We start from the raw sequence: 55239 nt of genomic DNA on the forward strand, positions 1-55239 counted from the left end.
GGGGACCGGGGTGTTGTGGAGATGGGGAGGCCAGGCTTCACCGCGTCACGGCCTCGCCCTTCCTCCAATGCACCGCCGTCCTGCACATTTCAGCCCAGGAGGCGACGCCGCACCCCCTTGCGCCCGAATAGCATCGAAGATGCCGGGCGCGCGCCGGACCGGCCCCTTGGGCCGGCGCTCCTTGGTATGGCGTGCCTAGCTCACAGTGAGCCCTGACCTTGCCGGGATAAAGCACCTAGCCCAGAGGTCAGCAGCGCCGGCCCCCGGTCCGCCGCGCGCCCTTACCTCACAGCCCCTCCCGCGCGATCTGCTCGGCGAGGCGGGCGACGGCGCGGCCGCGGGCGGTGGCGATGGCGGCCGCGGAGCCGGTGTCGCCCTGGATCGGCTCGACGATGGCGAACTGCCCCGCCGTCGCCCGCCCGCCGGCCTCGGGGGCGACGAAATACTGCCCGGCGAGCCGGAAGGTGCCCTCGGAGGTCGCCAGCATCTCCTCGAGCCGCACGTCCACCCGCGCGGCGGGGAAGGGCCGGAAGGGCCAGGGCTCGGGCGCCACGGTCACCCCGGTGATCACCGCGAGGTCCCGCGACAGCTGCAGCGTGATCGCCCGCGCCGGCAGGTCGGCCCAGAGCGTGCCCGCCGGCGCGATCGCCCCGTCGGCGCCGCGCTGGAAGATCTGCTCGTCGGCGGCATAGGAGGGCAGGGTGACCTCCACCACCTCGAGGCTCGGAAAGGCCGAGGCGACCCGCGCCTCGGGTGGGCTGATCGGGCTGGCAAAGCGCGGTTCCGGCCCGCAGGCCGCGACGAGGAGGCCAAGGCCAAGCGCGGCCAGCCGCGAGAGTTTCAACATCGTCATGTGATCACCGTCCCAGGATGAGCGAATTGGGTTTGCGGTCGATGGTCCGGGCCAGCCGCTCGATCGCCGCCGCCGCCGCCTCGATCTGGCGGATGGCCTGCTGCGTGTCGCGCGAGAACTCGGACTCACGGCCGTAGTTGCTGAGCGTGGCGCCGGCCTGGTTGGCGACGCTGCGCAGCTGCGTGGCGATGCCGGGCAGAAGCTGCGTCGCCTCTTCCACCGCCGCCGCCGCGTCGCGGGCCGAGACCAGCGTGGCATTGGCGTTCTCGGCCACGCCGCCCTCGCGCAGCTCCTCGAGCATCAGCCGCAGCTCCGAGAGCGCGCCGTTCAGCTCGCCCGGCAGCTCGCGGGTGGAGGGCTGGTCGAGGATCGCCTCGGCCGAGGCCAGAAGCTCGGAGGTGCGGTTGGCCAGCGTCTCGAGCGGCACCTCGCCGGCCTCGGTCAGGATGCCCTCGGCCTGGTCGACCAGGCCCGGCAGCCCTTCCGCCGAACGCTGCACGTCCTCAAGCGTCGCGGTCAGCCGCGCGGCGATGTCCTCGCGCTCGAGCTCGGAGACGATGGTGTTGAGCGAGCCCGAGATCTCCTCGAGGTCGCTTAGCACCGCGGCGATCTGGTCGGGCGCGCCCTGCACCGCCGCGCCGCCGGTCAGCCCGCGGACATCGGCGAGGATGGCCTGCACCTCGTCCATGGCGGCGACCAGCTCGTCGGGGATCGCCTGGGTGGCGGGCTTGTCGACATAATCCTGCACCGAGGCCAGCAGCGCCCGCACATCGGCGCTGAGCGCATCGAGCGGCACCTCGCCCGCGCGGGCGACCACGGCGTCGACCTCCTCGACCACGCCCGGCAGCCCCTCGGCCGCCCGGCCCAGGTCCGCCACCGCGCCGGCGAGCGTCTCGGAGATGCCCTGGCGCTCGAGCTCGGAGAGGATCGCATTGAGCGAGCCCGAGATCTCCTGCAGGTCGCCGACCAGCCCCGAGACCTGCCCGGGCAGGCCCTGCACGTCCTGGCTTTCGGCCACGCCGCGCACCGCCGCGAGGATGCCCTGCAGCTCGTCCGGCGCCTCCTGCAGCGCCTGGCTGCCAACGAGCGCGGTGGCATTGTCGAGGAAGCCGATGGCGGATTGCATGACCTCTTCGATCGGCAGGTCGCTGACGCGCTGCAGCACGCCCTGGGCCGAGGTTGAGATGTCGGTCACATCCGCCCGGGTGGTGGGGATCTGCGGGTAGGGATCGGCGGCGCGCTCGAAGCGTGCCTCGCTGGCGGTCCCGGTCTCGACCAGCACGATTTTCAGACCGCCGGTCAGGATCGAGGCATTGGTGAGCTGCGCGCGCAGCCCGTCCGCGACCCGCGAGGTGAGGTAGTCGAAGAGCTCCTCCTCGCCCGCGCCGTCGCCAAGACCGATCCGGCCGGGGTTGATCCGCACGGTGGTCAGGAGCCGCACGTCCTCGTCGCCGAAGCGCTCGGCGTCGACCAGCCCGGTGATCGCGGTGACCTCGCCGACGCGCAGGCCGCCCAGTTCCACCGCCGCCCCGGTCGAAAGCCCCGAGAGGTTCTGCTCGAAGACCATGGACATGGTGACGCTGCGCCCGTCGCCCTCGACCAGGAAGTCGTCGCGCGCGGCCTCCTCGTCGGGGAAGAGGTCGAAGACCGCCCCGTCGGCCAGCGGTGCGCCGCCCGAGCCCATGTTCTCGAAGGTGATGCCGCCCGAGATCAGCGAGGCGAAGCTGTCGAAGTTCAGCCGCGCCCCCGAGGCCCCGAGCGAGAAGGAGAAGCCCGAGACGTCCCAGAACCGCGTCGTGTCGGTCACGAGCCGCGTGTAGGGCTCGTAGATCACCGCCTCGGTGGCCACGCCCGAGCCGTCCTGGTTGATCTCGGCGGCGGCCACCTGGCCGACCTCGACGCCCTTGAAGTAGATCGGCGTATTGGCCGCGGGCAGCCCCTGGGCCGAGCGCAGGCGGAAGGCCACGCCTTCCTGGTCGGCGCCCAGAAGCGGCGCGTTGGGCAGGCCCTCGAAGCGGCTGGCGAAGCCGCCGGGCTCGCTGTCCCAGGCGCCCTGGATGTAGACGCCCGACAGCACCGTATCGAGCCCGCTGACACCCCGGGCCGAGACCTCGGGACGCACCACCCAGAAGCGCGAGTCGCCGTCGATGTAATCGGCCAGGTCCTTCTCGATGCGGACCTCGACCACGACCTTCTCGAGGTCGGCGCTGAAGCGCACAGTCTCGACCAGGCCGACCTCGATGTCGCGGTAGCGCAGGAGCGTCTCGCCGGCCTTGACGCCCGCGGCATTGTCGAAGGTGATCTCGACCAGCGGGCCCTGGTCGGCGTAGTTGCGCCAGGCCGCCCCCAGCGCCACGGCCAGGGCCACCAGCGGGATCAGCCAGATCAGCGACAGGCGTTCGCGGAGCGGCGGCTTGCCCTCTTCAAGGGGCACGGCATCGGGTTCGGGACGGTCGGTCATGGGCGGTTAATCGGTCCTCTTGGCCTCGCGCGAGCGGGCATCCCAGATGAGACGCGGATCGAAGGCCTGCGCGGACAGCATGGTGAAGATGACGGAAAGGGCGAAGGTGAAGGCCGCGGGTCCGGGCCGGATCGAGGCGACCACGGAAAGCTGGACCAGCGACGACAGGATGGCGACCACGAAGACGTCGATCATCGACCAGCGGCCGATGAACTCCACGACCTCGTAGAGATGGGTGCGCTTGCGCGCCGGCACGGTCGAGCCGCGCCGCGCCGAGATGGCGAGAAAGGCGATGGCCAGGAACTTGCCGACCGGGATCAGCACGCTGGCGATGAGGATGATCGCCGCGACCCCGTAGGAGCCGTGGCTGGCGATCTCCACCGCGCCGCCGACGATGGTATTCTCGGAGGAGGAGACGATCGTCCGGGTGCTGAGCATCGGGTAGATGTTGGCCGGGATATAGGCGATCACCCCGGCGATCCACCAGGCCCAGACCCTTTGCAGGCTGGTCGGATCGCGCGAGACCAGGTGGCTGCCGCAGCGCCCGCAGCGGTCCTGGCCCATCGGCCAGACCCGGGCGCAGCGGCGGCAGGCCACCAGACCCGCCTCGCGGGCGGTCACTCTTCTTCCAGTTCCAGCGATTTCCATACCGACCAGGTGCACAGGTAGTTGTCGTTGAAGAGGACCAGGATCACCAGCACGGCGAACATCCAGAAGGCGGGGCCGAAACCGATCTGCGCCAGATCGGCGACCTTGACCAGGGCCACGGCGCAGCCGATGGCGAAGATCTCGGCCATGGCCCAGGGCTTCAGCTCCTGGCTCAGGCGAAAGGCCCGGCGGGCCTGCGGGAAGGGCCGGCGGTCGGCCACCACCGGCACCAGCACATAGAGGATCAGCAGCGTGCGGATCAGCGGGATCACGATGATCCCCGCGGCCACCACCACCGACAGGAAGGTCATGTAGCCCGAGCGGAAGCTCGAGGCGGTGTCGAGGATCGAGGTGGAATTGCCGAAGCCCCGCGCGTTGATGTCGAGGAAGGGGAAGAACAGTGCCCCGACCACGAGGATCATCACTGCCAGCGTCAGCGCGATGATCCGCGCGCCGGCCTTGCGGCGGGGCGAGATCAGCACCGTGTGGCAGTCGCGGCAGACCGCGCGGCCGCCCTTCTCGGGCATCCGCGCCACGTAGAGCGCGTCACAATGGGGGCAGGCGATCAGCTCCTCGATCGGCCGGCCGCCCAGGGGCGCGTCGGTGGTCATCTCTGCCTGCATCTGGGCGGCTCTCTCCCCGGGGGTTAAACCCGCGCATCGGGCGGGTGCGGCAACCGAAGGTGAAGACTAGGGGCAGTTGGCCACAAGGAAAAGGCCGCGTGCCCTTTGTGCGTGCCCTCGGGGCGGGTTGGGCGCCCGTCCGGCCCGTCACGATCGCGTCAGGGGCCGCTCGGGACGGGCTTTCGCGGTGCGGGGCCGCAAAGCGGCGTTTGGTCGCAAAGAGGCACGCCGGGGTCGCCTTGCGACAGGCGGGGCCGGGCGCTTTGGCGGATTGCTCGGGGCCAGAGCCGCCCTCGGGGCGGCGCCCAGAGAGGGGAGGTCCCATGTCACACCGTTCCGGTCCCGCGCCCCGCCGCCCCCGGCGCATCCGCTCCGTGCCGGCTTGCGCGCCCGGCCGTGCCGAGGGCCTGCGCCCCGCGCCGGGTCTCCGCCCTGTGCTGGGCCGCCGCCCCGTGCCGGGTCTCGCAACCTGCCGCCGCGGGAGCTTTCGCCTCGCGCCCGCTGCGGCACCTCAGAGCTTCGCCACGCGAACGCGCCCCGCGCCCGCTGCGGCACCCGAAAGCCGCACCCCGCGTAAGCACCCCGCGCTTGGTATCGCGCCCCCGGGCCGCACCCCGCACAGCCACCCCGCGCCCGCCCCGGCCTCTCTGAACCCCACCCCGCGCAAAACTGGAGCCGCCTGATGACCGCCCGCTCCGACATGCTGGCCCACCTGATGAGCCGCAGCCCCGGCTACACGCTGCCCCGCGCGCTCTACCGCGACGCCGACCTTTTCGAGGTCGACATGGAGCAGATCTGGTATCGCGACTGGCTGCTGATCGGCGCGGGCGCCGAGATCGCCAAGCCCGGCGCCCATATGACGCTGCAGATCGGCGCCTATTCGGTGATCGTCGTGCGCGGCGCCGACGGGCAGGTGCGGGCCTTCCACAATTCCTGCCGGCACCGCGGCTCGCGGCTCTGCAAGACCGGCAAGGGAGCGAGCCCCAAGCTCGTCTGCCCCTACCACCAATGGACCTACGACCTCGACGGGCGGCTGCTCTGGGCGCGCGACATGGGGCCCGACTTCGACCCTTCCCGGCACGGGCTGAAGCCGGTGCATTGCCGCGAGGCGGCGGGCATCCTGTTCCTTTCGCTCGCCGCCGAGGCGCCCGCCTTCGACGCGCTGGCCGCCGCCGCGCGGCGCTACGCCGGGCCGCACGGGCTCGAGGGCTGCAAGCTCGCCCATGAGACCACCATCATCGAGAAGGCCAACTGGAAGCTGGTGATGGAGAACAACCGCGAGTGCTACCACTGCTCGGGCAGCCATCCCTCGCTCTGCGTCAGCTTCGACGACAACCCCAATATCGCGGGCGACGGCTCGGGCCGGGACGATCCCGCCATCGCCGCGCATCTGGCCAAATGCGAAGGCGCGGGCCTGCCCTCGGGCTTCACCATCGCGCCGGACGAGCAATGGCGCTTCGTGCGGGTGCCGCTTCTGGGCAAGGCGGTGAGCTACACGCTCGACGGCGGCCCCTCCTGCGAGAAGCTGGTGGGCGATGTGGCGATCCGCGACGCGGGCTCGCTGCTGTTCTTCCACTATCCCAACAGCTGGAACCACTTCCTCTCGGACGTGGTGATGTTGTTCTCGATGATGCCCATCGGCCCCGAGGAGACCGCGGTCACCACCAAGTGGTTCGTCCGGGGCGACGCGGTCGAGGGGCAGGACTACGACCTCGAGCGGCTGACCACGGTCTGGCGGCACACCAACGACGAGGACCGCGCCATCGTCGAGGAGAACCAGCTGGGGGTGAACTCCCCGGCCTATGAGCCCGGGCCCTACAGCCCGGCGCAGGAAAGCGGCGTGTCCCAGTTCGTTGACTGGTACTGCCGGGTGATGACCGCGCGGCTGACCGGCCGGGCGCTCTACGTGGCCGAATGAGAGGGGACATGGCGGATCACTGGACCGACGAGGAACCGCTCGACTGCGTGATGGTGGTGCCCGAGGCGCCGGGGGTGAAGACCTTCGCCTTCCGCGCGCCCTCGGGGCGGCCCTTCGCCTACCGCCCAGGGCAGTTCATCACGCTCGAGCTGCCGTTGCCCGGCGGGCCGGTCGAGCGGACCTACACGATCTCCTCGAGCCCTTCGCGGCCGCTGGTCCTCTCGGTCACGGTGAAATGCCAGGCCGAGAGCCAGGGCACCCGCTGGATGTTCGAGCACCTGCGCCCCGGCATGCGGCTCCGGGCCTACGGGCCGGCGGGGCAGTTCCAGCTCGGATCGCCCGAGCGGAAGTATCTCTTCATCGCCGCGGGCTCGGGCATCACGCCGATGATGTCCATGGCGAGCTACCTCTACGACTACGGCCACGAGCCCGACGCGCGGCTCATCGCCTGCGCGCGGCGGCCCTCGGACCTGATCTTCCGGCAGCGGCTCATTCACATGGCCTCGCGGGTGCCCGGGCTGCACCTGAGCTTCGCGGTGACCGAGGAAGAGCCCTACGAGGTCTGGACCGGCTACCTCGGGCGGATGAACCAGCTCATGCTTGGCCTCATGGCGCCCGACTACCTCGACCGCGAAATCTACTGCTGCGGGCCCGAGGACTTCATGACCATGGTGCGCGAGGCGCTGGTGGGCATGGGCTTCGACATGGAGCACTACCACCAGGAAAGCTTCGCCGCGCCTGTGGCCCTGGCCGAGGACGTGCCGGACTACGAGCATCTCGCGCCCCAGGAGGCCGAGGAGGCCGAGGTGGTCTTCGCCCGCTCCGGCGTCTCGGTGCCCTGCCACCAGACCGACACGGTGCTGTCGCTGTCGCGGGCCAACGGGCTGCGCATCCCCTCGGGCTGCACCTTCGGGATCTGCGGCACCTGCAAGGTCCGCAAATCCGCGGGCGAGGTGCTCATGGTGCACAACGGCGGCATCTCCGAGGAGGACATCGCCGCGGGCTACATCCTGGCCTGCTGTTCGCATCCGGTGGGCCGGGTCGAGGTCGAGGCCTGAGCGTCGAATTGCGCTTCCCGCGGGGCTCGGTCAGACTGCGCCCAAACTTGTCTGCGCAAGGGAGGGCGCGATGCCACGCGACACAGCCGACGATCCGATCCTGATCTGCGGGGCGGCCCGCACGCCGCTCGGGGCCTTCCAGGGGGCCTTCTCCGGGGTCTCCGCCACCGAGCTGGGCGCGGCCGCGATCCGCGCCGCGCTCGAGCGCGCGGGCCTCGCCCCCGAGGCGGTGGGCGAGGTGCTCATGGGCAACGTCCTGCCCGCGGGCCTCGGCCAGGCGCCGGCGCGGCAGGCGGCGATCGGGGCGGGGCTGCCGGTCTCGGTGCCCTGCACGACCGTCTCCAAGGTCTGCGGCTCGGGCATGAAATCGGTGATGCAGGCCTTCGACGCCATGCGCGCGGGCTCGGTCGGCGTGGCCGTGGCGGGCGGCATGGAGAGCATGACCAACGCGCCGTATCTCCTGCCGCAGGGCCGGGCGGGCGCGCGGCTCGGGCATTCGCGGATGCTCGATCACATGATGCTCGACGGGCTCGAGGACGCCTATGACATCGCCCCCGACGGCACGCGCCGCTCCATGGGCACCTTCGGCGAGGATTGCGCCGAGGCCTACCAGTTCACCCGCGACCAGCAGGACGCCTATGCCATCGAAAGCGTGACCCGGGCCAAGCGCGCCTCGGACAGCGGCGCCTTCGGCTGGGAGCTGGCGCCGGTCGAGGTGAAAAGCCGCAAGGGCGCGGTCGAGGTGGGCCGCGACGAGGGGCCGGACCGGATCGACCCGGCGAAGATCCCCAACCTGCGCCCGGCCTTCAAGAAGGAGGGCACGATCACCGCGGCGTCTTCTTCTTCGATCAACGACGGGGCGGCGGCGCTGGTGCTGGCGCGGGCCTCCGAAGCCGAGCGGCTGGGGCTCGAGCCCATCGCCCGGATCGTCGGCCACGCGGCCTATGCGGGCACGCCGGGCTGGTTCACCACCGCGCCGATCCACGCCAAGCGGGCGCTCTTCGACAAGCTCGGCTGGAGCGTCGAGGACGTCGACCTCTTCGAGATCAACGAGGCCTTCGCGGTGGTCGCCATGGCCGCCATGAAGGAGCTCGACATCCCGCACGAGAAGCTCAACGTGCACGGCGGCGCGGTGGCGCTGGGCCATCCCATCGGCGCCTCCGGCGCACGGATCCTGGTGACGCTCCTGGGCGCCATGCGCGAGGCCAAGGCCAAGCGCGGCGTGGCCTCCATCTGCATCGGCGGCGGCGAGGCGACCGCCGTGGGTGTGGAGATGCTGGGGTAGGGGGCTGCGGCGCGCGGTGCTGTCCGCTGGCCTGGGAATGGCTCGCAGCACCTCGGGCAGCTGATGTCCCGTCGGGGAGGCGACAGCTGACCCTCACACCCGAACTCACCCGGCGCGGAACAAGGCCGCAGGCCGCCGCGCCAGCGCCGTCCCGCCCCGATGGGGCGGCGCTTTTGATAGGGACACGCACAGGGCGTGGGGCGGAGGTATTTGTCTGCCATAAAGCGCGCCGCTCCGCTGTCGGAGGCGCCACCCCGCGGGACGGCGCTGGCGCTCTGGTCGCGCGGGGTGAGGCGGTCGCGGGCGCGTCTGACGCGTCCGGGCTCCACCCTGACGCTGCGCCTGAAACAATGCGCCGCGTCGCTACTCCGCCAGCCGCGCGATCCGGTCGGTCAGTTCGCCGAAATCCGAGAAACGCCCGGCCTGCGGCAGCTCCTCGGCGGGCGTCTTGCGGTAACCTTCGGTGTAGAGAAGGAAGGGCACCCCGGCGCGCTGGGCGGTCTCGGCGTCGACCTCGCTGTCGCCGATGTAGAGGCAGGGCCCGGAGCCCATGGCCCCGAGCGCGGCGAGAAGCGGCGCGGGGTCGGGCTTGCGCACCGAGAGGCTGTCGCCCCCGAAGACCGCCGAGAAGATCCCCGTCAGCCCCAGATGCGCCAGCACCGCCCGGGTCGGGCCGATCGGCTTGTTGGTGCAGAGCCCCAGCCGGTGGCCCGCCGCGGCAAGTGCCTCGCGCGCCCGGGGCACCCCGGGATACAGCCGGGTCAGCCCGAAGCTCACCTCGTAGCGGGCCTCGAAGCGGGCGCGCAGGTCTTCCTGGGCGCTCTCGGGCAGGTCGCGGGCGGCGCGCATCCGGGCGATGAAGACGCCCGCGCCGCTGCCGATGAAGCCGGTGGCCTCGGCCAGGCTCAGGGGCGCGCGGCCCTCCTCGGCCAGGATCCCGTTGGCGATGCCGCGGATCTCGGGGGCGCTGTCGATCAGCGTGCCGTCGAGGTCGAAGGCGATCCTCACCGGCCGGCCGCCGCGCGGATCGCCGCGATGTTCTCGCCGTAGACGCCGGGCGCATCCGCCGAGCCGCCCTTGAAGACCGCCGAGCCCGCGACCAGCACGTCGGCGCCGGCCTCGGCGACCAGCGGCGCGGTGGTGGTGTCGACCCCGCCGTCGATCTCGATGTGGGTCTCGCGGTCGCCGATCATCGCGCGCAGCCGGCGCACCTTCTCGGTCAGGTCGATGAACTTCTGCCCGCCGAAGCCCGGGTTCACGGTCATCACGCACACGAGGTCGGCGAGCGGCAGAAGATGCTCCACCGCCTCGGCCGGGGTGCCGGGGTTCAGCGCGACGCCCGCCTTCATGCCCGCGGCGCGAATCGCCTGCAGGGTGCGATGGGTGTGCGGGCCGGCCTCGACATGGGCGGTCAGGATGTCGGCGCCGGCCTCGGCATAGGCCTCGATGTAGGGATCGACCGGGGCGATCATCAGATGCACGTCCATGACCGTTTTCACATGCGGGCGGAAGGCCTTCACCGCCGGCGGGCCGAAGGTGAGATTGGGCACGAAATGCCCGTCCATGACGTCGATGTGCACCCAGTCGGCGCCCTGGTCCTCGATGGCGCGGATCTCGCGGCCGAAGTCGGCGAAATCGGCCGAGAGGATCGAAGGGGCGATCTTGATCGAACGGTCGAACGGCATGGTCTGTCCCTCTTGTGGGTCTGGATCGGCCCGCTTCTGGCACGCCGGGCCGCCCAGGTCGAGAGCGGCGCGCGGCGGGCCCTTGCCGAGTGTCATGGCAGCGTCACGGGGCTGAGCTAGGTCACGCGGCAGAGATGGATCGGATCCGGGGGACCGAGAGATGATGGAGCTGAACCCGCTGCGCTACGTGCTGACCTGCTGCTTCGCGGCCTCGCCGAGCGGCCCGATCGCCCGGCTCCTGGGCCGGCCGCGGCCGGACCTCTTCGACTGAGCTGGCCTCGGGCCCCGCGCGGCGGTTTTTCCGCCACAGCGCGGGGGCCGACCGGCGCCCGCCCCTTGCCGGGCGGGGCAGGGAGGCCCCACAAGGGCGGCATTTGCCGCGCGAGGGGCCAGCCATGAGCACACAGATCACTCTTCTCAACGGGCCGAACCTGAACCTGCTCGGCCAGCGCCAGCCCGAGATCTACGGGTCCGAGACGCTGGCGGATGTGACCCGCGACTGCACCCAGCTGGCCGAGCGGCTGGGCTTTGCGCTGAAGGCGCGGCAGTCGAACTCCGAAGGGCAGCTGGTCGACTGGATCCAGGAGGCGCGGCTCGACTCCGCGGGGCTGGTGATCAATCCCGGCGCCTATTCGCATACCTCCGTGGCGATCCTCGATGCGCTCAACGCCTTCGAGGGACCGGTGATGGAGGTGCATATCTCCAACATCCACAAGCGCGAGAGCTTCCGCCACCACAGCTATGTCTCGCACCGCGCCGATGCGGTGATCGCGGGGGCGGGCACGCAGGGATACCTCTTCGCGCTGGAGCGGCTGGCGCGGCTCCTGGGCTGAAGGGCCCCGGGCGGGTTTTCAGGAAAATTTTGCGAAAGCGGTGGCGCGGGGCCGGGCGCCTGCGCCCCCGGTCCCGCGTCGTAAGTCCCTACTGCGGCAGCGCGGCGCAATGCGCGCCGCCGGCGCTCTCGTTGCTGCCCCAGGCGATGGCGGCGGGCTGCTGGAAGCGGTTCACCGGCCCGCTCTGGGCCTGATCGAGGATCAGGAGCCCCAGGACGAAGGCCAGCGTCAGCCCGGCGGTCAGCTTGCGCGTCCTCATGAGCGCGCCTCCAGCCCCAGCCAGGGGCGCAGCTTCACGCCGTAGAAGGCGCCGCCGAAGGCCGCGACGAACCAGGCCCAGCCATGCAGCGAGCCGGTGGAGATGCCCGAGAAGAAGGCGCCCACGTTGCAGCCGAAGGCCAGCCGCGAGGAATAGCCCAGCAGGAACCCGGCGATCACCGTGGCGACCCAGGCCCGCGCCGGCAGTTTCGGCAGCCCCTGGCTGAAGCCGCCGCGCCAGGCCGCGACCAGGAAGGCGCCGCCGATGATCCCGAGGTTGGTGAGCGAGGTCACGTCGGTCAGAAGGCTGTCGCCCAGCCGCTCCATGTTGCCCGGGGTGCCCCAGAAGCTCGAGCCCGAGAGGTCGGCGCCGAGCACCGTCGCGCCCTTGGCCGCCCAGAGGCCGAGCCCGTAGACCACGCCCCAGGGCTGGCCCGCGACCACCAGGTTCAGGACCGCGAGACCCGCGAGCAGCAGCGCCGCGATCCAGTAGCGGCGCGGGATGCTGCGCTGCTCGGGGGCCGCGCGCCACATCAGGACGGCGGCGACGCTCGCCAGCGCGGCCAGCGTGATCAGCAGGCCCAGGGTGCCCTCGAAAACCACCGTCGGCAGGGTGCCGAAGCCGGTCCACCAGAGCAGGTGATCGGCCCCGAAGAAGCTGCCGAGCGCGAAGAAGGGCAGGGCCAGGAGGCTCACCGGGTTGCCGCTGCCCGAATTGACCAGCGTGCCCGAGCCGCAGCCCATGACCACCTGCATGCAGGCGCCGAAGACGAAGGCCCCGCCGATCATGGCAAAGCCCACCGGCGCATGGGCGCCGATCAGTTCGCCGCCGCTCGAGGCCAGGAGCGGGAAGGCCACCAGCGCCACCACGGCGATCGAGACGAGCTGCGCCACCGTGCCGGTCGGGTCACCCTCGCGGATGAGCCGCCGCCAGGGGCCGGCGAAGCCGAAGCGGTAGCCCTCGAGCACCAGGCCGAAGCCGAGGCCGATGGCCAAGAGCAGCCCGAAGCGCAGCCCCACCAGCATCGCCACGGCGAGGACAAGAACAAGCGCACCGGCCAGAAGGCCGGTGCGGGTCAGAAGCGATGTCGCGGGGGCCGCAGCGGCCCCCGTCGCGCTGGCATGGGACATGGTTTAGAAGACGTCCTTGATCTGATTCCACAGCGTGCTGAGCGGACCCGGCACATTGGCCATGTCATAGCCCGCGTTCGACCAGCCGACCATGCTTTCGGGATAAAGCTTCACGTTGTCGATCCCGGCCAGCTCGGAGAGCGCGAACCAGTTGGTCGCGGCCCAATGCCCGGTGTTGCAGAAGGAGATCAGGTTCTCCGCCGAGGACAGGTCGTTCTCCTCGGCCAGCGAGCGCGCGGCGGCGGCGTCGATGATCGCCGGGCCGCCCGAGAACCAGCTCGAATGCACGAAATACTGCGACTGCGGCAGGGTGCCGGGCTTGGCGGCGGCCGGATGCGACTGCTGGCCGTTCCAGAAGCTCTCGGGCCGGGCGTCGAGCAGGAGCGTGTCGCTGCCGCCGTCGATGGCGGTCTGCACGTCCTCGACGCTGGCGGTCCAGCTGTCGTCCCAGCTCACGGTGATGTCGGAGGCCTCGGGGCTCACCGCCTCGGTCGAGAGCGCGAAGCCCTCGGCGTCCCAGGCGTTGATGCCGCCGTTCAGGATGGCGATCTCCTCGAAGCCCGAGGATTTCAGCGTCCAGTAGACCCGGGCGGCGGCGCCGAAGTCGGTCTCGCTCGCGCCCTGGTAGGTCACCACGACGGGCTTGTCCTGCTCGAGGCCGAGGCGCTGGAAGGTCGCGGTCAGCTCCTCGGCGGGCACCAGCTGGCCCGGGTTGTCCGAGGGGCCGCGGAAGAGGCCGTAGGGCGCATTCACCGCCCCCTCGATGTGGCCGCCGCCGTAGCCGTCCTCGCCCTCGGCGCGGATGTCGAGAAGCTGCACCTCGCCCTGGCCCAGCTCGGCCTGCAGATCGGCGGCCGAGACCAGCGGGCCGTCGATGGCGGCGAAGGCGGGCGCGGCGAGAAGCGCCAGCGCGGAAGATGTGGCAAGAGTTTTCATGTCGGATCCCCAAAGCCGATTTGTGTCTGTGTCTCCCTTCTGAATTGTCGCTCGGACGGCCAGGGACAAGGCGGGGCCGGCCAGGCGCGCATCCCGCGCCGGGAACAGCGTTCCGCCGGGGCAGGCGGGCCCGTGGCGCTGTTTTGGACCGGGCGGGCGGGGCAAAACAGCCGTTTCGCGCCCCGGGCAAGCGCCCGACGCCCGTCCTTATTTTTCCATTCTGCCGAAAAAAGCGGCACCAAGGCCGCGGGTGGCGCGCCGAGCGCGCGCAACCCCACGCTGCGGAGCTGCCGAAACCGCTTTGACCCGGTCCGTTTCCGCACCATTTCGCCTCAGAAATCGTGCAATCCGGTCCGGTTCGCCTTGAGACCGGGGCAAAATTTTCGCAATAACGCCGCCATCGGTGTCATTCCTGGGAAGGGGTAGTCTTGTCGCTTTTCCTCATCGTGGCCTTGCCATTCCTCGGGGCGCTTCTGCCCGGGCTGATGTATGGTGCGGGCCGCCGCGCCTGCGCGAGCGTGACCCTGGCCGTATCGCTGACCGCGCTCATCGGGCTTCTGACCCATCTTCCGGCGCTCTGGCGGGGCGAGGTGATCTCGGCCCGGGTGGACTGGCTGCCGGTCCTGGGGCTGAACCTCGAGCTCTGGCTCGACCCCCTGGGCTTTTTCTTCGCCGCCCTGATCCTGGGCATCGGCTGCCTGATCATCGCCTATGCGCGCTATTACCTGTCGCGCGGCGACCACATGGGCGAGTTCTTCACCTATCTCTTGCTCTTCCAGGGCGCGATGGTGGGCATTGTCCTCTCCGATAACATCCTGCTTCTGCTGATCTTCTGGGAGCTGACCTCGCTGTCCTCCTTCCTGCTGATCGGCTACTGGAAGCACCTGCCCGAGGGCCGGCAGGGCGCCCGCATGGCGCTGGCGGTGACCGGCGCGGGCGGGCTCGCGATGATCGGTGGCGCGCTGATCCTGGGCGAGATCGCCGGCAGTTACCGCATCTCCGACATCATCGCGGCACGCGAGGCGATCCAGAGCTCCGAGCTCTTCACCCCGGCGCTGATCCTGATCCTGCTGGGCTGTTTCACCAAGTCGGCGCAGTTCCCCTTCCACTTCTGGCTGCCGCACGCCATGGCCGCGCCGACGCCGGTCTCGGCCTATCTGCACTCGGCGACCATGGTGAAGGCGGGCATCTTCCTGATGGCGCGGCTCTGGCCGGCCTTCTCGGGCACGCCCGAATGGTTCTACCTCGTCACCACGGCGGGGCTGATCACCATGTGCCTGGGCGCGGTGATCTCCTTCTTCAAGCACGACCTGAAGGCGATCCTGGCCTTCTCGACGGTCTCGCACCTGGGGCTGATCACCATGCTCCTGGGCACCGGCACGGCCTTCGGGGTGCTGACGGCGGTCTTCCACATCCTCAACCACGCGACCTTCAAGGCGGCGCTCTTCATGTCGGCGGGCATCGTCGACCACGAGGCGCATACCCGCGACATCCGCAGGCTCGGCGGGCTCCGGCGGCTGATGCCGGTGACCGCGGCCATCGCGATCACCGCGGCGCTTGCCATGGCGGGCATTCCGCTCCTCAACGGCTTCATCTCCAAGGAGATGATGCTGGAAGAGGCGGTGAAGACCACGCTCTTCGGCCCGGCCTGGCTGGTGCCGGCGCTGGCGACCTTCGGCGCGCTCTTCTCGGCGGCCTATTCCTTCCGCTTCATCGCCCATGCCTTTCTCGGGCCCGAGCGCAATGATTACCCCTCGCATCCGCATGACCCCAATCCGGGCATGTGGCTGCCCCCGGCGCTTCTGGTGGTTCCGGTGGTGGTGATCGGTGTGGCGCCCTTCCTCGCGGAGCCCTTCGTGAAATTCGTCACCGGGGCGGTGCTGGGCGGCGTCTCGCCGGTGCCCGAGTATCACCTGGCAATCTGGCACGGCTTCAAGCCGCCGCTCTACATGTCGGCGGTGGCCGTCGCGGGCGGCCTGGTCCTGCTGGCGCTGCACCGCGGCCTGCAGAAGGGCTGGGACGCGGCGCCGCGGCCCGAGGCCAAGACCATCTTCGACGCCATCATCCAGGGCGCCATCACGCTGGCGCGCGGGCTGACCGGGGCGCTGCACGACGGCGCCTTCACCCGCTACGCCGCGATCCTGGCGCTGGCGATCATCGCCGCGGCGGGCCATGCCTGGATGACCGGCACCGGCGCGCCCGCCTCCCAGGAGGCGGAGCTGCCGAACCTCGCGGCGGGGCTTGGCTGGCTGATGCTGGTGGCGGCGACGGGCCTTCTGGTCCTGACCCATCACAACCGGCTCCTGGCGCTGATCCTCATGGGGGTGATCGGCACCATGGTGTCGGTGGGCTTTGCCTATTTCTCGGCACCCGACCTCGCGATGACGCAGATCTCGGTCGAGGTGGTCACGATCATCCTGATGCTCCTGGCGCTGAACTTCCTGCCCGACTGGACGCCCAAGGAAAGCCTGCCGATGCAGCGCTTCTTCGACGGCACCGTCGCGGTGCTGGGCGGGCTCGGCGCGGGGCTTCTGTGCTTCAACCTCTTGAACCGCGAGGCGGTCATGGCGCCGATCTCGGGCTATCACCTCGAGAACAGCTACCTCGGCGGCGGCGGCACCAATGTGGTCAACGTGATCCTCGTCGACTTCCGGGGCTTCGACACCTACGGCGAGATCATCGTGCTGGGGATCGCCGCGCTGGTGATCTACGCGCTGACCGAGACGCTGCTGTCCGGCCCGGTCCGGGCGCGGCTTCTGAACCGGGTAGCCGACAAGCCGCTGGCAGGGGACATGCATCCCCTGATGATGGTGGTGCTGACCCGGGTGATGATGCCGATCGTGCTCATGGTCGGGGTCTACATCTTCCTGCGTGGCCACAACGAGCCCGGCGGCGGCTTCATCTCGGGGCTGATCGTCGCCGTGGCGGTGGTCATGCAATACATGGCCTCGGGCTTCGCCTGGGCCTCGGACCGGCAGCGCTTTCCCTATCACGGGATCATCGGTTCGGGCGTGCTGGCAGCGGGGCTGACCGGCATCGGCGCCTGGTTCACCGCGACCGAGTTCCTGGCCTCGAGCTTCGGCTATGTGAAGCTGCCGGGCCTCGCGCCCTTCGAGGTCGCCTCGGCGCTGTTCTTCGACCTCGGGGTCTTCCTCGCGGTGGTGGGCGCGGTGCTCCTGTCGCTCGAGAGCTTCTCGCGGCTCGCGCGGCGCGCCGACAGCCGAGATCCGGAACATCCGATGGACATCGACCCCTCGCGCGGGGACGGGGACACGAGGGAAGGGGCCTGACATGGAACTTGTCGTTGCAAGCGCCGTCGGCGTGCTGACCGCGGCCGGCATCTACCTGGTGATGCGGCTGAGAACCTTCCCGGTGATCCTCGGGACCGCGCTTCTGACCTATGCGGTCAACGTCTTCCTCTTCGCCAGCGGACGGCTGACCGTCGGCGCCGCGCCGATCCTGCGCGACGGCATGGAAAGCTATGCCGACCCGCTGCCGCAGGCGCTGGTGCTGACCGCCATCGTGATTTCCTTCGGGATGACCGCCGTGGTGGTGGTGATCGCGCTCGGGGCCTACCTGGGTGGTGACGACGACCGCGTGAACGACGCGCAGGCCGCCTTCGACAACGGGCGCGAAGGCCGCAAGGAGAACGCGCAATGAGCCATTGGATCATCGCCCCGGTCGTTCTGCCGGCCTTCCTGGCGGCCTTCATCGTGCTGACCGCGCGCTTCCATCGCGGCATCCAGCGCGCCGTGTCACTGGGCGGCGCGACCCTCGGGCTGGTCATCGCGCTGGGGCTCTTCGTCCAGGCCTCGGACGGCACGCTGAGCCTCTACCAGCTTGGCGACTGGGCCGCGCCCTTCGGGATCGTGCTGGTCGCCGACCGGCTGGCCACGATGATGCTGGTGCTGACCGGCACGCTGTCGATCGCGGTGCTGCTTTATGCCATCGGCTCGGGCTGGGACGCCCGCGGGCGGCATTTCCACGCGCTGATGCAGTTCCAGATCATGGGCATCAACGGCGCCTTCCTGACCGGCGACCTGTTCAACCTCTTCGTCTTCTTCGAGGTGCTGCTGATCGCCTCCTACGGGCTGATGATCCACGGCGGCGGCGCGCGGCGGCTGAAGGCGGGCACGCAATACGTGCTCTATAACCTCCTGGGCTCGACGCTCTTCCTCTTCGCGCTAGGCACGATCTACGCCGAGACCGGAACGCTCAACATGGCCGATCTCGCGGGCCGGGTGGCGGCGATCCCCGAGGACGGCAACGCCGGGATCCGGGTGGCGGCGGTGCTCCTGATCATCGTCTTCGCGATCAAGGCGGCGGTGGCGCCGGTGCATTTCTGGCTGCCCTCCTCCTACTCCGAGGCGCCGGGGCCGGTGGCCGCGCTTTTCGCCATCATGACCAAGGTCGGCGCCTATGCGATCCTGAGGATCTACACCATGGTCTTCCCGCCCGAGCTGGACATCGTGGCGGGGCTGCACGGTTGGTGGCTGATGCCGCTGGGGCTTCTGGGGCTCGCCGTCGGCATGGTCGGCGTGCTGGGCGCCTGGCGGCTCGACCGGTTGGTCGCCTTCTCGGTGATCGGCTCGATGGGCATGGTGACCATCGCCATCTCGATCTTCACCGAGGCGGGCATCACCGCCGGGCTCTATTACATCGTGCACTCCACGCTGGCGACAGCGGCGCTTTTCCTGATCGCCGACCTGGTGCTGACCCAGCGCGGCGGGGCGGGGCTGCGGCTCTACGCGACCACGCCCATTCGCGGCAACGCGATGATCGCGGGCTTCTTCTTCGCCTCGGCCATCGCCATGACCGGGCTGCCGCCGCTCTCGGGCTTCCTCGGCAAGCTGATGATCCTCGACGCGGCCTTCACCAGCGAGCTGGTGGTCTGGGCCTGGGCGGTGATCCTCGGCTCTTCGCTGATCGCCGTGGTGGGTTTCGCCCGCGCCGGCAGCATCGTCTTCTGGAAGGCCAAGCAGATCGCCTCGGAGCAGGACGACCCGCGCAGCGAGATGGACAACGTCGCCTCCAAGCCCGACTACCCCGAGGGCCAGCCCGCCGCGCTGCCGGCGGTGGCGATCGGCGGGCTCGTGGCGCTGATCGCGGTGCATTCGCTCTGGGCGGGCCCCGCGACGGCCTATTTCCGGGCCACCGCCGACCAGCTTCTGAACCCCGCGCCCTATATCAACCTGGTGCTCGGCACCGAGGGCAAGACCATCGAAGAGGGTGGCAACGCGCTGGGCTACAAGAAGGACAAGGGCGGCAAGGATGACGCGGCCAAGGGCAGCGACGAAAGCGGAGGGCACTGAACATGGCCGAACCCCGTGACACCGAAGGCCCCGGCCTGATCCGGCGCATCCTGCCGCACCCGCTGCTGACGCTCCTGCTGATCGTGGTCTGGTGCATCCTGTCGAACGCGTTGACGCTCAACACGCTGGTCCTGGGGGTGATCCTCGGGGTCCTGATCCCCTTCTTCACCTATCCCTACTGGCCCAACGTCCCGGCGGGCTTCCGGCCCTTGAAGATGCTCAGCTACACCGGTCTGGTGATCTGGGACATCATGGTCGCCAACGTCGTGGTGGCCTGGATCGTGCTGACCCGGCGCAACGCCGACATGCGGTCCTGCTGGGTGACGATCCCGCTCGAGCTGCGCACGCCCGAGGCGATCACCGCGCTGGCGGGCACGATCACCCTGACCCCGGGCACCGTCTCGGCGGATCTGTCGGAAGACGGGCGCTGCCTCCTGGTGCATGCGCTCGACGCCGAGGACCCGGCGGCGGTGCGCGACGAGATCAAGAGCCGCTACGAGGCCCGCCTGAAGGAGATTTTCGAATGATGCCTCCCGAGAGCCTGTTCGACTGGGCGCTGGTCATCGCCGTCGCCGCGGTGGCGCTGAGCCAGGTGCTGGCCATGGTGCGGCTGATCCTGGGGCCGAACACCGGCGACCGGATCCTCGCGCTCGACACCATGGTGATCAACGCCATCGGCCTGATCGTGCTGCTCGGCATCGCCGAGGGCTCCGAGGTCTACTTCGAGGGCGCGCTGATCTTCGCCATGCTGGGCTTCGTCTCGACCGTGGCCTATGCGCGCTTCATCCTGAGGGGGGACATCATCGAATGAGCCAGCTTCTGGAATTTGCCGCGGCCCTGGCGCTGATCATCGGGGCGCTCTTCACGCTGGTGGGCTCCTACGGGCTCTTGAAGCTCGACGACCCGATGAAGCGCCTGCACGCGCCGACCAAGGCGGGCACGCTGGGCATCGGCTCGCTGATCATGGCCTCGATCCTGCATTCATTCGCCACCGGCGGGAACTCGGTGCACGAGGTGCTGGTCATGGCCTTCCTCTTCGTGACCGCGCCGATCTCGGCGCATTTCGTCTCCAAGGTGCATCTGCACCGGGGCACCTGCGCCGAGCCGCCCGCGCCCGAGCCGGGCCGCGACTGGGCGACCCGCGCCCGCCCCGAGGAGATCGGCGGCGCCAACAGAACCGACGCCTGAGGGAAGGGTGCCCCGCGTGCGGGGCGCCTATTTGGGCGTGTTGCGTTTGCCTTGTCCCGCGTCGCGGCGGGGCAGGGGCCGCATGGCATTTCCGGCCATCCGCCCGCCAAACCCCGCCCTTTCTGTTGCGCAGAAGCCACCCGTGGCCTCCGACCGGGCCCGAAGCGGCGCCTCGCTCGCTGTCTTTCTTTGAGAAACAATCGCGACTTGCTAGGTTTGCCGAAGAAAAAAAGAACAGAGGCAGGCAGCAGAGAATGGGAACGGGCTATCGTGGCACGTTCGTCATCTCGTGGTCTCAAACGGGTATAGACGGGCTCGACGCGGCACCAGTCGCGTCGATCGACGTTGGGGCGGTATGGTCCTGGCAGGGCGAGGCGGTGCGTGTGGACGGACCGAGCGCCGTGTTGCAACTCGAACGGACCGAGGATGACGTGCATCTGAGGAAACGGGCGGCGCGCATGGTGCGGCGCCTCGTGGGCGCGGCGCTGGACGGCAGCCGCAGCCCCGCCGAGGATCTGCCCGAACCGCCGCTCGCGGACCAGAGCTTCGTGGTCACCGACGGGCGGCAAAGCTTCACCGTCACGCTGATCGAGGTCGGCCCGGACAGCGCGCCGCTTCTGATGTTCGTCGACGCGGTGCCGCCGCCGCGCACCGATCTCTGGGTCGTGCATCACAGCCTCGACCGGGCGCAGGGCGACCCGCAATCGCATCTCGGCACCGGGGTGATCTGCTTCACCCGCGGCACCCGCATCCGCACCGCGGGCGGCAGCCGCGCGGTCGAGGATCTGCGCGAGGGCGACCTGGTGCAGACCAAGGACAACGGCCTCCAGCCCATCGCCTGGATCGGCAGCCGCCGAATGAGCGGCGCGCGGCTCTTCGCGCTGCCGAAGCTCCGGCCGGTGCGGATCCGCGCGGGCGCGCTCGGCATCGAGCGGCCGGACGAGGAGCTTCTGGTCTCGCCGCAGCACCGGCTCCTGGTGCAGGGGCGCAAGGCGCGGTCGCTCTTCAACACCGACGAGGTGCTGGTCGCGGCCTCGGACCTGATCGACGGGCGTTCGGTCCTGGGCGACACCCAGGTGCGCGAGGTGACCTATATCCACCTTCTGCTGCCGCGCCACGAGATCCTCTTTGCCAATGGCGTCGAGTCCGAGAGCTTCCATCCCGGGGAAACCGCGCTCGACACGCTCGATCCCGGCGACCGGGCGCGGCTCGCGCGGGTGGTGCCCGAGGTGGAGCGCATGCCGCAGGCCTATGGCGCCTGCGCGCGGCGGATGCTGAGCGCCTCGGAGGCGGCGATCCTGTTCCACGACGCGGCCTGAGGAGCGCGGGGACTTAAGGGATCTCTTGAAGTGCGGTGACGTGGGGCAGGGCGGCTCGCGGCCTGTCCGTCTTGCGGCTCGTGGGCTAGGGGGCGTCTCGTCCGAAGCGGCGGCGCTTGCGCGTCGCGCGCGCGCCCCACGCTACTCCCGCAGCTCGCCCGGCTTCACGCCCCACAGCGCCGATTTCGGCGCCCAGCCGGAATAGCCCCCGGCCTCGATCTCGCACCAGGCGGGCTCGCAGCGGCCGAGCCGCGCGATCACCCCGAGCGCCAGCTCGGCGGTGGCGGGGGCGGCGTCCTCGGGGCGGGCGCGGATCTGCAGCTTGTCGCGTTCGACGATCACCGTGCGCACGCCGGAAAGCAGCGCGTAATGCACCCAGCCGCCGGCGCCGTCGCGGTCGCGCACCCGGCGCCAGTGGCCGAACTCGGCGGTGATCTCCAGCGGCATGTCGCGCCGGACGTAGACCCAGTCGATGCGATGGCTGAGCGAGGGGCCGCGGCGCACGTTGCCCTCGGCGGCCTTCAGCGAGACGTAGCGCGGCAGCGGCAGATTGGTGATGGGGCCTCGCTCTTCGGCGGCCTCGGCCGCGACGCTCTGCGCGAGAAGGGCGAGGGCGAGGAGGACGCCCGTAAACGCTTGGATCATGGCCTCTGCTCGAGTTTTTGAGGCGGGGTTCTTGTGCCCCGTCCGGTCTTGGGACACTCTGCCTCCGATCAGCGGATCGGGAAAGATGAGGAGGGCTCGGATGCCGTCAAAACGTCTGAGTGTTGTCGTCACGCGACGCTTGCCGGAGGCGGTGGAAACCCGCCTGTCCGAGCTGTTCGACGTGTCGCTGAGGGATGACGACACCCCGATGACCAAGCCCGAACTGGCCGCCGCCATGCGCGAGGCCGACGTGCTGGTGCCGACGGTGACCGACCGCATCGACGCGGGCCTGATCGGCCAGGCGGGCAACCGCCTGAAGCTGATCGCGAACTTCGGCGCGGGCGTCGATCACATCGACGTCGACACCGCCCGGTCGCGCGGGATCCTCGTCTCCAACACCCCCGGCGTGGTCACCGAGGACACCGCCGACATGACGCTGGCGCTGATGCTTGCGGCGACCCGCCGCATCCCCGAGGGGCTGGCGACCATGCAGGCGGGCGACTGGCAGGGCTGGGCGCCGACGGCCTTCCTGGGCGGGCGGCTCGGCGGGCGGCGGCTCGGCATCCTGGGCATGGGCCGGATCGGCCAGGCGGTGGCGCGCCGGGCGCGGGCCTTCGGCATGCAGATCCATTACCACAACCGCCGCAAGCTGCGCCCCGAGACCGAGGCCGCGCTCGAGGCGACCTACTGGGACAGCCTCGACCAGATGGTCGCGCGGATGGACATCCTGTCGATCAACTGCCCGCATACGCCGACGACCTTTCACCTGATGAACGCCCGGCGGCTGAAGCTGATGAAGCCCGACGCGGTGATCGTGAACACCTCGCGCGGGGAGGTGATCGACGAGAACGCCCTGGTGCGGATGCTGCGCGCGGGGGAACTGGCGGGCGCGGGGCTCGACGTCTACGAGCACGGCACCGACATCAATCCCGACCTGCGCAACCTGCCGAACGTGGTGCTGCTGCCGCATATGGGCTCGGCCACCCGCGAGGGGCGGCTTGAGATGGGCGAGAAGGTGATCATCAATGTGAAGACCTTCGCCGACGGGCACCGCCCGCCGGATCAGGTGGTGCCCGCGATGCTGTGATGCCCGGCGCTGGCGCGGGCCTGCCGCGCGCGCTTGTCGGCATACATCCGGTCATCGGCCAGCGCGAGGAGGAGCGCGTAGCCCACGCCGTCCCCCGGCGCCGTGGCCGCCCCGATCGCGAGGCTCACCGGGATTTCCTGCGCTGTGTTCTCCGCCGGGCAGAGATGTGCGACCGGCCGGTCGAGCGCATCCCGCAGGGCGTTGAGCCGGCGGGGCAGGGCCTCGGGGCGCGCGCCCTCGAGCCAGAGCGCGAATTCGTCCCCGCCGATGCGCGCGGCCAGGTCGCGCGGGCCGAGAGCCGCGCGCAGGCGGCTGCCGATCTCGGTCAGGACGCTGTTGCCTGCGGGATGGCCGAAGCGGTCGTTCACCTGTTTGAAGCGGTCGATGTCGAGGAAGACCAGCGCGCCCGCGGCGCCCCCCGCCGCACCCTTTCCGGCTGTGAGCCGCCCGGCGCAGCGCTGCTCGAAACCCGCGGCGTTCAGAAGCCCGGTCAGCGCATCCGCGGTCGCCATGCGCGACAGCCAGGCGGCCTGGCTGCGCAGGCGGCGGCGCTCTTCCTCGAAGGCGGCGGTCGGGCGCGCGGCGGGGTCGGGGCCCCGGCTTGGCGCGGTCGGTTCGGCGTCTTTCAGGACCACGAGCCCCGGCGGCAGCCCCGGCAGTTCGCCCACGCGCCAGCCAAGCATCGCGTGCCGCTGGCCCGCGATGGTCAGCGAGAGCACCCGCGCCCGCCCGGTTGCGGCGATCTGCGCCAAGGCGCGCAGCGCCGCGCGGTCGGGGCCGGAGGGCGGGGTGGGGCGTTTGGCGCCCAACTCGGGTGAGCCACCCAGAGCTGCCGCCTTCGCGCCCGCCACGGAGCCCCCGGCACGGAGCCCGGCTTGCACCAGGGAGGGCAGAGACGCCCGGGCGGCGGGGTTGAGGTAGATCACCCGCCCCACGCGGTCGCAGACGATGATCCGCCGGGGCGCATCGCCGAAAAGCGCCGCCAGAGGGGCAAGCGCGGTGTCCTCGCCTGCCGCGCTCGGCGAAACAGCCTGCACCCCTTCACCCAGCGCACCGACCTGCGCCTCCACCAGAGCGCCGCCATCCCCGGCGCCCGCGACCACCTTGCCGCCGCGACAGCCGCCCGAGGCGGCGCGGCCCGGGTCCCTGGGGTCGCTTCTGTCCTCCGGGCCGGGGACGGCCGGAGACCGGCGCGCCGCGGCGCGCGCCCTGCTGCGATAGGACATGCCTCACCTCATCCTTTGCCCCGGGAGACTGCGCCGAGGAGGTGAACAAATCCTTAACGACGGCCCGCGCGGCGCCCATCAATGCTGCAACGCCGCCTTCCGGGAACCCGACAACCAGGCGCGGCCCAAAAGAAAAGGGGCGCGCGATCCGCCGACCGCGCGCCCCCAAGGCTCCTAGCCCGAAGACCCGGGCCTCAGCCCACGTCCTTGTAGCTGATCTCCTTCTGGTCCGAGCCGGGGCCGGACTTTTCGCGCCGGACGATCAGCCGGTTGAGCGCGTTGATATAGGCCTTGGCCGAGGCCACCACCGTGTCGGTATCCGCCGACTGGCCGGTGGCGATCATCCCGTCCTCCTCGAGCCGCACGCTGACCGTGGCCTGGGCGTCGGTGCCCTCGGTCACCGCGTGCACCTGGTAGAGCTGCAGCCGCGCCTTGTTGGGATGCAGCTCGCGCACCGCCTTGAAGGTCGCGTCGACCGGCCCGTCGCCCTGGCAGGTGGCGCTGGCCTCGGTGCCGTCGATCTCCATCTCGAGCGTCGCCTCGGCGGGCCCGCCGGTGCCGCAGGTCACCGCGAGGTTCACCAGCTGCAGCCGGTCCTTGTGCCCGTCCGTGGTGGTCGCCGTCACCAGCGCCAGGATGTCCTCGTCGTAGACCTCCTTCTTGCGGTCGGCGAGCTCCTTGAAGCGGACGAAGATGTCCTTGAGCTGGTTGTCGCCCACGTCGACGCCCAGGTTCTTGAGCTTGTCGCGCAGGGCCGCCCGGCCCGAGTGCTTGCCCATCACCAGGTTGGTCGCGGCGAGGCCCACGTCCTCGGGGCGCATGATCTCGAAGGTCTCGGCGTTCTTCAGCATGCCGTCCTGGTGGATGCCCGACTCATGCGCGAAGGCGTTCTTGCCGACGATCGCCTTGTTGAACTGCACCGGGAAGCCCGAGACCGTCGCGACGCGGCGCGAGATATGCATGATTTTCTTGGTATCGACGCGGGTGTCCCAGGGCATGATGTCGCCGCGGGTGCGGAGCGCCATGACCACCTCTTCGAGCGCGGTGTTGCCCGCCCGCTCGCCGAGGCCGTTGATCGTGCATTCGATCTGCCGCGCGCCGCCTTCCACCGCGGCCAGGGCGTTGGCCGTCGCCATGCCGAGGTCGTTGTGGCAATGGGTGGCGAAGACCACCTCGTCGGCGCCGGGCACATCCTCGATCAGCCGGCGGATCAGGTCGGCGCTTTCGCGCGGCGCGGTATAGCCCACGGTGTCGGGGATGTTGATCGTGGTGGCGCCGGCCTTGATGGCGATCTCCACGACCCGGCGCAGGTAGTCCCACTCGGTCCGGGTGGCATCCATCGGCGACCACTGGACGTTGTCGCAGAGGTTGCGCGCATGGGTCACCGTCTCGTGGATGCGCTCGGCCATCTCGTCCTGGCTGAGGTTCGGGATCGCCCGGTGCAGCGGCGAGGTGCCGATGAAGGTGTGGATGCGCGGCCGCTCGGAGCGGCGCACCGCCTCCCAGCAGCGGTCGATGTCGGGCAGCTGCGCGCGCGCCAGCCCGCAGATCACCGACTGCTTGGAGCGGTCGGCGATCTCGGCCACGGCGCGGAAATCGCCCTCGGAGGCGATCGGGAAGCCGGCCTCGATGATGTCGACACCCATGTCGTCGAGCAGCTCGGCGATCTCGAGCTTCTCGTCATGGGTCATGGTCGCGCCCGGGCTCTGCTCGCCGTCGCGCAGGGTCGTGTCGAAGATCAACACGCGGTCTTTGTCGGTGGTGTTCATGATGTCGTCTCTTGCTGTCGCTTCTTCTCGCGGGGCTTCAAGGTCCGGCGCGGTGTCCCGATCTCCCCTGAGCGGTCGCGCCGGTGCGGCCCACGCTCAGAGGCGGGTAAGCAGAAGAAGCAGGGCAAGCGGCAGCGCGCGCAGGTCGCGCGTCATGCAGCTGATATGGCCCGTCATCGTCATGGGGCGGACTATAAGTGACAAAGGCCAAATGAAAAGCCCCGATTTTCGCGGCGGGAGTTTCGGCGAACTCGCGGGCCCCCGGCGGAACGTCCTTGCCGTGAGGGCAGGCTCCGGGCTAAGGCGCTTCCCATGATGCGTGGGACGTTTATCCGACGAGGCCGCTAGGTCCTCCCTGCCCGGTGCCGGATGGCGCCCGGGCCGTCGCGCTGCGTCCCCATCAATCTGCCCTCAGAAACTTGACTTGGCCCCGGGTGCTTGGCACCACTTCGGCCTTCATGCCTAGGAGACATCCATGATCCCCTCCGTCCTGCCGACCTACAACCGCGCGGAGCTGACCTTCGTGAAAGGCGAAGGCGCCTGGCTGATCGAGGCGGACGGGCGACGCTTTCTCGACCTGGGCGCGGGCATCGCGGTCAACGCGCTGGGCCATGCCCATCCCGCGCTGGTCGCGGCGCTGACCGAACAGGCGCATGCGCTCTGGCATGTCTCGAACCTCTACAAGATCCCGCAGCAGCAGGCGCTGGCCGATGCGCTGGTCGCCGAGACTTTCGCCGACACGGTCTTCTTCACAAACTCCGGCACCGAGAGCTGCGAGCTGGCGGTGAAGATGGCGCGCAAGCACTGGTCCGCGGCGGGCGAGCCCGAGCGCACCGAGATCGTCGCCTTCACCGGCTCCTTCCACGGCCGCTCCTCGGCGGGCATCGCCGCGGCGGGCTCGGAGAAGATGACCGCGGGCTTCGGGCCGCTCCTGCCGGGCTTCACCCACGTGCCCTTCGGCGACCACGAGGCGCTGAAGCGCGCGGTCACCGAGAAGACCGCCGCGGTGATCGTCGAGCCGGTGCAGGGCGAGGGCGGCATCCGCCCCTTGCCCGACGCCTGCCTGAAGGGGCTGCGCGAGCTCTGCGACGAGACCGGCGCGCTTCTGATCTTCGACGAGGTGCAATGCGGCATGGGCCGGACCGGCAAGCTCTTCGCGCATGAATGGGCGGGCATCGCGCCCGACATCATGATGGTCGCCAAGGGCATCGGCGGGGGCTTCCCGCTGGGCGCGGTCCTGGCCAGCGAGAGCGCCGCCGCGGCGATGAGCGCGGGCAGCCACGGCTCGACCTACGGCGGCAACCCGCTGGCCTGCGCGGTGGGCCTGAAGGTCATGGAGATCATCGCCGACCCCGAGTTCCTGGCCGGGGTCAGCCGCCGCGCGGGGCTCTTCCGCCAGCGGCTCGAAGGGCTCGTCGCCGATCACCCCGAGGTCTTCGAGGCGGTGCGCGGTGCGGGCCTGATGCTGGGCCTCGTCTGCAAGGCGCCCAACACCGAGGTGGTGAAGGCGGGCTATGCCGCGGGCCTTCTGACAGTGCCCGCCGCCGACAACGTGGTGCGCCTCCTGCCGCCCCTGACCATCACCGAAGAGGAGATCGGCGAGGCCACCGACCGTCTCGCGCGCGCCGCCGAAAGCCTCGCGCCCGCCGAAGCCTCGTGATCCCGACCGACCGTCTCCGGTGCGCGCGGGGCTGACCCCCCGTGCCGCCGGACCGCAGAAAGCTGAAGCCGATGAACCACTTCCTCGACATCCATAAGACCGACCCCGCCGAGCTGCGGGCGATCCTCGACGCCGCGCGGCGGATCAAGACCGCCCGCGACGGCGCGCCCAAGGCCTCGCCCGACGCCGAGCAGCCGCTCGCCGGCCACATGGTTGCGCTGATCTTCGAGAAACCCTCGACCCGGACGCGGGTCTCCTTCGACGTGGGCGTGCGCCAGATGGGCGGCGAGACCATGGTGCTCTCGGGTTCCGACCTGCAGCTCGGCCATGGCGAGACCATCGCCGATACCGCGCGGGTGCTCTCGCGCTTCGTCGACCTGATCATGATCCGCACCTTCGACGAAAGCGTGCTGACCGAGATGGCGGAGTTCGCCGAGGTGCCGGTGATCAACGGGCTGACCGACCGCACCCATCCTTGCCAGATCATGGCCGACATCCTCACCTACGAGGAGCACCGCGGCCCGATCGCCGGCAAGAAGGTGGTCTGGTCGGGTGACGGCAACAACGTCTGTTCCTCCTGGCTGCATGCGGCCGCGCAGTTCGGCTTCGACTTCACCTTCACCGGGCCGGTGCAGCTCGATCCCGAGATGGAGTTCGTCGGCCTGGCGCGGAACCAGGGCGTGACCGTGGGCATCGAGCGCGACCCGAAGAAGGCCGTGGAGAACGCGGACCTCGTGGTCACCGACACCTGGGTCTCGATGCATGACGCCCAGAGCGCGCGCGAACGGCGTCACAACATGCTGCGGCCCTACCAGGTCAACGCCGATCTGATGGCGGCGGCGAAGCCCGACGCGCTTTTCATGCATTGCCTGCCCGCGCACCGCGAGGAAGAGGTGACCTCGGAGGTCATGGACGGCCCGGCCTCGGTGATCTGGGACGAGGCCGAGAACCGGCTGCACGCGCAGAAGGCCATTATGCGCTGGTGCCTCGGGGCGTGAGCGGGGCGGGGTCCTGTCCGGACACCGCCCGCCTGTCACCCGGGGCGTGCCGCATGGGCGCCTGGCGAGAATTTTCGCAAAATTCCGTGCGAAACCTTGGGAAGGTTTCGCGCGCTCCGGCGCACCCGCGTCGCCCCAGGCGCCCAACCCGCGCGCCGCGCGGGAATTTCCGTGAAATTCCCCCCGAAACCTTGGGAAGGTTTCGCGCACCCCGGCCCGACCGGCGCACCCGCGTCGTCCCTGGCACGCACCCCGAGCCGCGCGCGGGAATTTCCGTGAAATTCCCCGCAAAACCTTGGAAAGGTTTTGCATGACCCGCGCGCCGCACCTGCCCATCGAAGAGGCGCTGCCCGCGCTGCTCGAAGCCCTCGGAGAAAACGGCCGCGCCGTCCTGCAGGCCCCGCCCGGCGCGGGCAAGACCACCCGCGTGCCGCTGGCGCTTCTCGAGGCCGGGCTGACCTCCGGCACCATACTCGTCCTCGAACCCCGCCGCCTCGCCGCCCGCGCCGCCGCCGAACGCATGGCCGAGATGCTGGGCGAGCCGCTCGGCGCCACCGTCGGCTACCGCATCCGCGGCGAGGCCAAGGTCTCGCGCGAGACCCGCATCGAGGTGGTGACCGAGGGCATCCTGACCCGCCGCCTGCAGCGCGACCCCGAACTGCAGGGCGTCGGCGCGGTGCTCTTCGACGAGTTCCACGAACGCTCGCTCAACACCGATCTCGGCCTCGCGCTCTGCCTCGAGGTCGCCGAGGCCCTGCGCGAGGACCTGATCCTGCTGCCCATGTCCGCGACCCTCGACGCGGGCCCGGTGGCGGAGCTGATCGGCGCGCCGGTGATCACCTCCGAGGGCCGCAGCTTCCCCGTCGAGACCCGCTGGCTGGAGGCGCCGCGCCCCAAGTCCCGAAGGCTCGAAGAGGCGCTGGCCGACCTCGTGACCGAGGCCGCCGAGGCGACCAGCGGCGGCATCCTCGTCTTCCTGCCCGGCGAGGCCGAGATCCGGCGCACCGCGGCGAAACTCTCGGGCCGGCTGGGTGCCGACACGGTGATCCGCCCGCTCTACGGCGCGCTGCCCTTCGCCGAGCAGCGCCGCGCCATCCGCCCGGAGCCCCAGGGCCGCAAGCTGGTGCTGGCCACCGCCATCGCCGAGACCTCGCTGACCATCGAGGACGTGCGCGTGGTGGTCGATGCCGGGCTGGCCCGCCGGGCGCGCTTCGATCCCGGCTCGGGCATGTCGCGGCTGGTCACCGAACGGGTCTCGCGCGCCGAGGCCGCGCAGCGCGCGGGCCGGGCGGGTCGCGTCGCACCGGGCCGCGCCTACCGGCTCTGGACCCGCGGCGAGGAGGGCGCCCTGCCGGAGTTCCCGCCTGCCGAGATCGAGGTCGCCGACCTGGCCGGGCTGGCGCTGGAACTGGCGGTCTGGGGGGCGGCGCCGGGAGATCTGCCCTTCCTGACCCCGCCGCCCGCCGGGCCTTATGTCGAGGCCCAGGCGCTTTTGCGCATGCTGGGTGCGCTCGATGCCGAGCACCGCGTCACCGCCCATGGCCGCGAGATGGCGGGCACGCCCTTGCACCCGCGGCTCGCGCATATGCTGGCCCGCGCGGGCCAGGGCGCGGCGCCGCTGGCGGCGCTTCTAGCCGAACGCGACCCGCTGCGCGGTGCCCCCGCCGACCTGACGCTGCGGCTGGAGGCGCTGCGCGACCCCAAGGGCTTCGCCGAACGAAGACCCTACCAGCTGCACCGCCCGGGTCTCAGCCGCATCCAGGCCGAGGCCAAGCGCCTCGCGCGCGGCGCCGGGCCAGACCGGGGGCTTTCCCCCGCCGAGATGGCGGCGCTCGCCTATCCCGACCGCATCGGGCTTCGCCGCAAGGGCGACGCCCCGCGCTACCGGCTCTCGGGCGGCAGCGGCGCGGCCCTGCCGGAGGAGGACAGCCTCGGCGGCGCCCGTCTGATCGTGGCGACCGACCTCGACGGCGACCGCCGCGAGGCGCGCATCCGCCAGGCCCTGCGCATCGAGGAAGGCGCCCTGCGCGCGCTTTTCCCCGAAGCCATCGCCTGGCAGGACATCTGCGCCTGGTCGCGCCGCGAGGGCAAGGTCATCGCCCGCCAGGAGGAACGCCTCGGGGCCATCGCGCTCGACAGCCGGATCTGGCGCGACGCCCCGCCCGAGGCCTTGGCCCGCGCCATGCTCGAAGGCGTCTCCGAGATGGGCCTGCGGCTCTCGGAGAAGGCCCGCCGCTTCCTCGCCCGGATCGAGATCGGCCGGGCGGGCGGCCTCGACCTGCCGGCCTCGGACGAGGCGCATCTCCTCGAGACCGCGGAGGACTGGCTCCTGCCCTTCCTGGCCGGCGTGACCAGCCGCGAGGACTGGCGGCGCTTCGACCTGCTGCCCGCCCTCGAGGCACGGCTCGACTATCCCGCGCGCCAGGCGCTCGACGCCCAGGTGCCCGGCGCCTTCACCACCCCGCTCGGCCGCTCGATCCCGATCGACTACGGCGCGCCGGACCCCGAGATCAGCCTGCGCCTGCAGGAGATGTTCGGCCAGCGCGACCACCCGACGGTGGCGGGCAAGCCGCTCCGGGTGACGCTCCTGTCCCCCGCCGGGCGGCCGGTGCAGACCACCATGGACCTGCCAGGCTTCTGGGAGAGCTCCTACGCCGAGGTGCGCAAGGAGATGCGCGGGCGTTACCCAAAGCACCCCTGGCCCGAGGATCCGCGCGAGGCCGATCCGACGCTGCGTGCGAAGCGGCGGGGGTAGGATTGGCTTGAGGGATGTGCGGGGGCTCTGCCCCCGCGCCCCCGAGGTATTTTTGCCAAGCTGAAGCAGGGGCGGGGCGCTTAGGGGGCGTGGTGTGGTGCTTTTTGGGGTGGCGGTTTTTGGGGAAGGCGTTTGGTGGGGGCGTGCCTAAAACCGCGAGCGGTCGCGCCGGGGTGGGCCGTAACGACGGGGCGGTCCGTGGGGCTCTCGCGCCGTCATTTGGGCCGTTGCGTTGGACTATCGCGCGGGCTCGGTAGCGCACAAATCAAGCCGTTGGGCCGAGGAGCCCCGCGCCACGTCCAATGCCCTTGAGCGCCCAGACCTCGCCCGAACCTCCCCAAGACCCTAGGAAAAGGGGCAGGCACCAGGCCCGCCCCCGATCACATCAATCCCACCAGGGACCGTGGAAGCCCTTGCCCTCGCGGTCGGTGCGCTCGAAGCCGTGGCGGCCGAAGACGTCGCGCTGGGCTTGGATCAGCCGGGCGGTGCCGCGCGGGGTGCGCATGGTGTCGAACCAGGCCAGCGCCGAGGCCAGGACCGGCACCGGCAGCCCCGCGGCGACGGCGGTGCCGACGACCTTGCGCAGGGCCGGGATGCCCGTCTCCAGCGTCTCGCGGAAGGCCTCGGCGCGCATCAGGTCGGCCATGGCCGTGCCCTCGGCGAAAGCTCCTGCGATGTCGTCCAGCATCTTGGCGCGGATGATGCAGCCGGCGCGCCAGATCTCGGCGATCCGCGCGGGCGCCAGCGGCCAGTCGTATTCCTCGGCCGAGGCGGCGAGGATGCGGAAGCCCTGGGCGTATTCCAGCACCCGCGCCGCGCGGGCCGCGGCCTCGAGCGTCTCGACCTCGAGCTCGACGGTAGCGCGGGCGCTGCCGAAGACCTCGGCCCCGGCGCGGCGGGCGTCGCGTTCGGCCGACCAGGCGCGGGCCGCGACCGCGCCCTCGATCATCGTGGCCGACTGGCCGAGCTTGACCGCCTCGATCACTGTCCAGCGCCCGGTGCCCTTCTGCCCGGCGCTGTCCTGGATCACGTCGAGGATCGGCGCGCCGGTGGCGCTGTCGGTCCGGCGCAGGAGCCCGGCGGTGATCTCGAAGAGATAGGAGCCGAGCGGACCCTCGTTCCAGCCCGCGAAGATATCGGCGATCTCGCCCACGTCGCGGCCGCCGGTCTCGAGCAGGTCGAAGAGCTCGCCGATCATCTGCATGTCGGCATATTCGATGCCGTTGTGCACGGTCTTGACGAAATGGCCGGCGCCGTCGGGGCCGAGATGGGCGACGCAGGGGTCATCGCCGAAACGCGCGGCGATGGCGCGCAGCATCGGCGCCAGCCGCTCCCAGCTGTACTCGGTGCCGCCGAACATCATCGAGGGCCCGCGCCGGGCGCCCTCTTCGCCGCCCGAGACGCCGAGACCCACGAAATGGATGCCGTGCTCTGCCAGCTTGGCGCTGCGCGCGCGGGTGGCGTGGAAATCGGCGTTGCCGGCGTCGATCAGCGTGTCGCCCTCGGCCAGCTTGGGGATCAGCTCGTCGATCAGCGCATCCATCGGCGCGGTCGAGGGGATCATCGCCAGAAGCTGGCGCGGCCGGGGCAGGGCGGCGATCAGCGCGTCGAGGTCCTCGGCGGTGGCGATCCGCGCAGCAAGTGGCCCCGCGCGGTCGAGGAAGGCCGGGATCGCTTCCGTGCTGCGGTTGGCGACGGCGATCTCCACGCCGTTTTCCGCCAGGTTCAGGGCCAGCGCGGCCCCCATGGTGCCAAGGCCGTAGATGCCGATCTGTGGGTCTGCCATATGCGTTCCTTTCCGAGCTGGCCCTCCTCGTATGCATCTGCGGGTTGCTGGACAAGAGGCGGAGGCGGCGTCAGAACGAGGCGGAACCGGCACATCTGGGGGCGCGATGGACATCGAGGCGGAAAGCGCGAACATTCTGGCGGGCCGGCGGCGCGCCCTGGCCCGGGCGATCACGCTGGTCGAAAGCGGCCGCGGCGATCACCGCGCCGATGCGGTGGCGCTGCTGCAGCGGCTGAAGGAGGCCGACCACGGCCGCCAGGCGCTGCGGATCGGGCTTTCGGGCACGCCGGGCGTCGGCAAGTCCACCTTCATCGAGACCTTCGGCATGATGCTGACCGCGCAGGGCATGAAGGTCGCGGTGCTGGCGGTCGATCCCTCCTCGGCGCGCTCGGGCGGGTCGATCCTGGGCGACAAGACGCGGATGGAACGGCTCTCGCGCGAGCCCAACGCCTTTATCCGGCCCTCCCCGAGCCAAAGCCACCTGGGCGGCGTCGCGCGCCGCACCCGCGAGGCGATCGAGCTGTGCGAGGCCGCCGATTTCGACGTGATCCTGATCGAGACCGTGGGCGTCGGGCAGTCCGAGACCGTGGTGGCCGAGCTTTCCGACCTCTTCGTGCTCCTGCTGGCGCCTGCGGGCGGCGACGAGCTGCAGGGGGTCAAGCGCGGGATCATGGAGATGGCCGACATCATCCTGATCAACAAGGCCGACGGCGAGCTCAAATCCGCCGCCTCGCGGACTTGCGCGGACTACGCCGGCGCGCTCCGGCTGCTGCGCAAGCGCCCGCAGGACCCCGAGGGCTTTCCCAAGGCGCTGACCGTCTCGGCGGTGGAATCAGAAGGGCTCGCCAAGGCCTGGGACGAGATGACGGCGCTGGCCGAATGGCGCCGCGAGGCCGGGCACTGGGATGGCCGCCGCCGCGCCCAGGCGCGTTACTGGTTCGAGGCCGAGGTGCGCGAGGCGCTGCTCGCCACCCTGGCCCGCGAGCCCGTAAAAGGCGCCATGGCACGGCTTGCGGGCGCGGTGGAGACCGGCGATCTGACCGCGGCGGCCGCCGCCGAGGAGCTTCTGACCACCTACCTGCAACGGCCCGGCCTCGGGACTTGACGCCGCTCCCGCGCTTGCCTAGAGAAGCGCGACGAGATTCCGGGCGTCGCTCCCGCGGCGCCCTTTCCATTTGGTGAAAGTCGACCACCGATCTTTCGCCCTGACATTGACGAGGATGAACCCATGTCGCGCGTGTGCGAACTGACCGGTAAAGGCCCGATGGTTGGCAACAATGTCAGCCACGCCAACAACAAGACCAAGCGGCGCTACCTGCCGAACCTGAACAACGTGACCCTGCAGTCCGAGACCCTGGGCCGTGGCGTGAAGCTGCGGATCTCCTCGGCGGCGCTGCGCACCGTGGATCACCGCGGCGGGCTCGACCGGTTCCTGGAGAAGGCCAAGGACAGCCAGCTGTCCGACGTGGCGCTGAAGGTCAAGAAAGAGATTGCCAAGGCGCGCGCCGCCCAGGCCTGATCCTTTCGGAAGAACGCGAAGAAGGCGTGTCCGCATGGCGGCGCGCCTTTTTTGTTGTGTCGTGGCGGGCTTGGTGGGGGCGTGGCGGCGCGGGGCGCGCGCGCCCGGTGCCGGAGCGCCGGTTCGGCAAAGGGACGCTTGGTCGCGGGCCCCAGACCCCCGGTGCGGCTTTCCCGCGTCCGCGCCAGCGGGTAGACAAGCGCCCATGCACGCCCGCCTCCTGTCCCTCTGCCTGGCCGTCCTGCTCGCGCTGACCAGCGTCGAGACGGCCGCCGCGCGCGCCGCGCCGCAGCCGGCGGACAGCGTGGTGCTCTGCACCGGGCTCGAGCGGGTGGTGATTCACCTCGACCGCGACGGGCGCCCGGTGCGGCAGAGCGTGCTCTGCCCCGATGCGGGCGATGCGCTGCTGGCGCTCGACCCCGAGACCCTGGCCCTCGCCCCCCGCGAAGGTGTGCTCACCGCGCCCCGCTGGGCGGCCACCGCGCGCCATGCCTCCGGCCGCAGGGGCCCCGCGCCCCGGGCCCGGGCGCCGCCTGCAGTGCTCTGAAATCCCAAAGAATTTCCAGATTTCAGCAGCCGGGAAAGGACCCCGCAGATGTTTCGCACCTTCCTTGTCGCCGCGGCGCTTGCCGCAACCGCCACGCTTGCCAACGCCGAGATCCGCGTCTCGGACGCCTATATCCGCTCGGCCACGCCGGTTTCGCCGACCGGCGCCGCCTTCATGGTGATCGAGAACACCGGCGCGGCGCCCATGCGCCTGACCGGCGCCGCCTCCGAGGCCGCCGCCCGGGTCGAACTGCACAGCCACAGCGAGGACGCCAGTGGCATGATGGTCATGGGCGAGATCGAGGGCGGCATCGAGATCGCCCCGGGCGCCAGCCACCGCCTCGCGCGCGGGGGGGATCACGTAATGTTCATGGGGCTCGCCGATGCGCTCGAAGAGGGCGCCAGCGTGCCGCTGACGCTGATCTTCGAGGACGGCAGCGAGGTGGCGCTCGAGGTGCCGGTCGACCGCGAGCGGCAGGACGCGCATGGCGGTCACGGGGAGATGGATCACGGTTCGGGTGATGGCGCGATGGGCCATGGAGAGATGGACCACGGCGGCATGGACCACGGCGCGGCCAAGGACGACAGCGCCAAGGAGTGAGCCGGTGATGCGCGGGCCTTGCTTCAGGTCCGCGCGCGGCGTCGCAGGTTGCGCCGGGCTGACTGACCCGGCCAGCCTTGCTTCTGAGCTTCTGAGCTTCTGAGCTTCTGAGCCTTGGGGCCCTTAGACCGCAACCCTCCGCGCCCTCGGCCCCGCTGAACGCACAGCTACCCGCGCAGCAGCCCCGCCACCCAATCCGGCACCGCTTCGCTCGCCGGGCCGGTCAGGGTCCGGTCGAAAAGCGCCGAAGCCTCGGTGGCCTCGAGATTGATCTCCAGCGTCTCGATCCCGGCTACCCGCGCCTCCTCGACGAAGCCCGCGGCGGGATAGACATTGCCCGAGGTGCCAATCGCAACAAAAAGGTCCGCCGAGAGCAGGTGATCGAGGATTTCCTCCATGTAGTAGGGCATCTCGCCGAACCACACCACATCTGGGCGCGCCGCGGGGCGGTGGCAGGCAGGGCAGGGCTCCTCGGCCCCCATGGCGGCCGGGGCCTCCCAGCGGTGATCGCAGGCCCCGCAGAGCGCGCCCGCCAGCGCCCCGTGCATGTGCAGCACCTCGGCGCCCGCCGCCTCGTGCAGCCCGTCGACGTTCTGCGTGACGATCACCACCTCGCCCGGGTGGGCGCGCTGCAGCTCGGCCAGGGCGGCATGGGCGGGATTGGGCCGCGCTTCCGCCGCCTGCGCCCTTCGGGCGTTGTAGAACTCCTGCACCAGCAAGGGGTTGCGGGCGAAAGCCTCGGGCGTGGCGACATCCTCGATCCGGTGCTTGGTCCAGATCCCGTCCTTGTCGCGGAAGGTGCCGAGACCACTTTCCGCCGAGATCCCGGCGCCGGTCAGAATCACGATTTTCGGGGCCATGATTGCCTCCTCGGGTTGGCCTGCTAGGCTCCGGGACACACGCGGGGCCTGGTGCGCATGATCCGATCTATCCTCTTCGTCTGTCTTGGAAATATCTGCCGATCGCCGGTGGCGGAAGGGGTCGTGGGCGCGCGCGCCCGGGCGCGGGGGCTGGCCTTGCGGCTCGACAGCGCCGGGACCGGGCGCTGGCACCTGGGCGAGCCGCCCTATCCGCCGATAATCCGCGCCGCGGCCGCCCGGGGCTACGACCTCTCGGACCAGCGCGCGCGGCAGGTCACAGCACGCGATTTCAACAGTTTCGACCTGCTCCTGGCGATGGATGCGGAGAACCTCGCGACGCTCCAGGCGCTGCGGCCCGAGGGCACGCCCGCGCCCCGGCTCTTCACCGAGGCGCTGGGCCGGCCCGGGCTCACAGAGGTGCCCGACCCCTACTACACCCGCGATTTCGACGGCGTGCTCGACCTCGTGGAAGAGGCTGCCGAGGCGCTTCTGGACCAGCTCGAAGCGGCGGGGTGAGGGGCAGGATGATCCCCGCGCAAGGAAAGGCAAGCGCATGAAAAAAGAGGGAATTCTCAACGCCGATCTGGCCCGCGTGGTGGCGGCACTTGGCCATACCGATGCGCTGGTGATCGGCGACGCGGGCCTGCCGGTGCCGCCCGGCGTGCGGGTCATCGACCTGGCCGTGACGCGCGGGCTGCCGAGATTCTGGCCGGTGCTCGACGCGGTGCTCTCCGAGATGGTCGTCGAACGCGCCGCGGTGGCCGAGGAGGCGGGCCCCGAGGTCCGCGCGGGCTTCGCGCAGCGGCTGACGCCGAAGACGGTGCCGCACGCCGAGCTAAAGGCGCTCTCTGCGGGGGCGGTCTGCCTGGTGCGCACCGGCGAGGTGGTGCCCTATACCAACGTGATTCTCTGGAGCGGCACGGGGTTCTGAGCGGGCTTTAACGCGCCGTTAGGGGCCCGGGTGCTAGACCCCGCCTCAGGGCTTCGCCGCTGAGGGGCGGCTGACGGCGGGGCCTGATTTGTTGTTTTGAGGGCAGGGCACCGCGCTCAAGCGGTGTCTTGGCTTAGGCCGGGCAGCTGCCCGGCCCGAAACCCGTGGCGAGGGGCGATGACCGCCCCTCAGCTGTCCATCTTCAAGGCCGAGATGAAGGCCTCTTGCGGGATCTCCACCTTGCCGAACTGGCGCATCTTCTTCTTGCCGGCCTTCTGCTTCTCGAGCAGCTTCTTCTTCCGGCTGGCGTCACCGCCGTAGCACTTCGCCGTCACGTCCTTGCGCATCGCCGACAGCGTCTCGCGGGCGATGACCTTGGCGCCGATCGCGGCCTGGATCGGGATCTTGAACATGTGGCGCGGGATCAGCTCCTTGAGCTTCTCGCACATCGCCCGGCCGCGCATCTCGGCGCGGTCGCGGTGCACCATCATGGCCAGCGCGTCGACCGGTTCGTCGTTCACCAGGATCGACATCTTCACGAGGTTGTCCTCGCGGTAGCCGATCATCTCGTAATCGAAGCTGGCGTAACCCTTTGTTACGGATTTCAGGCGATCGTAGAAGTCGAAGACAACTTCATTCAGAGGGAGGTCATACACCGCCATGGCGCGGCCGCCGACATAGGTCAGGTCCATCTGGATGCCGCGGCGCTCCTGGCACAGCTTCAGCACGTCGCCCAGGTAGTCGTCGGGCACCATGATCGTCGCCTTGATGCGCGGCTCCTCGATATGGCCGACATAGGTCATGTCGGGCATGTCGGCGGGGTTGTGCAGGTCGCGGCGCTCGCCGTCCTTGGTATAGAGGTGATAGATCACCGACGGCGCGGTGGTGATGAGCTCGATGTTGTATTCACGCTCCAGCCGGTCGCGGATCACCTCGAGGTGCAGAAGCCCGAGGAAGCCGCAGCGGAAGCCGAAGCCCAGCGCCGCCGAGGTCTCCATCTCGTAGGTGAAGGAGGCGTCGTTCAGCGCCAGCTTCTCGATCGCCTCGCGCATGTCCTCGAAGTCGTTGGCATCGACCGGGAAGAGCCCGCAGAAGACCACCGGGACCGAGGGCTTGAAGCCCGGCAGCGCCTGGGCGCAGGGCTTCTTCTCGTGGGTGATCGTGTCGCCGACGCGGGTGTCGCGCACCTGCTTGATCGAGGCGTTGAGATAGCCGATCTCGCCGGGGCCCAGGCTCTCGACCGCCTTCATCGCCGGGCGGTAGACGCCGACGTCGTCGACGTCATAGGTGCCGCCGGTCTTCATCATGCGGATCCGGTCACCCTTCTTTAGGGTGCCCTCGACGATGCGCACGATGCAGATCACGCCCAGGTATTGGTCGTATTTCGAATCGACCAGCATGGCCTTCAGCGGCGCATCCGCCGTGCCGCCCTCGGGCGGGGGCAGCTTTTGGACGATGGCCTCGAGCACATCGGGGATGCCGACCCCGGTCTTGGCCGAGATCAGGCAGGCCTCGGAGGCGTCGATGCCGATCACGTCCTCGATCTGCTCGCGCACCCGGTCGGGCTCTGCCGCCGGAAGGTCGACCTTGTTCAGGACCGGCACGATTTCGTGGTCGGCGTCGATCGCGGTATAGACATTGGCGAGGGTCTGCGCCTCGACCCCTTGCGTGGCATCGACCACCAGGAGCGAGCCTTCGACCGCCTGCATGGAGCGCGCGACCTCATAGGCGAAGTCGACGTGTCCGGGCGTGTCGATCAGGTTCAGCACGTAGGTCTCGCCGTCCTTGGCCGGATATTCGATGCGGACGGTGTTGGCCTTGATGGTGATCCCGCGCTCGCGTTCGATGTCCATGGCATCGAGGAGCTGGTCCTTCATGTCGCGTTCTGAGACCGTGCCGGTGAGCTGGATCAGCCGGTCGGCCAGGGTGGATTTCCCGTGGTCGATATGGGCGACGATGGAGAAGTTGCGGATGCGCGAAAGAGGCGTTGTCATGGGGCTGGGATATGACGCGGGGGGGCGTCACGGTCAAGGTGGGTTGAATGCCGGGGCCCCTCGCTGACAGGCTGGGGGTCGCCGTGTCGCGGGGCCCCGCCGCCCCGGCACGAGGTGAAGGAGGCGAGATGGCGCGACAGCACATCCGGGTGATCGTCACCGGGCGGGTCCAGGGCGTGTCCTTCCGGGCCTGGACCCAGGCCACCGCGCGCGAGCTGGGCCTTTCGGGCTGGGTGCGCAACCGCGAGGACGGCAGCGTCGAGGCCGAGATCGCGGGCCCCGAGGCGCAGGTCGCCGCGCTCTGCGAGCGGCTCTGGAAGGGTCCGCGCATGGCGCGCGTCTCGGATGTGGCGGTGAGCCCCGCGAGCGGCTCGCTGGCGGATGGTTTCGAGATCCGGCCGGGGTGAGGCGCGGGCGCGGGCCGTTGGTGCAGTGATCAATGCGTCTCTTGCCGTCTCTCGGGGCGGATTTGCTGCGGAACGAGCGTCTGTGCCGGGGCAGGGGCATTCTGCGGCGCGTGTCTGGAGCGCCAATTCGGCGGTAGCGCAGGCGCCGAGGCGCCCATGCGGAGCCCGTGCAGCCGCGCCTCTGCCGCACCTTCCGGCCCCCCGCTGGCCGCCTCCCGCCGGGCCGCGCGCTTTTGGCCAGAGGTCAATTGCAGCGCGCCCCCGCTTCGGGCATCATGGCCCCAAGAATGCCGGGACAAACCCGGCCAGGCATGAGCAGGCGGAGTTATGACGGGCAATGCACGGGCGCTTCTGGGCGCGGTCTCGGCACTTCTGATCCTTTCGGCATGCGGCGGCGGCGGGTCGTCCTATTCGGCCCCGGTGGTGAAATTCGCCTCGGGCCCGATCTACTCGGGCTGCATGGCCTCGGACCGCAAGGCGCGCAGCCGGGCGCTCTGCGGCTGCGTGCAGGCCATGGCGAACGACACGCTCACCGGCTCCGATTCGCGGCGCGCGGCGCGCTTCTTCCGTGACCCGCAGGAGGCGCATGACGTGAAATACTCCAAGACCGCCCGGGACGACGCCTTCTGGGACCGCTACGAGGCCTTCGTCTCGCGCTCGGAACGGACCTGCCGGGGGCTGTGAGGTCTTGGGCTTGTGCGGTTCGAGTGGTGCCGTGTGCGGTTGCGGGGCGGATAAGCGTCGCCCGTAGTCGCCGACCCGGTCCCCGGTCTGTCAGCCCTTCACGCGCTCACTCATCCAGTGCACTGGCTGCACCCATCCCCCTCTTGCGCCCGAATAGCACCGAAGGTGCCGGGCGCGCGCCGGACCGGCCCGATGGGCCGGCGCTCCTTGGGATGGCGCGCATAGCTTGTCTTTCGTCCTGACCTTGCTGCCATTAAGCGCATAGCTCTGAGGTCGGCAGCGCCGGCCCCCGGTCCGGCGCGCGCCCTCTGGAGGTGCTTGGTTGCAAGGGGGGCGGGCTTGCGGCGGAGCGTAAAAGTGCCGGGCAGCGGAGCGGTTTGGCAGGTGAGGCGGTAACAGGGACCGTGCCTGCGGGGTGCGGCTTGCTTCTCGAGGGCCTCTCGCCTTCAAGCTAGGCGATAGCCGAAGCGGCGGGCATCTTCAGCTCATCCGAGGCACCGCGCGCCACCTCGCCACCCCCACATCACCCCTCCGCCGTCAGAAACGCCTCCAGCGCGGCGATGAAGTCGTCGGGCTTCTCCGCATGCAGCCAGTGCCCGGCCCCGCGGATCTTCGCGAAGCGCGCGCGGGGAAACAGCGCGCGGATCGCGGGGCGCATCTCGGGGGTGACGTAGTCGCTCTCGGCGCCCGAGAGAAACAGCGTCGGTCCCTCGAAGACACCCTCGCTGCCCGGCCAGCCGAGGATCTTCGGCATCTCCCGGCCCAGCACCTCGAGGTTCAACAGCCAGCGCTTCTCCTTCATGTCGAGCGACTGGGTGAAGAACCCCTGCAGCGTCGGGTCCGAGACATGTTCTGCGAGCTGCGCCGCCGCCTCGGAGCGCTTGCTGACCTGCTCGAGGTCCACCGCCTGCATCGCCCGGATGTAGCCCGACTGGTGGTCGTGGTCGTAGCTCACCGGCGCCATGTCCGCCGAGACCAGCCGGCGCACCAGATCGGGCCGGGTCAGCGCCGCCAGCATCGAGGCCTTGCCGCCCATGGAATGGCCCACGAGGTCCACCGGCCCGCCCAGATCCTCGATCACCTCGATCAGATCGGCGGCCATGTCCTCGTAGCCGTGGCTCTCGCGCCAGTCCGAGGCGCCGTGGTTGCGCTGGTCGACCGCCACGACGTGGCGGATGCCCGAGAGCGCGCGGGCGATGCGGGTCCAGTTCTTCGCCTGGCCATAAAGGCCATGGACGATGACAAGCGGGGGCAGGGAGGCGTCGCCGTGGCGGATGGTGTTCAGCATGCCGCATGGATAGCGGCAGGCCGCGCGGGCATCCAGCCGCTTTTCCTCGCGCCCGGGGCGGGATAGGAGGACGCCATGCGCGCGGATCCCAAACTGGAAAAGATGGTGGCCCGGCTCGAGCGTCTGCTCGAGGCGAAGTTCGGCGCGTCTCGCGGCCCGCTGCGGCGGCGGATCGCGGCGCCGGGGCGGCTTCTGCCCGGCAAGGTCCGGCGCGACCTCGATCAAGTCGAGCGCGCCTGGTCGCTCGCGGGGCATCCGAAGCTCGGCCGGCAGATCGACCTGCCGCAGACGCTGGCGGCGGGGGCGCGGGCCGAGGACTGGCTGAAGACGGTGGACGTGCGCGACCGGCGGATCGGGCGGCTCCTGGGGCTGCTCGGCGGGCTCGCCTTCAACCTGATCCTGCTCTTCGCGCTGGTGCTGGCGGTGCTGCTCTGGCGCGGGTTTCTCTGAGCGCGCAGGTGGTGCGCGTGTCACCGCCTGACGCGGGGCAGGCGGTCAGAGCGCAGGGGCGAACGGGGCAGGCCGATAGCGCCGACCGCCCCGCTGTGCACGTTGCTTTCCCCTTACGAGCCCCCCGCCCGCGGGCCGCTGTAATCCGCCTCCGAGACCGGCTCGGCCCAATCGGCGGTGGCGCCGTCGCGGGCCTCCTGCACGGCGATATGCACCATGGCCACCTCGGGCGCGGCGCCGTGCCAGTGGCGCACGTCGGCGGGAAACCAGGCGGTGTCGCCGGGGCGCAGCTCCTCGATGGCTTCGCCCTCGACCTGCGCGAGGCAGAGCCCCGAGACCACGTGGATCGTCTGGCCGTAGGGATGCGTGTGCCAATTCGTGCGCGCGCCGGGCTCGAAGGTCACCCGCAGGATGCGGTGGCGGCCCGGCTCCTCGGCGGCGCCGATCGGGTCCATGCGGACGCGCCCGGTGAAATACTCGAGCGAGGGGGTCTGCGAGGGGCGGCTGCCGGCGCGGGTGATCTGCATGGGGCGTCCTTTCGGGAAGACGGGTCGGAGCGGTTGCGGGCAGATGACCACGCCCCGGCGGCAGGGTCAAAGGTGTGGGCGCGGGCGCGGGGGTGCGGAGGGATTGGGTCCGGGCGTCTTGAGCCGGGGCTGGCGCAGGTTCGGGCGCGCTATTCGCGCGGCAGGCTTGGGTGCCGGGTGTGCCTGATGCCACAGCGCGACAAGAGCGGCCTGCCTGCCACCCCCGCGAATGCCCAAACCGACCCACCCCACGGCACCCAGGAAAAAAAAGAGGACGCGGGATATGCCCCGCGTCCTCCCTGTCACCCTTCGGCGAAGAAACCGCCGCTCAGAGCCCGGCGTAGATCGGGAAGCGCGCGCAGAGCGCCTCGACCTCGGCCTTCACCTTGGCCTCGACCTCGGCATTGCCCTCGGGGCCGTTGGCGGCCAGCCCGTCCACCACCTCGATGATCCAGTCGGCGATCTGGCGGAACTCCGCCTCGCCGAAGCCGCGGGTGGTGCCGGCGGGCGAGCCGAGGCGGATGCCGCTGGTCACCGTCGGCTTCTCGGGGTCGAAGGGCACGCCGTTCTTGTTGCAGGTGATATGCGCACGGCCGAGCGCCTTCTCGGTCTCGTTGCCCTTCACGCCCTTGGGCCGCAGGTCGACCAGCACCACATGGGTGTCGGTGCCATGGGTCACCGTGTCGAGCCCGCCCTTGATCAGCTGGTCCGAGAGCGCCTGGGCGTTCTTGATCACCGACTGGGCATAGGTCTTGAAGCCCGGCTCCAGCGCCTCGCGGAAGGCCACCGCCTTGGCGGCGATCACATGCATCAGCGGGCCGCCCTGGATGCCGGGAAAGATCGCCGAGTTGACCTTCTTGGCGATGGTCTCGTCATTGGTCAGGATCATGCCGCCGCGCGGGCCGCGCAGGGTCTTGTGGGTGGTGGTGGTCGCCACATGGGCATGCGGGAAGGGCGAGGGATGCTCGCCCGCGGCCACGAGGCCGGCGAAATGCGCCATGTCCACATGCAGCCAGGCGCCGACCTTGTCGGCGATCTCGCGCATGCGCTTGAAGTCGATCTGCCGCGGGATCGCCGAGCCACCGGCGATGATCAGCTTCGGCTGGTGCTCCAGGGCCAGGGCCTCGACCGCGTCGTAGTCGAGCATGTTGTCCTGCTGGCGCACGCCGTATTGCACCGCGTTGAACCATTTGCCCGACTGGTTCGGCTTGGCGCCATGGGTCAGGTGCCCGCCGGCGTCGAGGCTCATGCCGAGGATCGTGTCGCCGGGCTGCAGGAGCGCGGTGAAGACGCCCTGGTTGGCCTGGCTGCCCGAGTTCGGCTGCACGTTGGCGAAGTCGCAGCCGAAGAGCTGCTTGGCCCGGTCGATGGCGAGGTTCTCGGCCACGTCCACCCAGTCGCAGCCACCGTAGTAGCGCCGGCCCGGGTAGCCCTCGGCGTATTTGTTGGTCATCACCCCGCCCTGGGCCTCCATCACCGCCCGGGAGACGATGTTTTCCGACGCGATCAGCTCGATCTCGTCGCGCTGGCGGCCAAGCTCGCCCTCCATCGCGGCGAAAAGCTCGGGGTCGCGGCTGGCGAGCGTCTCGGTGAAGAAACCGTCGTCACGATGAGGCGCGTTCATGGGCAGATCTCCTTGCAATCTGGCCTGGGGGCGCCGGGCCCCCGGCATCGGGTCTGGCGGCGATGTATCGCGTTTCGCCGCCGGCACAAAGCCCGCAAGCGGCGTTTCGGGACAATATGCCGTCCCCGCTGGCGCTTTGCGGGCCGCTGTGCTTGTTTCGGAACGGCACAGGCAGGACAGGAAACAGGTCGAGACGGATGAGGATCGCATTTGCCGCCTCGCATGCAGCCATCGCGCAATCCGCCAAGGCGGCGCTCTCGCGGCGCTACGGCGATCACGCCGAGGCCCAGGCGGACGTCATCGTCGCGCTGGGCGGAGATGGCTTCATGCTGCAGACGCTGCACCGCACGCAGGAGCTGGCCGCCCCGGTCTACGGGATGAACCGCGGCACCGTGGGCTTCCTGATGAACGAATACTCCGAGCACAATCTGACCGAACGGCTGGCGGCCGCCGAGGAGGCGGTGATCACGCCGCTCGCGATGCGCGCGGTGCAGACCGACGGCGGCACCTACGAGGCGCTGGCGATCAACGAGGTCTCGCTCCTGCGCGCCGGGCCGCAGGCGGCGCGGCTGAAGATCTCGGTCGACGGCAAGCTGCGCATGGCCGAGCTGGTCTGCGACGGGGCGCTGGTGGCGACGCCGGCGGGGTCCACGGCCTACAACTATTCCGCCCACGGCCCGATCCTGCCGATCGGCGCCGACGTGCTGGCGCTGACCGCCATGGCCGCCTTCCGCCCCCGCCGCTGGCGCGGGGCGCTCCTGCCCAAGACCGCCGATGTCTCGATCGAGGTCCTGGAGCCCGAGAAGCGCCCGGTCATGGCCGAGGCCGACAGCCGCTCGGTCCGCGACGTGCTGCGCGTCGACATCCGCAGCGCCCCGGAGATCGCCCATCGGGTGCTCTTCGACCCGGGCCACGGGCTCGAGGAACGGCTGATCCGCGAACAGTTCGTCTGAGGGGGAGGGCGATCCGTCCGGCCGGGCCATCGAGGCCCGCCCGGCCGGAGCGAGGGCTCTGCCCTCGCGCTCCCGGAGTATTTGGAGCCCGGTCAGGCCTGGGGGTGGGCCTGGGTGGTTGGGTTGGTTCTTTTGGTTTTGGGGGTCGGGCTGGCTGTCCGTCCGGCCGGGCCATTGAGGCCCGCCCGGCCGGAGCGAGGGCTCTGCCCTCGCGCTCCCGGAGTATTTGCGGCCCGGTCAGGCCTGGAAGGGGTGGCGCCTGGTGGGGCGGCGCGCCCGGACGCGTCGACGGGGGCGGGGAACCGGGGGGCGCGGCGGGGCGTTTTTTCGGCGCGTGGGGCGAAGGGGGCACTGGAGTGGCAGAGTTTCTCGACATGCTGGTCAAGACCGTCGCCATCATGGCGGCGATCGTCCTTTTGACGCGGCTTCTGGGGCTGCGGTCCTTTTCCAAGATGTCGGCCTTCGACTTCGCGGTCACCGTGGCCATCGGCTCGGTGCTGGCGGCGGTGGTCTCCTCGCCGGACAAGAGCCTCTGGACCGGGATCGGGGCGATCGCGGCGCTTTATTTGTGGAAGATGGCCATGGCGCCGCTGCGCACCCGGGTCGACTGGCTGCGCCGGCTGATCGACGCGCGGCCGGTCCTGGTGATGCGCGACGGCGAGATCCTCTGGGACGGCATGATGCGCGCCAATGTCACCCGCGAGGACCTCATGGCCAAGCTGCGGCAGTCGAACGTGCATGACCTCTCCGACGTGAAGGCGGTGGTGGTCGAGAGCACCGGCGTCGTCAGCGTGGTGCAGAACACCGAGGGCCGGGCGGTCTCGGAGGCGCTTCTGGCGGATGTGGTGGAGGTCGCGGGGCCGCGCGGGCGCGAGGCGCCGGGACGGGGGTGAGGTTGCGCGGCGGGCTCTTATGGCCGGGCTGGCGGGATTGAGGCAAGCGTGGCGCGCTGGGTTATCGCGTCGGTGCTGGCGCGCTGATTGACCGGAAAGGCGACCGCCCCGCTCGCTCTCACGGTAGATGCTCCACGGCGACCCCGGCACCGCCCGGAGCCGCCACCGGCGCGCGCTTCAGCCGCCGCTTTGGGGGTAGCCCAGGGTCTTCACCGCGGCGCGGATCTCGTCGACGATGGCGGGATCGTCGATCGTCGCGGGCATCTTGAAGTCCTGGCCGTCGGCGAGATTGGCCATGGTCCGGCGCAGGATCTTGCCCGAGCGGGTCTTCGGCAGCCGGTCCACCACCTTGCAGAGCTTGAAGGCCGCCACCGGGCCGATCTGCTGGCGCACCCGGGCGACGCATTCGGCCTCGATCTCGTCATGCGGGCGGTTCACCCCCTTGGTCAGGCAGACAAAGCCCATGGGCAGCTGGCCCTTGAAGTCGTCGGCGACGCCGATCACGGCGCATTCGGCCACGTCGGGGTGGCCCGCCAGCACCTCTTCCATGGCGCCGGTCGAAAGCCGGTGGCCCGCCACGTTGATGACGTCGTCGGTGCGCGCCATGATGTAGAGGTAGCCGTCCTTGTCGATCAGGCCCGCGTCGCCGGTCTCGTAGTAGCCCGGGAAGCGCGCGAGGTAGCTCTTGTGGAAGCGCTCGGGCGCGTTCCAGAGCGTCGGCAGCGTGCCCGGCGGCAGCGGCAGGCGGATCGCGATGGCCCCGAGGTTGCCCGGCGCCACCGGGGTGCCGCCCTCGTCGAGGACCTGCACGTCGTAGCCCGGCATGGCGACGGAAGGGGAGCCGACCTTGACCGGCATGGCCTCGAGCCCGGCGGGATTGGCGACGATCGGCCAGCCGGTCTCGGTCTGCCACCAGTGGTCGTAGATCGGCTTGCCGGAGATTTCCTGCGCCCATTCCACCGTGTCGGGATCGGCGCGTTCCCCGGCGAGGTAGATCGCCCGGAGCTTCGAGATGTCGTGGCCTTCCAGAAGCGCGCCCTTGGGGTCCTCGCGCTTGACAGCCCGGAAGGCGGTGGGGGCGGTGAAGAAGTTGCGCACCCCGTGTTCGGCGATCACCCGCCAGAAGGTCGAGGCGTCGGGCGTGCCCACCGGCTTGCCCTCGAAGAGCACCGTGGTGTTGCCGTGCACCAGCGGGCCGTAGACGATGTAGCTGTGGCCCACGACCCAGCCCACGTCCGAGGCCGCCCAGAAGACCTCGCCGGGGTCGACGTTGTAGATGTTCTTCATCGACCAGTAGAGCGCCACCAGGTGCCCGGCGGTGGGCCGCACCACGCCCTTGGGCGCGCCGGTGGTGCCGGAGGTATAGAGCACATAGACCGGGTGGGTGCCCTCGACCGGGACGCAGGTCGCGGGCTCGGCGCCCTCCTGGAAGGCGTGCCACTCGAAGTCGCGGCCCTCGGTCAGGCCGGCCTCCTCCTCGGGGCGCTGGAAGATCACCGTGAACTCGGGCTTGTGCGTGGCCTGGTCGAGCGCCCCGTCGAGCAGCGGCTTGTAGGCCACGGTGCGGCCCGGCTCGATGCCGCAGGAGGCGGCGATCACCGCCTTGGGGGTGGCGTCGTCGATGCGCACCGCCAGCTCGTGGCTGGCGAAGCCGCCGAAGACCACCGAATGAATCGCGCCGAGCCGGGCGCAGGCCAGCATGGCCACCGCGGTCTCGGGCACCATGGGCATGTAGATGATCACCCGGTCGCCCTTTTCCACGCCGCGCGCCTTCAGCGCGCCGGCCAGCCGGGCGACCCGGTCCTGAAGCTCGGCATAGGTGATCGTCGCCTTGGTACCGGTCACCGGGCTGTCGTAGATGATCGCGGCCTGCTCTCCGCGGCCGGCCTCGACGTGGCGGTCGACGCAGTTGTAACAGGTGTTGAGCCGCCCTTCGGCGAACCACTCGAAGACATGGTGGCCGCGGTCGTAGAGCGCGCGCGTCGGCGGTTCGTCCCAGTCGATGGCGCGGGCCTGCTCCAGCCAGAAGGCCTCGGGGTCTGTCTTCCAGGACTGGTAGACATCGGCATATGTCATTTTGCGGCTCCTCCCTGCCTCAAGCTCCTCGTCTGTTGTGTTACGGAGCCACGGGGCGGGGATGCAAGCGCCGCGCGCGCGGCCCGGGTCGGAAAATGGTCGGAGAGGGCGCTCAGGCCGGCTCGAAGCGGTAGCCGAAGCGGGCGATGTCGGGGGCGCAGAGATCGGCCACCCGGGCGCGGGTCTCGGCGTCGTAATAGCCGCGCCAGTCTTCGGCCCGGGCCGAGCGGTTGGCATGGGGCAGCGCGAGCCGGAAGCCCAGGAGCGCCTCGAAGGCGGGCAGGTCGGTCTGCAGATATTCGAGCCGCAGGAAGAGCGTCTCGGCCTCCTCGCCGTCGGGGCGGGTGACATAGCTGCCGTAGGGAGCCGCGCGCAGCGCCGCGCCGGTGGCGGGGTCGGCGAGGAAATCGGCGAAGCTCAGCGCCTTGGCGCGCCGCACCGCGGGGTGGTCGAAGCTCTGATCCTGCAGCCAGTGGTAGTAGCTGACCATCCGGTCCCAGGGGTTGCGCACCAGGGTGACGACCTTGAGGGGCGCGAGCGCCGCCTCGGGCAAGAGGCCCGCCACGTCCCGCAGGCTGGCGTGTTTCCAGACCCGCCCGGCGGCGGGGCCCAGCGTCTTCAGCCGCTTGCGCCGGGCGCGCGCCTTGGGGGTGTCGCCGATCAGGATGTCATCGCGATGCGCCCGCGCCTCGAGCGCCAGCGCCAGCGAGGTGCCGCCGGTCTTGGGGATATGCACGAAGAGATAGCCGCGTCCGGGCGAGATGATCATGGGCGCTCGCCTCCGGGGCGGACGCCGTAGAGGCGATGCGCCTCGGCGATCATCTGGCCCTCGGTCTTGTCGGGGAAGACCCGGTAGCCCGGCGCGAGGAGCGGCCGGGCGCGGGTCACGCTGACCGCGATGACATGGCGGATGGCGAAAGCGGGCCCGGCCTTCCGGGCGAGCGGCGCCGCGGCCTCGGCGAAGTCGGGCGCCTCGGGGGCGATGATCCGCGCGGTGCCGTGAAACGTCATGCCCTTCTGCCGGAAGACGTCCAGCGCCGAGACGCAGACCTCGGGGTTGGCGCGGATGTTGCGCAGGCTGCCGGCCGAGGCGATCTCGGCGATCAGGATCTCGCCCGAGGGGGCGGGCAGGAAGACCTCCTTGGGCGAGACATTGGGCCGGCCCTCCGCATCGGCGGTGGCGAGCCAGACCAGCACCGCGCGGTCGAGCGCGGCGCGGCTGTCGTCGGAAAGCGCGCTTCGGGACATCGGGCCTCCGGGGTGGCGGGGTCAGGGTCGGGCGCAGCTTGCCTCCAGCCCGAGGGCCGCCGCAAGGCTTGCCTGCGCCCGCGCTTGGCCGCAATCTGAGCGCGAGCGACGGGCAAGGGAGGACAGCATGGGCTGGTTGCCGGACGAGACCGGGCTGGGCAAGGTGCCTGCCAATTACACCCCGCTGACACCCCTGTCCTTCCTGAAGCGCGCGGTGGAGGTCTATCCCGACCACCTGGCCGTGGCCTACGGCAGCCACCGGGTCGACTACCGCGCCTATGCCGCGCGGGTGAGCCGGCTGGCCTCGGCGCTGGCGGGGCGCGGCATCCAGCCGGGCGACGTGGTTGCGACGCTCCTGCCCAATATCCCCGCCCATGCCGAGGCGCATTTCGGCGTGCCTGCCGCGGGGGCGGTGCTGAACGCGATCAACACCCGGCTCGATGCGGGCACCGTGGCCTATATCTTCGCCCATGGCGGGGCCAAGCTGGCACTCGTCGACAGCGAGGTGATCGAGGTCGCCGAGGCGGCCCTGGTGGAGATGGAGGGTCCGGGCCCGGTGCTGATCGAGGTGGTCGACGCCGAGGCGGGCTGCATCGCCAGCGGGCGCCACACCACCTATGACGCGCTTCTGGCCGAGGGCGCGCCCGATGCGCCCTGGATCATGCCCGAGGACGAATGGGAGAGCATCGCGCTCAATTACACCTCGGGCACCACCGGGCGGCCGAAGGGCGTCGTCTACCACCACCGGGGCGCCTATCTGAACGCCATGGGGCAGGTGCTGTCCTGGCGCATGGTGCTGAACCCGGTCTATCTGACCATCGTGCCGCTTTTTCACTGCAACGGCTGGTGCCACACCTGGATGATGCCGGTGGTCGGCGGCACGCTGGTCTGCTGCCGCGAGATCCGCGCCAAGCCGATCTTCGACGCCATCGCCGAGGAAGGCGTGACCCATTTCGGCGGCGCGCCGATCGTGCTCAACACGCTGATCAACGCCCCCGAGGCCGAGCGGCGCGCCTTCCCGCAGGTGGTCGAGGTCTTCACCGCGGGCGCCCCGCCGGCGCCCTCGACGCTGGCGAAGATCGAGCCCATGGGCTTCAACGTCACCCATGTCTACGGGCTGACCGAGACCTACGGGCCGGGCACCGAATGCACCTGGCAGGCCAAGTGGGACGGCACCGCGGGCGCTGCGCGGGCCGATCTGAAGGCCCGGCAGGGCGTCGCCATGCCCTTCCTCGAGCATGTGACGGTCATGGACGATCGCATGGTCGAAGTGCCGCATGACGGCGAGACCAAGGGCGAGATCATGTTCCGCGGCAACGGCGTGATGAAGGGCTACTACAAGAACCCCGAGGCCACCGAGGAAAGCTTCGCGGGCGGCTATTTCCATTCGGGCGACATCGCGATCCTCGAAGAGGACGGCTACATCCGCATCGCCGACCGCGCCAAGGACATCATCATCTCGGGCGGCGAGAACATCTCTTCGGTGGAGGTCGAGGGCGTGCTGATGGGCCATGACGCGGTCTCGCTCTGCGCGGTGGTCGCCAAGCCCGACGAGACCTGGGGCGAGGTGCCCTGCGCCTTCGTCGAGCTGAAGACCGGCGCGGAGGCGGAGGAGGCGGAGCTGATCGCCTTCGTCCGCGGCCAGCTCGCCGGGTTCAAGACACCGAAGAAGGTGGTCTTCGGGGAACTGCCGAAGACCTCGACGGGGAAGATTCAGAAGTTCCAGCTCCGGGCGCAGGCGAAGGAGATGTGAGGTCGGGCCGGGCAGGGGGCTCGGGCGAAGGCGCGGCCTTTGAAGTCCGCGCCCACCGCCGCCGCCAGCCGCCGCGCCTGCCGGGGCGTCGCGCCGCTCAACCCATTCTCAGCCGCCGCTCCCTGCGGTGTGTGGCGCCGCGCGCCCGGCCCAAATCCGCCACGCCCGCCGGGGCAGCACACCACGCACCCCGCTCTCAACTCCGCGCCCCACCCAGGGCCCGAAGCGCCCCACCCCAGGCTTCAGCTTGGCAAAAATACCTAAACCGGCGCCCTCAGCCGCCGCCCAAGCCGGGGCGGCGCGCCTCTCACCCCCACACCCAAGCCAAGCCCCAACGCCATCACCCTCGGCAAAAATACCGCACTCCCCGCGTCCGAAACCGGCGTCACAGCCCCGCGCGCCCATGCGATTGCCGTCTCCCACCGCCGCGTGTAGCTTGCGCCGAGCCACAGGTGCAGACGAGCCCCCGGAGCGCATGACAGCCCTTACCCAATACCAGCGTCTCGAAGCCTCGGGCCTCTGGCGTGCCGATGCCGAGGCGCAGCGGCGCGAGGTGATCGTCTCGCTGGGCGAGGCCTCCCTGACGATCAGCGACGGCAACGAGCGCCCGCTGGCGCATTGGTCGCTGGCGGCGGTGGAGCGGGCCACGGCGCGGGGCGAGCTGCCGGCGATCTACCACCCCGACGGCGACCCCGGAGAGACGCTGGAGCTGGGCGAGGACGCCCCCGAGATGATCGAGGGCATCGACCGGGTGCTGCGGGCGATCTCGCGGGCGCGGCCCCGGCCGGGCAAGCTGCGGCTCTGGATCACCGGCGGGCTGGCGGCGGCGGGCGTGTTGGCGACGGTCTTCTGGCTGCCCGGCGCGCTTCTGGCCTATTCGACCGAGGTTGTCCCCCCGGTCAAGCGCGACGAGATCGGCGCGGCGCTTCTGGAGCGGATCGAGCGGGTGGCGGGCCGGCCCTGCAGCGCCAGCGAGGCCGAGGAGCCCCTGCGCGCGCTGGGCCGCCGGGTGCTGGGCCCTGAGCGCGGCGGCGACCTGACGGTCCTGCGCCAGGCGGTGCCGGACACCGCGCATCTGCCGGGCGGGCGCATCCTTCTGAACCGGCGGCTGGTCGAGGACCCCGAGGACCCCGATGTCACCGCGGGCTATGTCCTGGCCGAGGCGCTGCGCGCCGGGCGGGCCGATCCGCTGGGTGAGCTCCTCCAGCGCGCGGGGCTTTTCGCGACGCTGAAGCTTCTGACCACGGGCGAGCTGCCGGAAAGCGCGCTGGACGCCCATGCCGAGGCGATCCTCTCGGAGACCCCGGCGCGGGTCTCGACCGAGGCGCTCCTGACCGCCTTCGACGGGGCGGAGCTGCGCTCGAGCCCCTATGCCTATGCGATCGACATGACCGGCGAGACGACGCTGCCGCTGATCGAGGCCGACCCCCGGCGCGAGACCGGCAGCCGCCCGGTGCTGACGGACGCGGAATGGGTGCGGCTGCAGGGGATCTGCACGGGGTAGGGTGCGGGGGCTGAGCGGCCGCGCGGGAGGCGCGTCGCCTGTCTCGGATCAGGTCGGGAAAGCGGCCTTTGGCACCACGGCATGAGCGAGGCTGGGCACATCACCTCGGTAGGGTTAAGCTGCACTTCGGCAGTGTGACACGGCGGAGCTTTTCCAAGGACGAACAGGGCCCACAACGGGGTTTTTGCTTGTCTCGCCAAAGGGGTGAGACGCACACCGCACCAACTCAGCGCAGAACCGCTTCAAGCGGCCCCGCCCAACCTCGGCGCGGACGTCAGCGCGGAATGATGATGATCGGATCGCGCACCCGGTGGCGGTCGGCGGTGGCGACCAGCCGGCGCGGCACGGTGTTGGTCCAGACCTGTTGGGTCGCGTAGTAGCCCTCCGGCGTCTGGAAGGCGCGGCGCGGGTTCAGGCGGTCGTCGTCCCAGGCGCGCTCGTAGCCCTCGGGCACGCGGACGGCGGCCTCGGCGCGCAGGGTCTCGTAGACCTGGTCCGGCACGATGGTCGGCCCGGGGCCGCTGCGGGTCGCCGCGGGGGCAAGGCGCAGGTTGCTGTCGTCGTAGCCCTGCCGGATGTAGACATTGGCGTTCGGCCCCGGCGTCTCGCCGCGGCGGATCACCGTCACATGGCTGGTGGTCTGCGGCCCGCAGCGCACCGGCAGCCCTTGAGAGTTGCCGATATACTGCTGCGAGATCGCCGAGGCGCCGCGGCAGCCGCCCTCGGTCGCGACGCGGGTCCGGGCGGGCGCGGGCTGCGCGGCGGGCGCGGGCACCTGGCGGACGATCTGGGGTGCGGGTTTGACCTGCTGCGGCTGGGGCGCGGTGGCGCGGCGCTGGGCCTGCGGCTGCGGCGCGGTGGTCGTCGTCCGGGCCTGCGCTTGGGCCTGCGCCTGGCGCGGCGCAGCCGCCGAGGGCGCGCTGTCGAGGGTGATCCGCTCCACCTCGCTGCCGGGCGCGGCGGCGGCGGTGCGGGTGCCGCCTTCGCCCAGGGTCGGGGTCTGGCCGCAGATGTGGCGGCGCTGGCGGCTCACCCGTGGCACCCAGTTGGTCGCCCCGTCGATGCCCGCGCGGATGTAGACGCAGCCGCGGCTGTCGACATACTGGCGGCCCTCGTAGGAACTGGGCGGAAACTCCATCGGCACATCGGTCGAGCGCTGCTGGGCGGAGAGCTCGCCCGCAAGACCGAAAGTCCCGGCAGCCAGGGCCAGCACGGCCAGACGTGTCAGTTTCATATCACGGCCCCCCGAAGGCGTTTTCGCAACGATGCCGCAACAGGTTGCGTCTGTAAAGCTATGCCATGGCCTATTTAGTCCCGAACATCCGGTCGCCCGCATCGCCGAGACCAGGCACGATATAGCCCTTTTCGTTCAGCCGCTCGTCGAGCGCGGCGGTCACTACCTGCACGTCGGGATGCGCCTCGGCCATGCGCTGGACGCCCTCGGGCGAAGCCAGAAGGCAGAGGAAGCGAATGTTCGTCGCGCCGGCCTTCTTCAGCAGGTCGATGGCCGCGACCGAGGAATTGCCGGTGGCCAGCATCGGGTCGACGGCGATGGTCATCCGGTCCGAGAGGCCCTCGGGCACCTTGAAGTAGTATTCCACCGGCTGCAGCGTCTCCTCGTCACGGTAGAGCCCGACAAAGCCCACCCGGGCCGAGGGGATCAGCTCGAGCACGCCGTCCAGAAGCCCGTTGCCGGCCCGCAGGATCGAGATCAGCGCCAGCTTCTTGCCGTCGAGGACCGGCGCCTCCATCGGCATCAGCGGGGTTTCGATGCGGCGGGTGGTCATCGGCAGTTCCGAGGTGATCTCATAGGCCAGGAGCTGCGAGATCTCGCGCAGGAGCTGCCGGAAGGAGGCGGTCGAGGTCTCCTTCTCGCGCATCAGCGTGAGCTTGTGCTGCACCAGCGGGTGATCGACGATCTTCAGGGTCTCGGTCATTGGGTGTCCA

The 55239-nt window shown here is 70.4% G+C and carries 52 protein-coding genes (1 of these 52 only partly in view); 28 read left to right on the forward strand and 24 right to left on the reverse strand.

Translation table 11 applies throughout. The features are described 5' to 3' along the window. Positions 1 to 286: 286 nt before the first annotated feature. The 4 genes from LR948_RS06985 to LR948_RS07000 are packed head-to-tail and all read right to left on the reverse strand — an operon-like array spanning position 287 to position 4585. A complete protein-coding gene (locus tag LR948_RS06985) occupies positions 287 to 853 on the reverse strand; it encodes a membrane integrity-associated transporter subunit PqiC (RefSeq protein ID WP_232753276.1) in 567 nt (188 codons plus the stop codon). Between the two features lie 4 nt (positions 854 to 857). After that, positions 858 to 3314, reverse strand: a complete 2457-nt coding sequence (locus tag LR948_RS06990; RefSeq protein WP_232753277.1) for an intermembrane transport protein PqiB — start codon at positions 3312 to 3314, stop codon at positions 858 to 860. Between the two features lie 6 nt (positions 3315 to 3320). After that, positions 3321 to 3962, reverse strand: coding sequence for a paraquat-inducible protein A (locus LR948_RS06995; RefSeq protein WP_232753564.1), 642 nt, complete (start codon positions 3960 to 3962; stop codon positions 3321 to 3323). Then, complete coding sequence (locus tag LR948_RS07000) at positions 3932 to 4585, reverse strand: paraquat-inducible protein A (RefSeq protein ID WP_232753278.1); 654 nt, start codon at positions 4583 to 4585, stop codon at positions 3932 to 3934. The genes LR948_RS06995 and LR948_RS07000 overlap by 31 nt, the downstream gene beginning before the upstream one ends. 682 nt (positions 4586 to 5267) lie before the next feature. On the opposite strand from LR948_RS07000, the gene LR948_RS07005 reads away from it, so the two are divergent. From LR948_RS07005 to LR948_RS07015, 3 genes are all read left to right on the forward strand, one after another. Beyond that, on the forward strand, positions 5268 to 6503 hold the full coding sequence (locus LR948_RS07005) for an SRPBCC family protein (RefSeq protein ID WP_232753279.1): 1236 nt from the start codon (positions 5268 to 5270) through the stop codon (positions 6501 to 6503). An 8-nt stretch (positions 6504 to 6511) separates the two neighbouring features. Further along, a complete protein-coding gene (locus LR948_RS07010; RefSeq protein WP_232753280.1) occupies positions 6512 to 7561 on the forward strand; it encodes a hybrid-cluster NAD(P)-dependent oxidoreductase in 1050 nt (349 codons plus the stop codon). Between the two features lie 70 nt (positions 7562 to 7631). Next, positions 7632 to 8846, forward strand: a complete 1215-nt coding sequence (locus LR948_RS07015; RefSeq protein ID WP_232753281.1) for an acetyl-CoA C-acyltransferase — start codon at positions 7632 to 7634, stop codon at positions 8844 to 8846. Between the two features lie 363 nt (positions 8847 to 9209). On the opposite strand, the gene gph is transcribed toward LR948_RS07015, so the two are convergent. Together gph and rpe are read right to left on the reverse strand one after the other, a co-directional pair. Further along, on the reverse strand, positions 9210 to 9854 hold the full coding sequence (gph, locus tag LR948_RS07020) for a phosphoglycolate phosphatase (RefSeq protein WP_232753282.1): 645 nt from the start codon (positions 9852 to 9854) through the stop codon (positions 9210 to 9212). Next, a complete protein-coding gene (gene rpe / locus LR948_RS07025) occupies positions 9851 to 10531 on the reverse strand; it encodes a ribulose-phosphate 3-epimerase (RefSeq protein WP_232753283.1) in 681 nt (226 codons plus the stop codon). The genes gph and rpe overlap by 4 nt, the downstream gene beginning before the upstream one ends. A gap of 395 nt (positions 10532 to 10926) precedes the next feature. Here rpe and aroQ point away from each other — a divergent pair, with 395 nt between their 5' ends. Continuing rightward, positions 10927 to 11364: a type II 3-dehydroquinate dehydratase gene (gene aroQ, locus LR948_RS07030; RefSeq protein ID WP_232753284.1), complete on the forward strand. Its 438-nt coding sequence runs from the start codon at positions 10927 to 10929 to the stop codon at positions 11362 to 11364. An 88-nt stretch (positions 11365 to 11452) separates the two neighbouring features. Here aroQ and LR948_RS07035 read toward each other — a convergent pair whose 3' ends face one another. From LR948_RS07035 to LR948_RS07045, 3 genes are read right to left on the reverse strand one after another with little or no spacing between them, the layout of a single operon-like run. Then, the gene (locus tag LR948_RS07035; protein ID WP_232753285.1) at positions 11453 to 11623 is read right to left on the reverse strand and encodes a hypothetical protein; all 171 of its coding nucleotides are present in this window, start codon (positions 11621 to 11623) and stop codon (positions 11453 to 11455) included. After that, a complete protein-coding gene (locus LR948_RS07040; protein ID WP_370634904.1) occupies positions 11620 to 12753 on the reverse strand; it encodes a YeeE/YedE family protein in 1134 nt (377 codons plus the stop codon). The genes LR948_RS07035 and LR948_RS07040 overlap by 4 nt, the downstream gene beginning before the upstream one ends. Before the next feature lie 3 nt (positions 12754 to 12756). Next, positions 12757 to 13689, reverse strand: a complete 933-nt coding sequence (locus tag LR948_RS07045) for a sulfurtransferase (RefSeq protein ID WP_232753286.1) — start codon at positions 13687 to 13689, stop codon at positions 12757 to 12759. A gap of 428 nt (positions 13690 to 14117) precedes the next feature. On the opposite strand from LR948_RS07045, the gene LR948_RS07050 reads away from it, so the two are divergent. From LR948_RS07050 to LR948_RS07080, 7 genes are all read left to right on the forward strand, one after another. After that, on the forward strand, positions 14118 to 16979 hold the full coding sequence (locus tag LR948_RS07050; protein WP_232753287.1) for a monovalent cation/H+ antiporter subunit A: 2862 nt from the start codon (positions 14118 to 14120) through the stop codon (positions 16977 to 16979). A gap of 1 nt (position 16980) precedes the next feature. Further along, the gene (locus LR948_RS07055; RefSeq protein WP_232753288.1) at positions 16981 to 17349 is read left to right on the forward strand and encodes a Na+/H+ antiporter subunit C; all 369 of its coding nucleotides are present in this window, start codon (positions 16981 to 16983) and stop codon (positions 17347 to 17349) included. Beyond that, positions 17346 to 19001 carry a monovalent cation/H+ antiporter subunit D gene (locus tag LR948_RS07060; protein ID WP_232753289.1) on the forward strand — a complete coding sequence of 552 codons (1656 nt, stop codon included), beginning with the start codon at positions 17346 to 17348 and terminating at the stop codon, positions 18999 to 19001. Before LR948_RS07055 ends, LR948_RS07060 begins: the two co-directional genes overlap by 4 nt. A gap of 2 nt (positions 19002 to 19003) precedes the next feature. Continuing rightward, on the forward strand, positions 19004 to 19528 hold the full coding sequence (locus tag LR948_RS07065) for a Na+/H+ antiporter subunit E (protein ID WP_232753290.1): 525 nt from the start codon (positions 19004 to 19006) through the stop codon (positions 19526 to 19528). After that, positions 19525 to 19812: a K+/H+ antiporter subunit F gene (locus LR948_RS07070; RefSeq protein WP_232753291.1), complete on the forward strand. Its 288-nt coding sequence runs from the start codon at positions 19525 to 19527 to the stop codon at positions 19810 to 19812. Before LR948_RS07065 ends, LR948_RS07070 begins: the two co-directional genes overlap by 4 nt. Beyond that, a complete protein-coding gene (locus tag LR948_RS07075) occupies positions 19809 to 20189 on the forward strand; it encodes a Na+/H+ antiporter subunit G (RefSeq protein ID WP_232753292.1) in 381 nt (126 codons plus the stop codon). Before LR948_RS07070 ends, LR948_RS07075 begins: the two co-directional genes overlap by 4 nt. Before the next feature lie 254 nt (positions 20190 to 20443). Then, positions 20444 to 21508, forward strand: a complete 1065-nt coding sequence (locus tag LR948_RS07080) for a Hint domain-containing protein (RefSeq protein WP_232753293.1) — start codon at positions 20444 to 20446, stop codon at positions 21506 to 21508. A gap of 141 nt (positions 21509 to 21649) precedes the next feature. On the opposite strand, the gene LR948_RS07085 is transcribed toward LR948_RS07080, so the two are convergent. After that, positions 21650 to 22153, reverse strand: a complete 504-nt coding sequence (locus tag LR948_RS07085) for an SH3 domain-containing protein (protein WP_232753294.1) — start codon at positions 22151 to 22153, stop codon at positions 21650 to 21652. A 100-nt stretch (positions 22154 to 22253) separates the two neighbouring features. Between LR948_RS07085 and LR948_RS07090 the strand changes: the two genes are divergently transcribed. Continuing rightward, on the forward strand, positions 22254 to 23240 hold the full coding sequence (locus LR948_RS07090; RefSeq protein ID WP_232753295.1) for a D-glycerate dehydrogenase: 987 nt from the start codon (positions 22254 to 22256) through the stop codon (positions 23238 to 23240). Here LR948_RS07090 and LR948_RS07095 read toward each other — a convergent pair. Together LR948_RS07095 and LR948_RS07100 are read right to left on the reverse strand one after the other, a co-directional pair. Further along, a complete protein-coding gene (locus LR948_RS07095) occupies positions 23216 to 24466 on the reverse strand; it encodes a GGDEF domain-containing protein (protein WP_232753296.1) in 1251 nt (416 codons plus the stop codon). The genes LR948_RS07090 and LR948_RS07095 overlap by 25 nt on opposite strands. A gap of 194 nt (positions 24467 to 24660) precedes the next feature. Next, entirely contained in the window at positions 24661 to 26235 is a 1575-nt protein-coding gene (locus LR948_RS07100; RefSeq protein WP_232753297.1) for a 2-isopropylmalate synthase, read from the reverse strand. Between the two features lie 475 nt (positions 26236 to 26710). On the opposite strand from LR948_RS07100, the gene LR948_RS07105 reads away from it, so the two are divergent. From LR948_RS07105 to hrpB, 3 genes are all read left to right on the forward strand, one after another. Further along, a complete protein-coding gene (locus LR948_RS07105; protein WP_232753298.1) occupies positions 26711 to 27895 on the forward strand; it encodes an aspartate aminotransferase family protein in 1185 nt (394 codons plus the stop codon). A gap of 71 nt (positions 27896 to 27966) precedes the next feature. Next, entirely contained in the window at positions 27967 to 28893 is a 927-nt protein-coding gene (argF, locus tag LR948_RS07110) for an ornithine carbamoyltransferase (protein ID WP_232753299.1), read from the forward strand. Positions 28894 to 29203: 310 nt separating this feature from the next. Continuing rightward, positions 29204 to 31648 carry an ATP-dependent helicase HrpB gene (hrpB, locus tag LR948_RS07115; protein ID WP_232753300.1) on the forward strand — a complete coding sequence of 815 codons (2445 nt, stop codon included), beginning with the start codon at positions 29204 to 29206 and terminating at the stop codon, positions 31646 to 31648. A 385-nt stretch (positions 31649 to 32033) separates the two neighbouring features. Here hrpB and gndA read toward each other — a convergent pair whose 3' ends face one another. After that, entirely contained in the window at positions 32034 to 33434 is a 1401-nt protein-coding gene (gene gndA / locus LR948_RS07120; RefSeq protein WP_232753301.1) for an NADP-dependent phosphogluconate dehydrogenase, read from the reverse strand. A 106-nt stretch (positions 33435 to 33540) separates the two neighbouring features. On the opposite strand from gndA, the gene meaB reads away from it, so the two are divergent. The 4 genes from meaB to LR948_RS07140 all read left to right on the forward strand — a co-directional run bounded on the left by meaB (position 33541) and on the right by LR948_RS07140 (position 36100). Next, positions 33541 to 34539, forward strand: coding sequence for a methylmalonyl Co-A mutase-associated GTPase MeaB (gene meaB, locus LR948_RS07125; protein ID WP_232753302.1), 999 nt, complete (start codon positions 33541 to 33543; stop codon positions 34537 to 34539). A gap of 123 nt (positions 34540 to 34662) precedes the next feature. Beyond that, positions 34663 to 34953 (forward strand): 50S ribosomal protein L28, encoded by a 291-nt coding sequence (rpmB, locus tag LR948_RS07130; protein ID WP_232753303.1) that lies wholly within the window; start codon positions 34663 to 34665, stop codon positions 34951 to 34953. A 205-nt stretch (positions 34954 to 35158) separates the two neighbouring features. Next, on the forward strand, positions 35159 to 35500 hold the full coding sequence (locus tag LR948_RS07135) for a hypothetical protein (protein WP_232753304.1): 342 nt from the start codon (positions 35159 to 35161) through the stop codon (positions 35498 to 35500). Between the two features lie 48 nt (positions 35501 to 35548). Further along, entirely contained in the window at positions 35549 to 36100 is a 552-nt protein-coding gene (locus tag LR948_RS07140; RefSeq protein WP_232753305.1) for a copper chaperone PCu(A)C, read from the forward strand. Positions 36101 to 36267: 167 nt separating this feature from the next. Here the strand turns inward: LR948_RS07140 and LR948_RS07145 are convergent, their stop codons facing one another. Next, positions 36268 to 36960: an NAD-dependent deacylase gene (locus LR948_RS07145; protein WP_232753306.1), complete on the reverse strand. Its 693-nt coding sequence runs from the start codon at positions 36958 to 36960 to the stop codon at positions 36268 to 36270. A gap of 57 nt (positions 36961 to 37017) precedes the next feature. Between LR948_RS07145 and LR948_RS07150 the strand changes: the two genes are divergently transcribed. Both LR948_RS07150 and rbsD read left to right on the forward strand, forming a co-directional pair. Then, entirely contained in the window at positions 37018 to 37476 is a 459-nt protein-coding gene (locus LR948_RS07150) for a low molecular weight protein-tyrosine-phosphatase (protein ID WP_232753307.1), read from the forward strand. A gap of 37 nt (positions 37477 to 37513) precedes the next feature. After that, entirely contained in the window at positions 37514 to 37891 is a 378-nt protein-coding gene (gene rbsD / locus LR948_RS07155) for a D-ribose pyranase (RefSeq protein ID WP_232753308.1), read from the forward strand. A 188-nt stretch (positions 37892 to 38079) separates the two neighbouring features. Here rbsD and lepA read toward each other — a convergent pair whose 3' ends face one another. After that, on the reverse strand, positions 38080 to 39885 hold the full coding sequence (gene lepA / locus LR948_RS07160) for a translation elongation factor 4 (protein ID WP_232753309.1): 1806 nt from the start codon (positions 39883 to 39885) through the stop codon (positions 38080 to 38082). Between the two features lie 128 nt (positions 39886 to 40013). Here lepA and LR948_RS07165 point away from each other — a divergent pair, with 128 nt between their 5' ends. Both LR948_RS07165 and LR948_RS07170 read left to right on the forward strand, forming a co-directional pair. Then, entirely contained in the window at positions 40014 to 40292 is a 279-nt protein-coding gene (locus LR948_RS07165; protein ID WP_232753310.1) for an acylphosphatase, read from the forward strand. A gap of 327 nt (positions 40293 to 40619) precedes the next feature. Further along, positions 40620 to 40976, forward strand: a complete 357-nt coding sequence (locus LR948_RS07170) for a hypothetical protein (RefSeq protein ID WP_232753311.1) — start codon at positions 40620 to 40622, stop codon at positions 40974 to 40976. A 523-nt stretch (positions 40977 to 41499) separates the two neighbouring features. Here the strand turns inward: LR948_RS07170 and LR948_RS07175 are convergent. Continuing rightward, positions 41500 to 42264: an alpha/beta fold hydrolase gene (locus LR948_RS07175; protein ID WP_232753312.1), complete on the reverse strand. Its 765-nt coding sequence runs from the start codon at positions 42262 to 42264 to the stop codon at positions 41500 to 41502. Positions 42265 to 42339: 75 nt separating this feature from the next. Here LR948_RS07175 and LR948_RS07180 point away from each other — a divergent pair, with 75 nt between their 5' ends. After that, positions 42340 to 42714, forward strand: a complete 375-nt coding sequence (locus tag LR948_RS07180; protein WP_232753313.1) for a hypothetical protein — start codon at positions 42340 to 42342, stop codon at positions 42712 to 42714. 113 nt (positions 42715 to 42827) lie between these two features. Here the strand turns inward: LR948_RS07180 and LR948_RS07185 are convergent, their stop codons facing one another. Continuing rightward, positions 42828 to 43241 carry a cupin domain-containing protein gene (locus tag LR948_RS07185; protein ID WP_232753314.1) on the reverse strand — a complete coding sequence of 138 codons (414 nt, stop codon included), beginning with the start codon at positions 43239 to 43241 and terminating at the stop codon, positions 42828 to 42830. 328 nt (positions 43242 to 43569) lie between these two features. Next, positions 43570 to 44865, reverse strand: a complete 1296-nt coding sequence (gene glyA / locus LR948_RS07190) for a serine hydroxymethyltransferase (RefSeq protein WP_232753315.1) — start codon at positions 44863 to 44865, stop codon at positions 43570 to 43572. 197 nt (positions 44866 to 45062) lie between these two features. Here glyA and LR948_RS07195 point away from each other — a divergent pair, with 197 nt between their 5' ends. Together LR948_RS07195 and LR948_RS18995 are read left to right on the forward strand one after the other, a co-directional pair. After that, entirely contained in the window at positions 45063 to 45818 is a 756-nt protein-coding gene (locus LR948_RS07195) for an NAD kinase (RefSeq protein WP_232753316.1), read from the forward strand. Between the two features lie 356 nt (positions 45819 to 46174). Further along, positions 46175 to 46711, forward strand: a complete 537-nt coding sequence (locus LR948_RS18995; RefSeq protein WP_232753317.1) for a YetF domain-containing protein — start codon at positions 46175 to 46177, stop codon at positions 46709 to 46711. 177 nt (positions 46712 to 46888) lie between these two features. Here the strand turns inward: LR948_RS18995 and LR948_RS07205 are convergent, their stop codons facing one another. From LR948_RS07205 to LR948_RS07215, 3 genes are all read right to left on the reverse strand, one after another. Continuing rightward, positions 46889 to 48787 (reverse strand): propionyl-CoA synthetase, encoded by a 1899-nt coding sequence (locus LR948_RS07205; RefSeq protein WP_232753318.1) that lies wholly within the window; start codon positions 48785 to 48787, stop codon positions 46889 to 46891. Between the two features lie 112 nt (positions 48788 to 48899). Further along, the gene (locus tag LR948_RS07210; protein WP_232753319.1) at positions 48900 to 49556 is read right to left on the reverse strand and encodes a sulfotransferase domain-containing protein; all 657 of its coding nucleotides are present in this window, start codon (positions 49554 to 49556) and stop codon (positions 48900 to 48902) included. After that, a complete protein-coding gene (locus LR948_RS07215; protein WP_232753320.1) occupies positions 49553 to 50035 on the reverse strand; it encodes a pyridoxamine 5'-phosphate oxidase family protein in 483 nt (160 codons plus the stop codon). Before LR948_RS07215 ends, LR948_RS07210 begins: the two co-directional genes overlap by 4 nt. A 127-nt stretch (positions 50036 to 50162) precedes the next feature. Between LR948_RS07215 and LR948_RS07220 the strand changes: the two genes are divergently transcribed. Continuing rightward, the gene (locus LR948_RS07220; RefSeq protein WP_232753321.1) at positions 50163 to 51788 is read left to right on the forward strand and encodes an AMP-binding protein; all 1626 of its coding nucleotides are present in this window, start codon (positions 50163 to 50165) and stop codon (positions 51786 to 51788) included. Between the two features lie 475 nt (positions 51789 to 52263). Further along, positions 52264 to 53292, forward strand: a complete 1029-nt coding sequence (locus tag LR948_RS07225; protein WP_232753322.1) for a hypothetical protein — start codon at positions 52264 to 52266, stop codon at positions 53290 to 53292. 274 nt (positions 53293 to 53566) lie between these two features. On the opposite strand, the gene LR948_RS07230 is transcribed toward LR948_RS07225, so the two are convergent. The 3 genes from LR948_RS07230 to LR948_RS07240 all read right to left on the reverse strand — a co-directional run. Beyond that, positions 53567 to 54526, reverse strand: a complete 960-nt coding sequence (locus LR948_RS07230) for a hypothetical protein (protein WP_232753323.1) — start codon at positions 54524 to 54526, stop codon at positions 53567 to 53569. Between the two features lie 70 nt (positions 54527 to 54596). Next, positions 54597 to 55229 carry a uracil phosphoribosyltransferase gene (upp, locus tag LR948_RS07235; RefSeq protein ID WP_232753324.1) on the reverse strand — a complete coding sequence of 211 codons (633 nt, stop codon included), beginning with the start codon at positions 55227 to 55229 and terminating at the stop codon, positions 54597 to 54599. Continuing rightward, a protein-coding gene (locus tag LR948_RS07240) for an adenosine deaminase (RefSeq protein WP_232753325.1) crosses the window boundary here: on the reverse strand, positions 55226 to 55239 show its 3' portion. The gene runs 1018 nt beyond the window's last position; only the last 14 of its 1032 coding nucleotides appear in the window; its start codon lies beyond the right edge, outside the window; its stop codon occupies positions 55226 to 55228. Before LR948_RS07240 ends, upp begins: the two co-directional genes overlap by 4 nt.

This window comes from Roseivivax sp. GX 12232, from assembly GCF_021272185.1.
In the GTDB taxonomy this organism is placed as follows: Bacteria; Pseudomonadota; Alphaproteobacteria; order Rhodobacterales; family Rhodobacteraceae; genus Roseivivax.

Coding starts and splice junctions, on each gene's coding strand:
- LR948_RS06985 (WP_232753276.1), bottom strand. CDS start 853: ATGACGATGTTGAAACTCTCGCGGCTGGCCGCGCTTGGCCTTGGCCTC.
- LR948_RS06990 (WP_232753277.1), bottom strand. CDS start 3,314: ATGACCGACCGTCCCGAACCCGATGCCGTGCCCCTTGAAGAGGGCAAG.
- LR948_RS06995 (WP_232753564.1), bottom strand. CDS start 3,962: ATGGAAATCGCTGGAACTGGAAGAAGAGTGACCGCCCGCGAGGCGGGT.
- LR948_RS07000 (WP_232753278.1), bottom strand. CDS start 4,585: ATGCAGGCAGAGATGACCACCGACGCGCCCCTGGGCGGCCGGCCGATC.
- LR948_RS07005 (WP_232753279.1), top strand. CDS start 5,268: ATGACCGCCCGCTCCGACATGCTGGCCCACCTGATGAGCCGCAGCCCC.
- LR948_RS07010 (WP_232753280.1), top strand. CDS start 6,512: ATGGCGGATCACTGGACCGACGAGGAACCGCTCGACTGCGTGATGGTG.
- LR948_RS07015 (WP_232753281.1), top strand. CDS start 7,632: ATGCCACGCGACACAGCCGACGATCCGATCCTGATCTGCGGGGCGGCC.
- rpe (WP_232753283.1), bottom strand. CDS start 10,531: ATGCCGTTCGACCGTTCGATCAAGATCGCCCCTTCGATCCTCTCGGCC.
- aroQ (WP_232753284.1), top strand. CDS start 10,927: ATGAGCACACAGATCACTCTTCTCAACGGGCCGAACCTGAACCTGCTC.
- LR948_RS07035 (WP_232753285.1), bottom strand. CDS start 11,623: ATGAGGACGCGCAAGCTGACCGCCGGGCTGACGCTGGCCTTCGTCCTG.
- LR948_RS07040 (WP_370634904.1), bottom strand. CDS start 12,753: ATGTCCCATGCCAGCGCGACGGGGGCCGCTGCGGCCCCCGCGACATCG.
- LR948_RS07045 (WP_232753286.1), bottom strand. CDS start 13,689: ATGAAAACTCTTGCCACATCTTCCGCGCTGGCGCTTCTCGCCGCGCCC.
- LR948_RS07055 (WP_232753288.1), top strand. CDS start 16,981: ATGGAACTTGTCGTTGCAAGCGCCGTCGGCGTGCTGACCGCGGCCGGC.
- LR948_RS07060 (WP_232753289.1), top strand. CDS start 17,346: ATGAGCCATTGGATCATCGCCCCGGTCGTTCTGCCGGCCTTCCTGGCG.
- LR948_RS07065 (WP_232753290.1), top strand. CDS start 19,004: ATGGCCGAACCCCGTGACACCGAAGGCCCCGGCCTGATCCGGCGCATC.
- LR948_RS07070 (WP_232753291.1), top strand. CDS start 19,525: ATGATGCCTCCCGAGAGCCTGTTCGACTGGGCGCTGGTCATCGCCGTC.
- LR948_RS07075 (WP_232753292.1), top strand. CDS start 19,809: ATGAGCCAGCTTCTGGAATTTGCCGCGGCCCTGGCGCTGATCATCGGG.
- LR948_RS07080 (WP_232753293.1), top strand. CDS start 20,444: ATGGGAACGGGCTATCGTGGCACGTTCGTCATCTCGTGGTCTCAAACG.
- LR948_RS07085 (WP_232753294.1), bottom strand. CDS start 22,153: ATGATCCAAGCGTTTACGGGCGTCCTCCTCGCCCTCGCCCTTCTCGCG.
- LR948_RS07090 (WP_232753295.1), top strand. CDS start 22,254: ATGCCGTCAAAACGTCTGAGTGTTGTCGTCACGCGACGCTTGCCGGAG.
- LR948_RS07095 (WP_232753296.1), bottom strand. CDS start 24,466: ATGTCCTATCGCAGCAGGGCGCGCGCCGCGGCGCGCCGGTCTCCGGCC.
- LR948_RS07100 (WP_232753297.1), bottom strand. CDS start 26,235: ATGAACACCACCGACAAAGACCGCGTGTTGATCTTCGACACGACCCTG.
- LR948_RS07105 (WP_232753298.1), top strand. CDS start 26,711: ATGATCCCCTCCGTCCTGCCGACCTACAACCGCGCGGAGCTGACCTTC.
- argF (WP_232753299.1), top strand. CDS start 27,967: ATGAACCACTTCCTCGACATCCATAAGACCGACCCCGCCGAGCTGCGG.
- hrpB (WP_232753300.1), top strand. CDS start 29,204: ATGACCCGCGCGCCGCACCTGCCCATCGAAGAGGCGCTGCCCGCGCTG.
- gndA (WP_232753301.1), bottom strand. CDS start 33,434: ATGGCAGACCCACAGATCGGCATCTACGGCCTTGGCACCATGGGGGCC.
- meaB (WP_232753302.1), top strand. CDS start 33,541: ATGGACATCGAGGCGGAAAGCGCGAACATTCTGGCGGGCCGGCGGCGC.
- rpmB (WP_232753303.1), top strand. CDS start 34,663: ATGTCGCGCGTGTGCGAACTGACCGGTAAAGGCCCGATGGTTGGCAAC.
- LR948_RS07135 (WP_232753304.1), top strand. CDS start 35,159: ATGCACGCCCGCCTCCTGTCCCTCTGCCTGGCCGTCCTGCTCGCGCTG.
- LR948_RS07140 (WP_232753305.1), top strand. CDS start 35,549: ATGTTTCGCACCTTCCTTGTCGCCGCGGCGCTTGCCGCAACCGCCACG.
- LR948_RS07145 (WP_232753306.1), bottom strand. CDS start 36,960: ATGGCCCCGAAAATCGTGATTCTGACCGGCGCCGGGATCTCGGCGGAA.
- LR948_RS07150 (WP_232753307.1), top strand. CDS start 37,018: ATGATCCGATCTATCCTCTTCGTCTGTCTTGGAAATATCTGCCGATCG.
- rbsD (WP_232753308.1), top strand. CDS start 37,514: ATGAAAAAAGAGGGAATTCTCAACGCCGATCTGGCCCGCGTGGTGGCG.
- lepA (WP_232753309.1), bottom strand. CDS start 39,885: ATGACAACGCCTCTTTCGCGCATCCGCAACTTCTCCATCGTCGCCCAT.
- LR948_RS07165 (WP_232753310.1), top strand. CDS start 40,014: ATGGCGCGACAGCACATCCGGGTGATCGTCACCGGGCGGGTCCAGGGC.
- LR948_RS07170 (WP_232753311.1), top strand. CDS start 40,620: ATGACGGGCAATGCACGGGCGCTTCTGGGCGCGGTCTCGGCACTTCTG.
- LR948_RS07175 (WP_232753312.1), bottom strand. CDS start 42,264: ATGCTGAACACCATCCGCCACGGCGACGCCTCCCTGCCCCCGCTTGTC.
- LR948_RS07180 (WP_232753313.1), top strand. CDS start 42,340: ATGCGCGCGGATCCCAAACTGGAAAAGATGGTGGCCCGGCTCGAGCGT.
- LR948_RS07185 (WP_232753314.1), bottom strand. CDS start 43,241: ATGCAGATCACCCGCGCCGGCAGCCGCCCCTCGCAGACCCCCTCGCTC.
- glyA (WP_232753315.1), bottom strand. CDS start 44,865: ATGAACGCGCCTCATCGTGACGACGGTTTCTTCACCGAGACGCTCGCC.
- LR948_RS07195 (WP_232753316.1), top strand. CDS start 45,063: ATGAGGATCGCATTTGCCGCCTCGCATGCAGCCATCGCGCAATCCGCC.
- LR948_RS07205 (WP_232753318.1), bottom strand. CDS start 48,787: ATGACATATGCCGATGTCTACCAGTCCTGGAAGACAGACCCCGAGGCC.
- LR948_RS07210 (WP_232753319.1), bottom strand. CDS start 49,556: ATGATCATCTCGCCCGGACGCGGCTATCTCTTCGTGCATATCCCCAAG.
- LR948_RS07215 (WP_232753320.1), bottom strand. CDS start 50,035: ATGTCCCGAAGCGCGCTTTCCGACGACAGCCGCGCCGCGCTCGACCGC.
- LR948_RS07220 (WP_232753321.1), top strand. CDS start 50,163: ATGGGCTGGTTGCCGGACGAGACCGGGCTGGGCAAGGTGCCTGCCAAT.
- LR948_RS07225 (WP_232753322.1), top strand. CDS start 52,264: ATGACAGCCCTTACCCAATACCAGCGTCTCGAAGCCTCGGGCCTCTGG.
- LR948_RS07230 (WP_232753323.1), bottom strand. CDS start 54,526: ATGAAACTGACACGTCTGGCCGTGCTGGCCCTGGCTGCCGGGACTTTC.
- upp (WP_232753324.1), bottom strand. CDS start 55,229: ATGACCGAGACCCTGAAGATCGTCGATCACCCGCTGGTGCAGCACAAG.